Below are 55,570 nucleotides of genomic sequence, written 5' to 3' on the forward strand. Positions count from 1 at the left end.
TGCGCCGCCTCGGACTGCCCGCCCGGGGAGCGGGGCTGCGGCTGCTCGACCTCGGCTGCGGCACCGGCGCGTCCACGGCCGCGATCCGCTCCGTGCTGCCGGCCGCGGAGATCACGGCCGTGGACGCCTCGGCGGGCATGCTCGCCCGGGCCGCCGCCAAACCCTGGGCGGCCGGCGTCAGCTTCGTGCACGCCCCGGCCGAACGGCTGGCCCAGGCCGGCGTGCACGGCCCCTACGACGCCGTCTTCGCCGCCTACCTGCTGCGCAACGTCGCCGACCCGGACGCCGTGCTCGCCGCCGTCCACGGGCTGCTGCGGCCCGGCGGGCGCCTCGGCGTGCACGAGTACACCCTCAGCGGCCGCCGCGCCGACCGGGCCGTGTGGACCCTGGTGTGCCGCGGCATCGTCCAGCCCGCCGCGACCGCGCTGGGCGACGGCCCCCTGTACCGGCACCTGTGGCGCAGCGTGGTCGGCTTCGACACGGCCGCCCGGTTCACCGGCCGGCTCCGCGACACCGGCTTCGACCGGGTCCGCGCCCTGCCGCTGCCCGGCTGGCAGACCGGCATCACCCACACGTTCGTGGCCCGGCGGGCGGAGACGGCCCGATGACCCGCCCCGCGCCGCCCCGGCAGGCCGCCCGCCGCGGACGCGACCGGCGGGCCCGCGTCCTGCCCGCCCCGGCGGGCACCCGCCGGGCCGAGGGGCGGCCCACCGTCGCCGTCGTCGGCGCCGGCATCGCCGGGCTGGCCGCCGCGACCGCCCTCGCCGAACGCGGCGTCGCCGTCACCCTCCACGAGAGCCGCCCCTTTCTCGGCGGCCGCGTCGGCGGCTGGCCCACCCGTCTCGCCGACGGCAGCTCCGCCACCATGAGCCGCGGCTTCCACGCCTTCTTCCGCCAGTACTACAACCTGCGCGGACTGCTGCGCCGTACCGACCCCGGACTCACCCGGCTGACGGCCCTGCCCGACTACCCGCTGCTGCACGGCAGCGGACTGCACGACAGCTTCCGGCACGTGCCCCGCACCCCGCCGTGGAGTGCGCTGGGCTTCACCGCGCTGAGCCCGTCCTTCCGGCTGCGGGACCTGCGCGCCATGGACCCCCTCGCCGCACTGCCGCTGCTCGACGTCCGCCTTCCCGAGCTCTACGACCGCCTCGACACCATCAGCGCCCACGGCTTCCTGGAGGCCGTCCGCTTCCCGGACAGCGCCCGCCACCTCGCCTTCGAGGTGTTCTCCCGGAGCTTCTTCGCCGACCCCCGGCAGCTGTCGGCCGCCGAGATGGCCCTGATGTTCCACATCTACTTCCTCGGCTCGGCCGAGGGCCTGCTGTTCGACGTCCCCGCCGCGCCGTTCCCCGCCGCGCTGTGGGACCCGCTGGCGGTGTACCTGCGCGGGCACGGCGCGGAGATCCGTACCGGCACCCCCGTCGGACAGGTCACCCCCGTCGGCGGTGCGGGCCACGAGGTCGCCACCGGACGGGACGCACGCCGGTACGACGGTGTGGTGCTGGCCCTGGACACCGCCGGGCTGCGCTCCCTCGTCGCCCGCTCCCCGAGGCTGGGCGACGCCCCCTGGCGCGAGCGCGTCGCCGGGCTGCGCACCGCACCCCCCTTCCTCGTCAGCAGGCTGTGGCTGGACCGGCCGGTGAACGCCGACCGGCCCGGATTCCTCGGCACCAGCGGCTTCGGCCCGCTCGACAACGTCAGCGTCCTGGACCGCTGGGAGGACGAGGCCGCGGGCTGGGCCGCCCGCACCGGAGGGTCGGTCGTGGAACTCCACGCCTACGCCGTCCCGCCGGACGCCCCGCGCGACGTCGGGGAGAAGCGCCTGCTGGACCAGCTGCACCGCGTCTACCCCGAGACCCGTGCCGCCTCGGTCGTCGACGTCCGCCACGAGTGGCACGAGGACTGCCCGCTGTTCCCGGTGGGCGGCTACACCGACCGTCCCACCGTCGGTACCCCGGACCCCGCCCTGGTCCTCGCCGGAGACCTGGTGCGCACCGACCTGCCGGTCGCGCTGATGGAACGCGCGGCGACCACCGGCTTCCTCGCCGCGAACGCCCTGCTGCGCCGCTGGGGAGTGCGCGGGCAGACCTTGTGGACCGTACCGGACCGCGGACGCACCGCCCTGCTGCGCGGGCTGGCCCGGTGGGCCGGCCGCTGAGCCCGGCCCGCCGTGGCGGCTCCCCGTGCCGGGGTACCCGGGCGCCGGGAACACGTGCACCCGGACCACCCGCCGCGGCGCCGCGCGTCCGGGCCGGGCCCGACGCGACCGGGCGGGGCCGAGGCGGGCCGGGTGCGTGGCGGGCCGTGCGGGCGACGCGGCCGTGCATGTTTGCGGTGTGCCGGGGGACGGTACGGGCGTACGGGAGACGGTACCGGCGTTAGGGCGTGTTTCGAAAGTAGCGTCGTCTGCCCGAAGGGCAGGTCTGGCGGCGTCTGGTGCGTGCGATCGCAAGGCGGAGGGTCGCCCCGATACTGGATGTATCGGGGCGAGCCCGACAACGCGGCGAGCGTGCGTGCCAGACGCCGCCAGGCAGGCGGGACTTTCGAAACACGCCCTAGAGGTCCTCGGCGGGCCGGAACGGCGGCCGGCGCAGGAGCGTCCGGAGCCCCGGGACGCCGGGCGGGCCGGCGCACGTCCCGCGCGCCGACCCCCTTCGCGCGCATCCGGCGCGGGCGGCCGCGGCCCGTCCGCCGGGGTGCCGCCGGGACACCGCCGGGGTGCCGCCGGGGTGCCGCCCGAGAGGAGGCCGCGTGGCCATGAGACTGGTGCCGGACCTCGCCCCCGTACGGGACCGGGTCGGCGAGGCGATCTTCTCCCGGGTGGCCGGGCCCGAGGGCCCGGCGAACCGCGCCCGGATCCACGGCGCGCCCGGACCGCGCTGGTTCGGCCCGGACCGGCCCGTGCGCAGGGTGCACGGCGACGCGTCGATGTTCACCGGCGGCCTGGCCGCGCTGCTGCTGCAGTCGCTGCACCCGCTGGCGATGGCCGCGGTGGCCGCCCACTCCGGGTTCCGGGGCGACCCCTGGGGGCGGCTCCAGCGCACCAGTACGTTCCTGGCCGTCACCACGTACGGCACCGCCGACAGCGCGCGGCGGGCCTGCGAACGGGTGCGGGCGGTGCACGACACGGTGCGCGGCCGGGCCGGCGACGGCCGTCCCTACCGGGCCTCGGACCCGCATCTGCTGTGCTGGGTGCACATAGCCGAGGTCGACTGCTTCCTGCGCGCGCACCAGCGCTACGGCGCCCGGCCGCTGGACGAGGCGGGCTGCGACGGCTACGTCGCCGACATGGCGCGGATCGCCGAGGAGCTGGGCGTCCCCGATCCGCCGCGGGACCGCGCCGGACTCGACCGGCGGCTGGCCGCCTACCGGGACGAGCTGCGGGCGACGCCCGCCGCGCAGGACACCGCCCGCTTCCTGCTGCTGCGGCCGCCGGTCCCGTGGGCGGCGCGGCTGCCGTACGCCGTCCTGGCCGCCAACGCCGTCTCCCTGCTGCCCGACCAGGCCCGCGCGGAGCTGCGGCTGCCGCGTCTGCCCTTGGCCGACGACCTCTGCGTCCGGCCGCTGGGCAGCGCGGTGACGGCCGCTGTCCGCTGGGCGATGGCGCCCTCCCAGCAGCGGATCCGGGCCGGCGCCGTCGGCTGAGCGGCGCCTGTGGAGGGGGAGCGCACGCGCCGGAGCGGGGCCGTGTGCGGGGGCCGCCCTCCGCCGGCGCAGGCGGACCTCCCCGCAGGTCGGCCGGGCCCCGTGCCTCCGGCGGGCGCCCTCGACCCGTCGCACGCGGTCCGCGGCGGTGACCGGGCAGAGCAGGACCGAAGGCCGCGGGACAGGACCCCGCTTCGGGTGCGGCGGACCGGCGGATTGCGAGGCCTGCGGTAGAGCGAGGGTGTACCCGGAACGGTCCCGGGCAGCAGAGAGCGCGCCACCGCCTGAGCGGAAACCGGCTCACGGTTCAACCTCTGGACGAACCGGCCCTATGGGACGGGCGGTTGGTGGGGTGGGTGCCGGGGAGGGTGTGGGGGAGGTGGGTGGTGACTTCGGTCCCGCCGTGTTGTGGGGAGTGGATGTGGCAGGTGCCGCCGATCTCGGCGGCGCGTTCGCGCATGGAGCCCAGTCCGACTCCGGGGCGCAGGGGGGTGGGAAGGCCGCGTCCGTCGTCGGTGACCGTCACCGTCAGTGCCTGGCGTATCTCCAGGCTTGTCGAGCACCGGGAGGCCCGGGCGTGCCGCACGACGTTGGTCAGCGCCTCCACCACGATCCAGTAGGCGGCCTCTTCCACCGCGGCGGGCAGTTCGGGCAGCCCCTTTTCGGGCAGTTGCACCTTCACCGGCAACGGGCACCGCTCGGCGAAGGCCCGGATCGCGCCTTCCAGGCCCACTTCGTCGACCGGCGAGCGCAGCCCCAGCGCGATCCGGCGCACTGCTTCCACACCCTCGTGGGTGCGGGCGAGCCCGGCGCCGAGCAGTTCGTCGGTCTGGTCGGGGTCGGCGCGCAGCCACTTGCGGGCAGCCTGCAGCCCCCAGACCACCTCGTTCAGGACCGAGTTCACCTCGTCATGCAGCTCACGTCCCAAACGCCGACGCTCCTGCGCACGCACAGCGATCAGCTGCTGACCCGACCGCAGCATGGTCAGCGTCAGCCGCACGCCGGCTGCGGCTTGCGCGATGTGGCGGGCCACGTCCTGAAGCAGCCGCAGATCCGCCGCTGAGAACGACTCCCCGGGAGATCGAGCCCCCACCACCAGGGAGCCGACCTCCTCGCCCTGGTGGATGAGGGCTAGCCGCTGCACGTCGGGCACCTCCGTGCCGTACCGCGCCGTTGGCAGCACTGGGCCGTCTGTGCTGGAGCCGCGCAGCTCGACTGCCGCATACGGCAGGCGCAGCGCGTCAGCCAAGGTCGCAGCCGCCTGCGGCAGCACCCGCTGCGGATCGCCGGTCACCTCCATCCGCCGACCCAACTCCGCCAACACTGCGTAAGGATCATCGCGCAATCCGTAGACCAGGCGGCTCATGAGGCGGCGCAGAAAGCTGTGCAGCGGCTGCAGGGCAACCGCCACGGTGCCGGTCGCCAGTACGGAAACCGCTCCGGGAACGGCACCGCTGAGGGCCGATCCGAAGACACTCACCGACGCGGCGTAGAGGCCGACCGTGCTGGCCGTCAACGCCACGTAGAGCATCGACCGGCTCAGGACCCGGTCAATGTCCAGCAGGCGATGCCGCATGATCGCGATCATGATCCCGGTACTGAAAACCACCGCAGCCACATCGGTGGCTATCGATTCGACCACGCCCTGCCAGGCGACGCCCAAGGGCACCAGTGTCACAGCCACGAGTGCGGCAAACGCCACCCACTTCAGTCGCTGGCGCTCCACTCCTCGGCAGGCATGGAACCGGAACAGCAGCGAGGCCACCGCCAGCAGGAACGGGCACAGGACGAACAGGATCGACACCGGGCCGGTGATCGCGCGAAGGAACGACAACGCCGGAACACCGAGCGGATTGTCCACCGAGGGGAAATAGTCGTAGCCCGCCGGACCGGGCAGCAGCACTGCCACCAACAGCATCAGCATCGCGGATGCGCCCACGTACCAGGCGGCGATCCGCCACTGCGGCGACGGAAAGCGCCCATCGGGCAGGAGCAGGAACAGGAAGAAGACGGGAAAGCTGACGAACACGAACAACCAGCTCGTCACTGCGGCCGCCACGGCACCACCCGGCAGGCCACGCGAAATCGCGTAGACGCCGTAGGCACGAGCGAGGTTGTCCAAGGCCATGCCGAACCCGGCAAGGAGCAGCAGCCAGCCTGCGGGATTGCGCGGCCGCCGCGAGGCCACCACCAGCCCCGGCACGGCGAACGCCACGCACAGCAGGGGATCGACCAGCGCGAACGCCCAGGGGTGCCACTGCGGTCGCGGCGCCGACCGTGTCGGTGCTACCACAGCGACGGTCAGAGCGGCCAGCAAGGCGATGAGCCCCCAAGCCCCCACGGCAAGGCGCGAACTCAACCGCCGAGGAGTGCTCCCCCTCAAGCGTGCAACGGTCCGCTGCTGTTCAGCCATCGAGCGCCTCCCCGCCTTCACCATGGTGGTGGGCCCACCGTCCGCGAAGCACGATGCCGGAAGCCAGGCATAGGCATCCCGGGCTTCGTGATTCCATCCCGCTGCACAGACGCCTGGCGTCGATGTCGAACGCCCGCAGGCTCCTGTCCCACTGGTTGACCATGGCGTTCAGCTCGGTCAGCGAGGCGACCTCTGGGACGGGGACGAAGTGATTGCGGCGGTAGCAGCCGATCTGGCTCTCGACGCCGCCCTTCTCGTGGGCGTCCTCGATGCCCGGACGGCAGGAGGAGCCATCGACGCCCGAGTGCGAGCGGAAGGCCGTCCAGCGGTCGTTCTCCACCCTCGCCCCGGACAGGCCCAGGACCCGCTCGACCGCGGCCCGCAGGTTGTCGTAGCGGATCTGGCCGCGAGGTATGCCTCCCAGCGCCCGGAAAGCGTGCACGTGCCCCTCGGAGTACACCTCCTGGCCGCAGGAGGCGAAGACCCCGTGTACTGCCTTGCCGGAGGAGGACAGTCTCATCGAGAACAAATGGACCTCGGCCATCTGGCCCGCGAGCGTGACGTGTACGTCGCCGAAGTCGACCTCGGCCTCCGCCCCCGGCAGATGGGTCTGCGGCACGAACATCACGTCCGGGCCCACCCCGGCCTGCCTGTGGATCTCCTTGCGGCGGTCGTTCTCGACCTTGGACTGCGAGATACCCATGAGGCCCCCAGCGGCAGAAGCACACCTCACACTCCCACCGCAAGACCCCAAGTGACGTCAGAACAAACTGACATCGCAGACTCGGTCAGGCGGTGACTCCCACAGTCACTTCGAAACGGCTCCCGCAGTCATGCACATAACCACGGGGGTGGGCGACGGGGTTCCCGGTGTGTCAGCCCTCGCGCAGAGCGCGGGCGGTGGCCCGGGCGAAGGCGTCCGGGTTGTCCAGCATGATGTTGTGCCCGCTGTCCGGGATCGACACCACCGCCACTCCCGCTGCGGCGAGTTCCCGGTCGCCGGGCAGCGGCCGGTCGGCCTCCGGCCGCAGGCAGCTGCGCGGGATCGGCAGGGCCAGCAGCATGTCGCGCAGGGCGGGCCTGGTGCCGCGGACCCGGTGGACCGCGCTGCGGTACAGCGCCTCGCGCCCGGCGAGCCGCATGGTGGACCACCAGTGCGGTCCGACGTTCTCGCGGAGCCGGTGCCACCCGTCGGCGAGGAACTCCTCCTCGGTGCAGGCGGCGATGCCGCTCGCCCCCGGCAGGCCGTGCCCCACGGGCGCCGGGTCGAGGGTGGCGTCGACCAGGACGAGCCGGCCGACCAGGTGCGGGTGGCGGGAGGCCAGCACGACGGCCACGGCGCCGCCCAGGCTGTGCCCGACGACGTCCGCCGCCCGGACCCCGGCCGAGGCCAGGGCCGTCGCCACGGCGTCGGCGTGGTCCTCCAGCGTGTAGGCGAAGTCGGCCGGGCGGTCGCTGATGCCGAACCCCAGCAGGTCCACCAGCAGCGAGCGGTGGCCCGCCAGAGCCGGGTGCGCGGCCGAGGCCGCGAAGTACGGCGCGGCGGAGGCGCCGAGCCCGTGCAGGAAGACACGGGTGGCACGGCGGGTGTCTCCGGGCATCTCCACCCAGCGGATTCGCGCCCCTTCGGGGGTCACCGGTGCATCGCGCACGACTCCTCCTCGATCACTCGGCCGTCCGGCCGGTCGCCGGCCGCACGGGCCGTCCGAAAGCATCGGTGAGACTATACATCGGCGCCGATATATAGAGCAGGTGAGGGATGATGGCACCGTGTTGGAACTGGCGATCCTGGGCTTCCTGTACGAGCAGCCGCTGCACGGCTACGAGCTGAAGCGGCGCGTGGCACATCTCACCGGCCACGTCCGGCCGATCGCGGACGGCACGCTGTATCCGGCCGTCAAGCGACTGGAGAAGGCCGGGCTGCTGAGCCGCCGGACCGAGCCGGGCAGCCGGGCGGCACCCCGGCACGTCCTCACCCTGACCGGCACGGGCCGGAAGGAGCTGCGCCGCCGCCTGCGCGAGGCCGACGGCGTCGAGATCAGCGACGAGAACCACTGGTTCACCGTCCTGGCCTTCCTCCGCCACCTGGACGCCCCCGAGCAGCAGGCCGCCGTCCTCCGCCGCCGCCTGGCCTTCCTCCAGGAGCCGAGCAGCTTCTTCTACGAGGGTGAACGCCCGGTCGCCGCGGAGGAGTTCGACGACCCCTTCCGCCGCGGCCTGCTCGCCATCGCCCGTGCCACCAGCCGCACCGAAATGCACTGGCTGGACGCCACCCTGAAGGCGCTCACCTCCGAGGCCGGCACGAACTGACGCCCCATGCCGACACGGCGGCCTGCGACCGGCCTGCGACCGGCCGGGGCCGACCGGCGCGCGGGCCGACACCACCCGGGGCGCCGTCTCGCCGGTCCGCCCTCCGGCGGGTGTTCCGCCGGCACCGGGTGCAACCGTTCGCCGCCCACGCGGAGAAGCAGGGGCGAACGCGGACGGGGCCGGGTGCGGCACCGGTGCCCGCCGCACCGGAGACCGCCTCCGGCCGGCGCGACGGAGCGGGCACGGGACCGGCCGGCGGCTCACCGGGCCGGGCCGCCGGGAGAGAGACAGCACACGCGACGGGAGCACAGCCGTGGACATCGACGGAACCCGCATCCTGGTGCCCGGCGCCACCGGCGCCATCGGCGGCGCCCTCGCCGAACGGCTGCACGGCCTCGGCGCGCGGCTCGCCCTCGCGGGCCGCGACGCACAGGCGCTGGCGCGTGTCGCGGCCGTGTGCGGCGGTGCGCCCACCCGCCGCTTCGACGCGTACGACCTGGAATGCTGCGCCGGCACCGTGCCCTGGGCGGCGGGTGAACTGGACGGCCTGGACGCCGTGGTGGTCTGCGTCGGCGTCGCGGGCTTCGGCCCGGCCGAGTCGGTCGACGACCCCGTCGCCGAGCATCTGCTGGCCGTCAACGCCCTGGCCCCCGCGGCGTTCCTGCGGGCCGCGCTGCCGGTCGTGCCGTCCGGCGGCGTCCTCGCCGCGGTGACCGGTGCGGTGGTGGACGCCGCCCCCGCGGGCATGGCGGACTACGCCGCCTCGAAGGCCGCGCTGGCCGCCTGGCTGACCGCGGTCCGCCGCGAGCGGCGGCTCAGCGGCGTGTCCGTCCTGGACATCCGGCTGCCGCAGGTGGAGTCGGGATTCGCCCACCGGGCCGTCGTCGGGACACCCCCCGCCCTGCCCCGCGGGCGCACGGTCGCCGAGGCGGTGGACTTGGTCGTCGACGCCCTCGGCCGGCCGGCCCCCGGACCGGGCGCGCGCCGTCCGGCCCGGTCGGCGGTGTGACCCGGCGGATGTGACACCAGCGGGGCGGCGGTCCGCACGCGCAGGGCCCGCCTGGGCGTGACCGGCCGTGACCGGCCCCGTCCACGCGTGTCCTCCCGCTGTCCGCCCGCGGCGGGGCCGCCCGGCATGCCCGCGCGGCACCGTCCCCGCCCCGCGGTACCGCCCACCGCCCGCAGCCGGACGTCCCGGCGGGGCCCTCCGCCGTCCTCACCTGCCGCGTCTCCCACCCGTTCCGCTCCGCCCCGCGACCGCCCGCGCCCCCGAAGCGGGAAAAACCCGGCGCGGGCGAAACCGAACGGGCCCGTCGGACCGAATGACTTCCCACAAGGTCGTTCACACCCTTGCGGAAGGAACAAGACCATGACTGCTCGGACCGCAGCCGCAACCCTCGGTGCCGGCGTCGTCGTCGCCCTCACCGTCACCACGGCCTCACCGGCCCTGGCCGCCGACGGCGACCAGGCGACCGTGTCGGTCCTGCACGCGGTGCCAGGACTGACCGTGGACGTCTACGCCGGTGACGACGAACTGATCCAGGACTTCAAACCCGGCACCCTCACCGAACCGATGAAGCTCGACGCCGGTTCGTACGACATCAGGATCTTCCCGGACGGCGACGGGCCCGACGGCAAGCCTGCCATCGAGAAGACCGTCGAGGTGTCCGCCGGGGAGAACGCCACGATCGTCGCCCACCTGAGCGAGGACGGCACACCCACCCTCGACGCCTATGTCAACGACCTCTCCGGGGTGGCGGCCGGTCAGGCGCGCCTGACCGTACGGCACGACGCCGCGGCTCCCGCCGTCGACGTACGCGCGAACGGCACCCCCGTGTTCGAGGACCTGTCCAACCCGGACGAGGACAAGGCCGACGTCGCCGCGGGCGAGGTCGAGGCGGACGTCGTGCTGGCCGGGACCGACGACGTCGCCATCGGCCCGGCGGCCCTCGACCTGGCCGAGGGCACGAACACCATCGTCTACGCCTGGGGCAGCGCCCAGGACGACAACCTGGCGCTGAAGGTCCAGACCATCGACGGCCTGGAGTCCGCGTCCGGCGGTGCGGCGGCAGGCGGCGACGGGCAGGCGGCCGCCCACAACGGGAGCATGGCCGCGCCGCTGCTGTCCGGCGGAGCCCTGGCCCTGCTGGGCGCGGCCGGTCTCGCCGCCCGGCTCCGCCCCCGGGGGAACTGACACGTTCCCTGATCCGCCGGCAGATCCGCCAACGGGTCCGCCGGCGGTTCCGACCACGGAGTTGTCCGCAGATCTGCCGGCCGTCCGCCCTCGCGCGGCGCACCCGCACCGGCTCCAGCGCCGCGCGGTGCGCCGCGCCGGGGGCTCGGCGCACGAAGGAGGACACCGGCCCGCGGACGGTGACCGGGCCCCTGTGCGCCGCAGCCGCCGGGGCGGGGGAAGCCGGGCGGGCACGCCGGTGGCGCGTCAGCCGGGCGAGGGGCGTCACGGCGGACCGGCGCGGACCGGTGCCGCGGACCGCCCGGGAGCGCCGCAGGGTGCGGCCCCGACCTCAGGGGAGGCACACGGTGGAACACCTGACCGACGACCGGATCGCCGGGATCGCGCTGGGTGAGCACCCGGCAGACGCCGCCGTTCACCTGCGTGACTGCCCGCGCTGCGCCGAGCGCCTGCGCAGCCTGCGCCGGATCGTCGCCACCCTGAAGGAGCCGGGCCCGGCTGCCGTCGAGCTGCTGCACCCGCCGCCCGGAGTGTGGGACGCCATCGCCGCGGAACTGGACCGGGAGCGCCCGGCCCGACCGGCACGCCGGGGAGCGGCAGGTCTCACGCCGGTGCGGCGCACCGCACCGCTGCCGGCGCTCACCGCCGCACCGGGCGTGCGGCCGGCCGCCACCGGATCCCCCCGCGCGGCCGTGGACGGCGGGGCCGGCGACCGCGGGACGCGGCGCGGCCGCTCCGGCCGCCCGACGCGTCCCGCGGTCGCCCTCGCGGAGTGCGCCGCGCTGCTGCGTGCGGCCGCGGGCAGCGGCATCACCTGGTGGGCCGTCACCCAAGCGGGGTCCAGCGGTGCGCGCGACGGCGGCGGTGCCGCACTCGATCCGCTGATCCCGCGGGCACAGGGGCAGGCCCGCCTCGCCGGCACCGACGACCGGCGCACCCTCCGCGTCAGCGTGCAGGGCCTGCCGCGCACCACGGGCTACTTCGAGGTGTGGCTGATGGACCGGGAGCACCGGAAGCTGATCGCCATGGGCGTACTCGGAGCGGACGGGCATGCGGTCCTGCCCGTGCCGCAGAACCTGGACCTGGACGAGTACTCCGTCGTCGACGTCTCCGTCCAGCCCTACGACGGCAGCCCCGACCACTCCGGCGAGAGCGTGGTGCGCGGCGCCTACGCCACCGGCCCCGGCGCGGGCGGACCGTGAGCGGCCGGGGCGGGCCGGCTCCGGCCGCCCGCCGGGCCGGAGTCCGGCCGGTGCGGCGCTCGACGGCCTCCCTGCGGGCCCTCGGCTCCGGCCGGACCGTTCCGGCCGGACCGTTCTGGCCGGACCGTTCCGGCCGGACCGTGTCCGGCTCGGTGAGGTCCGTCTCGTCGGGGAGGCCGGCGGACACGGGGCCAGGCGGCTGCGCCGCGCGGTGCGGCCCCGGCGAGGGGGCGGTGCCGCGCCGGGGTGCGGGCGGCCCCGGCGGAGCGGGCGTCGCGCACCGACGGCGTACGCGTGACGGGACCGCGGCTCTGCAGGGCGCCGACCACCCGGCGGACCGGGTGCGACGCGGCGCGGTGCCGCCGCCGGGCACCCCGTCGGGAGCCTGGCTGCGTCGGGGTGCGAAAGCGTGACCGCGCGCACGTCCACGGCGCCGTGCCGGGCCGCGGGGCCCGGCGGGCGGCGGGCCGTGTCCGCACGCCTCCCCGAGCCCGCCCGCAGAGTGCGCGTCGCGCGCGGAGCCGCTCGGCGGAGCGTCCCGCGCGGCGCTTCCGAGTCGCCCGGGCAAAAACGATGCACAGACGCTGCGAGTTGATAGCCGGGGAGTGAGCCCAGCACGGTGGAGGAGTCGCGGTCGCCCGGAGCGACCGACACCCGGACGGACAAAGGCCCGGTCGGCGCCCGAGGCGCCGGCGCGGAGGACCGGCCACCTCCGGAGCGGATCCGGTCACCGATGGTGCCGTCCGGCCGACCTCACCGGAGGGAGGCACGGCGGTGCACGTGGGAGGAGTGGACACGATGGGCGCGGTGCAGGCGGTCTCGCCGCCGACGGGGAGCGGGGACACGTGGGCCCCCGCCTCCGGCGAACGGACCGATGACGAACTGGCGGCGGGCTTCGTCGCGGGCGACGAGGCGTGTCTGGCGGCCGTCTACCGGCGCTGGGGCGGACTCGTGTTCTCCCTGGCGCGAAGGTCGCTCGGCGACGCCCGCGAGGCGGAGGACGTGACACAGACGGTGTTCCTGGCCGCATGGCGCGGACGGACGGGATTCCGGGCCGGACGGGGCCCGCTGGGCGCATGGCTGGTGGGCATCACCCGCCGCAAGGTCGCGGACGCCCTCGCCGCGCGCACCCGTCGGGCCGAGCTCGTGGCGGCCGCCGGCGCCCGGCTGTCGGTGGCGGACTCCGACAAGGTGGGACAGCCCGAGGCGGTCCTGGACCGGGTCGTCCTCGCCCGGGAGCTGTCGAGGCTCCCGCAGGCGCAGCGGCGCGTGCTGACCCTCGCGTTCTACGACGATCTGACGCAGACCCAGATCGCGGAGCTGACGGGGTGGCCGCTGGGCACGGTCAAGAGCCACGCCCGGCGGGGGCTCCTGCGGCTGGCCCGGTCCCTGCGGGCCGAGGCCCCGCGCGGCACGTCCGACTGACCCGGCCCGGCGGGACGGACCCGGCGGCCCGCCCGTCTCCCGGCCCTCGCCCTCCTGGAGGCCGGACGCCGGGCGGCGCTGCCGTGCTCGGGCCTGACCGCCTCGGCTGTGTCGGTCCCGGGCCTGGACGCCCGCATCGAAGTGTGCCGGGACCCCGTCGGGCTGCGGTTCTGGCGGGGTTTCGCCGTCCTCACCCACGGTGCCTTCGGCGCGCCCGGCACGGTCGCCCCAGCCGGCACCTGACCCGCGGCGGCCGCCGCGGTGCGGTGCGGCGCACCGGTGGAGTCTGTCGGCCGGCACCGTCGGCCCGTACGCCGGCGGAGTGGGCGCGACGCCGATGACGGTGGTTCGGCGACGGGCAGCCGGGCACGAGAGCGAGGCTGCCACCGGAGGAGGAACGCCCGCGGTGCGGGGCCGCAGGTGGTCCCGTCCGGTCCACCGTCACGAGGTGACTGCATGAGCACACTCGAACTCACGATTCAGGCCACGATCATGATGGTCGTGCTCGTCGACCCGTTCCTCCGCGGGATGTTCTTCCGCATGCTCACCGAGAGCGAGCCCGAGCGGCGCCGCGAATACGTCCGCCGCATCATGCTGACGATCACCGTCACCCTGGGCGGGGCCGCTCTGGTCGGCCGGGAACTGCTCGATCTGATCGGCATCAACCTGGGAGCCTTCAGCCTGGCGGGCGGCCTCGTTCTCGCCCTCATGGGCTTCGAGATGCTCTACGGTGGCGAACCCTCCCGTGCGCAGGGCGGTGCTCCCGCACACGACGAGCCCGCTCCGGTGTCGGCCGAGGGGTCCATCGTGGTGCCCTACGCCATTCCCTTCATGGCCGGCCCGGGCGCCATCACCTCGGTGATCACCATTGCCTCGACGGGGGACGGCTGGTCCGGCCCGGTCGCCGCCCTCATCGCCGTCGGCATCACCGTGGCCCTGATCCCGGTGGGGCATCTGCTGCTGGCCAACCGGATGGACGTGTCGGCCCGGACCATGGCCATCATGACCCGGTTCGGCGGCCTGTTCGTGGCCACCATCGGCATCCAGCTGATGCTCGACGGGATCAAGACCTACTTCGGCATCGGCTGAACCCCGTCGACCCGCGCGGACCGCTCGGCCGGGCCCGGCGACGCCGACCGGCCTCCCCCGCGGCACGACCGGGCGGCCCGCCGCGCCGCGCCCCCTCGCCCGCGCGGGTGACGGGGACGACCGGTCCGCACCCCGCGGGCGGGTCGGGCGGGGCCCGGACGGCGGCCGCGCGTGAGGATGAGCGGACACCGGCCCCGTCCGCCCCACCGGCGGGCCGGTGTCCCCCGGTCCACCGTGTGCGGACGCGGGCCGATGTCCCCCGGCGAGGGAGAGAGATGACGGAGACCGACGTCGACGAAGGCCGCAGCGACGGGTACCGCCCCCGCCGGGACCGCGAGGCCGGAGCCGTGGACCTGCGGCGGGTCGGCGCCCACCCGGACCACTGGTACCCGGTCGCCCAGTCCCGCAAGGTGCGCCGGGGGAAGGTCGTGGCCACCGCGTTTGCCGGTGAGCGCATCGCGCTGTTCCGCGGCACCAGCGGCACGGTCCACGCGCTGGAGGACCGGTGCGCCCACCGTCAGGTGCCGCTGAGCATGGGAGTGGTGGAGGGCGAGACGCTGCGCTGCTGCTACCACGCGTGGGCCTACCGGGGTGACGGCCGCATCTCGCAGATCCCCTACCTGGCCAAGGGCGACGGCCGCCCGCCGCGCGGCGTGTACGGCTACCCGGTGCGGGAGGCCTACGGCCTGGTGTTCGTCTTCCCGGGCGACCCGGACAAGGCCGACGCGACACCGCTGCCGCGGCTGCCGGCCTACGGCTCACCGGCGTACCGGACGATGACCTACTCCAGGAAGGTCCGCTGCCACTACTCGTTCCTGCACGAGAACCTCCTCGACATGAACCACCAGTTCCTGCACCGGGGCGTCGTCGGCAGACTCCACCCCGAACTGCTGGACCACCGCGTGGAGGAACGCCTGGTGGAGGCCCGCTACCTGTTCACCCACGCCGGGGGGAAGCGGAACCGGGGCGCGAGCCTGCTGGCCGGCGAGGGCCTCGGCGGCAGCGACTCCGCCGACGTGATGACGATCCGCACCGAGTACCCCTACCAGACCCTCGACCTGGTCCCGGAGAACGCCGACCGCCCCGCCTTCCGCCTCTGGGTCGCCTACGTCCCCGTGGACGCCGAGCAGCGTTCCTGCCACGCCTTCGGCCTGCTGATGATCGAGAAGCCGGGCGTTCCCGGAGTGCTGCGGCTGGCCTGGCCCCTCATCAGACGCTTCACCGAACGCGTCTTCGCCGAGGACCGCATGGCGGTCGAGGCCGAGCAGCGGGCCTGGGAGGAGCAGGGCGAGGACCGCAACCACGAGGTGTTCCCGCTCATCCTGAACGTCCGTCAGGTGCTGCGCGCCAACGGCGTTCCCCTGCGCCCCCGGGCCGCCGTGTGCAGCCCGCTCGGGGGCACGGCGGGCTGCGGGGCGGCCGGGCGGCGGTGACGGCCCGCGGGGAATCGGCCGCCGGCCCGGTGCGTCAGTCGAGGACGGCGGTGGCCTCGATCTCGACCAGGTGCTCCGGCACGTCCAGCGCCGCCACGCCCAGCAGGGTGGCCGGCGGGACAGGGGTCCTCCCCAGCTTCCCGGCGGCCCGGGACATGCCCTCCAGGAGCTGTGGCATCTTGTCGGGCGTCCAGTCGACGACATGGACGTTCAGCTTCGCCACGTCGTCGAACGAGGCGCCCGCCCCGGCGAGCGCGGTGGCGATGTTGAGGTAGCACTGCTCGACCTGCGCGGCGAGGTCCCCGGCGGTGCCCTCGTCGGTGTTCCACGCCACCTGCCCGGCCACGAAGACGAGCCGGGAACCGGTCGCGACCGACACCTGCCGGTAGACGTCGACCTCGGGGAGCCCGTCCGGGTTGATCAGTGTGACGGCCATGGCGCTGCCTCCTGTTCGCCAAGAGACCCCTGCGGTCTCTTGTGGTTACTCAGGAACCGTAAGAGAGTGGCTTCCGGCAGGGAAGAACGCACTTTTCGGTGACTGGGGAACTCCATGGTGACCAAGCAGCTCACGGGCTCGCCCGAGGACGACGCCGATGTGACGCGGGCGGACTCGCTGGCGCGGGAGATCTTCTCGGACATCGCCAACAAGTGGGCGCTGCTGATCATCGAGACGGTGGGTGACGGCACCCTGCGCTTCTCGCAGCTGAGGGACGCGGTCGAGGGCATCAGCCACAAGATGCTGACCCAGAACCTGCGGATGCTGGAACGCAACGGTCTGGTCGAGCGGCGCGTGCACCCGACCGTGCCGCCGCGCGTGGAGTACACGCTGACGGAGCCGGGGAAGGCGCTGCGGGCGACGGTCGACGGCATGTGCGACTGGACCCAGCGGTACCTGGGCGACATCGAGACGGCGCGCCGCGCGTTCGACTCCTGAGCCCCTGAGCCCCTGAGCCCCTGAGCCCCTGAGCCCCTGAGCCCCTGAGCCCCTGAGCCCCTGAGCCCCTGAGCCCCTGAGCCCCTGAGCCCCTGAGTCCCTCAGGCCTTGAGTCCCTCAGGCCTTGAGTCCCTCAGGCCTTGAGTCCTTGAGGCCTGACGCTCCGTGGCCCGGGGCCGCTGGGCCCGGGAGTGCCGCCGGTCCGGAGCGCCCGGGCCCGGGGTGGCCTCCGAGGGTCACTCGTACGGGCCGTCCGCGCTGGTGGGCGCCGGAAGCCGGTGGTGGGGTGGGGGCATCGTCCGTGTGATCGGGAGGCTCCTCTCATGACCCGTCGTCCGTCGCGTCCTGCTCGTGTTGGTGTCGCCGCCCTGGCGGTGGGGGTCCTGCTGGCCACCGGGGCCTGCTCGGACGACGGCGGTACCGGGACGCCGTCCGGGGAGGCCGCCCGCTCGCCGTCCGCGCAGCGGTCCGGGGCCCCCGAACCGATGGCGCGGGCCACCAGCAGCGCGGCCGCCGTCCTCACCGAGGCCGACGCGAAGACGGCGCTGATCACCGAGGCCGACATCGAGGAGGACTGGACGCAGGTCGACGACGCGGACAAGTGGCGCGACTCCCTGCTCGTCGGCACCGTCGACGTCGCCGACTTCGTCACCGGCAAGACGGACGCCGCGGCCTGTCAGCAGCTGATGGACGGCCTCTACGAGGAGGACCTGCTGGGCAAACCCTCCGGCGCCTCGGCGCTCACCGGGTTCGAGGAGGGCGACTCCCGGCTGCTGTACCAGGTGGCCGCCTACGATCGGGACGACCTGGACGACTCGATGGCCTGGCTGGCGTCCCTGCCGGAGAAGTGCGACGAGTTCACGCTGGACAGCTCCGGCGCGGGGGAACGCACCGTCCAGGTCATCGAGACGTCCCTGCCCGAGGAGGGCGACGCCCGGCAGGGGCTGGAGGTGACGGTCTCGGGCGAGTCGGACGGTGACCCGGCGGAACTCACCCTCGACGTCGCCGTGGTGCGGGTCGGGGACAACGCCATCACCGTCACGGCCGGCGGGCTCGGGGGCGGCGCCGAGGACTCCGTGGACAACGCGGTCCAGCAGGGCACCGAGCGGCTCGACGACGTCCTGGCAGGCCGCACTCCGCCCGCGTCCCCCACTCAGGGCACCTGACCGACCCGCCCTGCCCGCCGAGCGAAGGAGCCGGTCGGTGACCGCGGAGCCGGGTCGGGCCATCACCACGGCGATGGTGACGCTGACGCTGACCACCGGGCTGGTCGAGGCCGTGAGCTTCCTCGTGCTCGGTCCGGTGTTCACCGCGGTCCAGACGGGCAACCTGCTCTTCCTCGGCTTCGCGATCGCGGGTGAGGAAGGGCTGTCCGTGGCGGCCCCGTCGTTCTCGCTGTGCGGGTTCATGGCCGGTGTGCTGCTCGGCGCGCGGTTCGAGTCGGCCCTGGACAGCCGCGGACACCGCTGGCTCGTGACGGCGCTCGTCGTCGAGTCACTGGTGCTGGGCGTCGCGGGGCTGATGGCATGGGGCATCACCCAGGGCGAGCCGCTGTCCGTCCGCCACCACGCCGTGACGGCGACGGTGGCCGTGGCCATGGGGATGCGCAACGTGACCACCCTGCGGGCCGGGGTGCCCGACCTGCCGACCACGGTGGCCACCCGCGTCATGGTGGGTTTCTTCGGCGGCTCGCCGCTGGCCCTGGACACCAGGATCGGCTCCGGGATGCCGAGCGAGGTGCGCCGCGCGGCCGCGGTGGCGGCGACACTGGGAGGCGGCCTGCTCGGCGCATGGCTCCTCCATGAAGCGGTCCGGCCGTCCGTCGTCCTGCTCACCGCGGCCGCGGCCGTGCTCACGGTCGGCCTGGTCTACGCCCGTGTCACCCGCCTGCGCCCCGAGGAGCCGGTGTGACGGCATCCCGCCGCCGCACCAGGGCCTCCCCGTCCCCGTCGCCGTCCCCGTCGCCGTCCCCGTCCCCGCGCCCGCGCCCGGCCGTGCGGCAGGCGGGGGCGGGTCAGCGGTGGTCGGCCGCAGCCCCGGGAGGTTCGGACGTCAGTCCGGCGGCGGTGAGGGTGAGGTGACGGGCCAGCACCTCGGCCGCGGTGTCCGCGTCGCGGGCGAGGGCCGCCTGCTCCAGGCGCAGATGCTCGGCGACGGCGTCCCGGCCGGGCACGCGGTGCGCCGACCAGCGGCGGGCCAGCTCGCTCGCGGTCCACAGCCGGTCGAAGGTGTCCAGCAGGACCCGGTTGCCGCAGCCCTCCAGCAGGGTGCGGTGGAACCCGCGATGGGCCTCGGACCAGGCGTCGCTGTAGTACTCGCCGGCACCGGGGGCGTACGCCGGGGTACGGCTGAGGCGGTGGTGGGCGGCCCGGACGCGGGCCTCCCAGTCGACGTCGCCGCGTTCCACTGACATCCGCAGCGTGACCGGTTCGATGGTCCGGCGCGCCTCGGCGATCTCCTGCCAGCGGCGGTCCGAGTGCGCGGGCACGGCGAAGCCGCGGTTGGGCAGCCGGTCGGCGAGCCCCTCGCCGACGAGCCGCACCAGAGCCTCACGCACGACGGCCAGGCTCACGCCCCGCTGCCGGGCCAGTTCCTGCGGCTTGAGTGCCTCGCCGGGGCCGTGGTCCCCGCGCAGGATCGCGCTGCGCAGATCCGCGTGGACCTGCTCGGAGAGCATCCGCTTGCCCGGCGAGGGCGAGGGCGAGGGCGAGGAAGAGGGCGAGGGGCGGGCGGTCTGGTTCATGCACTGAGCATAGATGATCGACGTGATAATCGATTATTGATGCTATCGTCGATGACGCAGGCCCCCGGGGCGGCAGCGGAGACACCGTGTGCGACGCCACCGTGTGCGACGCCGTCCTCCCGGGCCCGGCCCTGTTCCCGAAGCTCCCCAGCCCACCCACGCACGCGTCACACGCGTTCGACGGAAGGACGCCATGAGCGCCAACGACCCCTTCGCCCGCCTGCCCGAGGCGGCCTCCTTCACCGTCACCAGCACCACCGTCGCCGACGGCGCGCCCTGGCCGCCGGAGCAGCTCTCCGGCGTCTTCGGCGTCCCGGGCGGCAAGGACCTCTCCCCGCAGCTGTCCTGGACCGGCGCCCCGGAGGGCACCAGGAGCTACGCCGTCACCGTCTACGACCCCGACGCACCGACCGGGTCGGGGTTCTGGCACTGGGCGGTCGCCGACATCCCCGCCACCGTCACCGAGCTGCCCGAGGGGGCCGGCGACGACACCGGCTCCGGGCTGCCCGCCGGCGCCTGCCAACTGCCCAACGACGCACGCGCGGCCCGCTTCATCGGCGCCGCGCCGCCCGCCGGGCACGGCCCCCACCGCTACCTCGTCGTGGTGCATGCTCTCGACGTCGCCTCGCTGGGCGTCCCGGCCGACTCCACCCCCGCCGTCCTCGGCTTCACCATGGCCGGTCACATACTCGGCCGCGCCGTGCTGACCGCCACCGCTCAGACCCCGGCCTGACGTACGCCTGCCCGCGCTCGTCGGCACCCCGCAGTCGTGCCTCCGCACCGAGGTGCGGCCGTCCCCGCCCGGCAGGCCGGCCGGCGCCGGCAGTGGGAGCCGGCCTCCCCGGACGCACCGCCGTGCACGTCCTGGTGCCCCGGCGGCGATACCCGGCAGGCCCCGGCCCCTGTCGTCCGGATCGGCGGGCCCTGCGGCGGCCGGATCACCGGACCGCCGCCGTGCCCGGCCCGCCCCGGCCCGGCCCTGCGGCGGCCGGGGCGGGCCGGGGCGGGGATGTCAGGCGAACAGCGGGTAGTCCGGGGCGAGTACGGAGGCGATGCGGGAGGCGACCGCCTCGGCGGTGTTGCCGTCGGGGGAGGAGCGGCCGACGGTGGTGGCCACCGCGATCGCCAGGTCCTTCTCCGGGAGGTAGGCCATGACTTCGCCGTAGCCGGAGAACAGCGGGTTCTGCAGGATCCAGTGGTCCCTGACGACGACGCCCAGGCCGTAGTGCGCCGCCTCGGTCTGGGCGCGGCAGACGGTGGCGGGACAGGTGGCCGTGGGGCCGCCCTTGCCGACCGTGCCGGGGTCGAGGAGCGTGTCGTACGCCTGACGCGAGATCAGTGCGCCCGAGCCGACGGCGCGCGCCGAACGGGCGACGTCGCACACGGTGGAGGTGAGGACCGCCCCGGGTGCGATGGTCCACGACGGGTTCCAGTAGGTGGACTCCTCGTAGGTGCCGCGCTCGTCGGTGAAGGCGTGCAGGACCGGGCCGGGCATCTCGGGGGTGAAGCTGTTGCGGGTGTCGTGCAGGCCCAGAGGCCCCAGGACGCGCTCGCGCAGCAGCCGGTCGAGCCGCACACCTGTGATCTTCTCCAGCGCGGTGCCGAGGAGCACGAAGTTGGCGTGCGAGTAGTTCCAGTTGGTGCCCGGCTCGTACCACAGCGGCTCGCTGGTGGAGATGCCGACGAGTTCACGGGGCGTCCACTGGCGGAACGGGTTCTCGTCCAGCGCGCGCAGGAACCCGGGGTCGGTCACGTAGTCGTACAGACCCGAGGTGGAACTGGCCAGCATGCGCAGCGTGATCCGGTCGCCGTGCGGCAGCCTGGGCAGCCACCGGGACACCGGCTCGTCGAGGCCGACCCGGTGCTCGTCGGCGAGCTGCAGCAGGATGTTGGTCAGGTAGCTGATGGCGATCCCGCCGGCCCGGAAGCGCATGTCGGCCGTGGCCGGGACACCGGTCATCGACGCGCCCTCCGCGAGGGTGGCGATCTCGCGCCCGTGCACCGTCACCTTGGTCAGTACGGCGTTCAGTCCCAGTTCCCTGCGGACCTGCCGGACGGCGGCGGCGACGCGGCGGGCCTGGCCGTGGAGCGGCCCTTCCGTCGCGGCGCAGGCGCGGTCCGGATGCCTGGGCGAGGTGGCGGACGCGGCGGGGACGCAGGTGAGCGTCAGGGCCGCCAGCAGTGCGGCGCACATCCAGGCTCTGCGAGTACGTGTCATGCCGACACTGTGGCGGTGGGGCCCGCCCTGCGGGGCGTGCGACGCAGGGCGGGCTCCGTTAGGCCGAAGGGTTGCCCTGGAACGGGTGAACGGGGCGGGCCTCCCGGCCGGGTGCCGTGGGCCTTGCGGCCGGGTCCACTTGCCCCGTCGCACGCACCCGGGCCCACCCGCACCGGTTCGTCCGCCCGGGCTCACCCGCACCGGTTCGTCCGCCCGGGCTCACCCGCACCGGGGCGTCCGCCCGGGCCCACCCGCACCGGGGCGTCCGCCAGGGCTCACCCGCCCGGGGCGTCCCGGTGCCGGGCGGCCAGACGCAGGATCTCGTCCACCGGCCACTGGTCGTCGGCGTGCCGCCCGTAGCGGACCTCCCGGACACGGCCCTCCGGGCCGAGGAGGAAGTCCGCGGGCAGCCCCAGACCGCTCTGCCCGCGCCCCGGCCCGGACGGCCTGCCGCCGAAGGCTCCGCGGACGAGAGCCGGCCAGGCGCGGGGGTCCAGCAGCGCGCGTGGGGACGTCTCCACCCCGAACGCGGCGTAGAGCTTGCGCTCCGGGTCGGCGACCGCGGCGAACGGCAGATCTCCCTGGTAGGGGAGCATCTCCTCGGCGGTGGAGTGGAACACCGCGACCTCCCGCACGCCCGCGGCCGCGATCTCCCGGTGCCGACGTGCCACCGACCTGAGGTGCAGGTTGCACACCGGACAGCCGGCGAAGCGGCGGAACTGCAGATGGACCAGACGGTCCGGGTCGGGGACGGGAACGGGCTCGCCGCTGAGGGCCGTCAGGACCCGCGCCGCCACCGGGCCGCCCGGTGCGAGCCGGCGCCCACCGGCCGCGGTGGACGTCCTCACGCCGCCTCCTGTGCGAGCCGCGGCCAGGGGAAGCCCTCCGGTTCGAGCGCCGCGAGGGTCTCCCGGACGGCGGTGCGCCAGCCCTTGCGCGGAACGTACCCCAGCAGCCGGGTGGCGCGGTCGCTCGGGCAGTACCAGTCCTCGGCGACATGCACCAGCGACCGCGTCAGGAACGGGGAGGACCCCGGAAGCACGGGGTGCAGCGTCTCCATGAGGCGCCCGAACGCGTAGCCGGCCCCGTAGGGGACGCTGAACCGGGGTGCGGGTACACCGGTCTCGGCGGCGACGAACTCCACGACCTCGCGCATGGTGGGGAATTCGGGCCCGCAGATGTTGAAGGACTCGTACGGGTCCAGGTCCTCGGCGAGTGCCGCCAGCGCCATGCCCTGGCCGAGGTCGGTGTCGCCGACGAGGGCCAGCCGCCCGCTGCCCTTGGCGAGCCACGGCACCATACGGGTGCGCAGCCGCGGCACCAGCGCGGGCACCATGCCGAGCGCGTTGCCCGCCCCCACGAAGTGGCCGAGGCGGAGCGTGACCATGCCGGTGCCGTCGTCGGCGGTACGGCGCATGTGGTGGTCCACGTCGATCAGCCGGTCGGCGTGCGGCCAGAAGCCGGTGTACCGCGTGGGGGAGTGGTCGTCGACCGGGCTGCCGTCGCGGGACGGGGTGCCGATCGCGACGGTGGAGGCCAGGACGAACCGGCGTACGCCCGCCGCACGGCACTGGTCGGCGAGGTCGAGGGCGGGTTCGAGGAAGTGGGTGCGTTCGCGCTGGGCATGGCCCCAGAAGGCGCCCCAGGTGCCTGCGTGGCAGACCACGTGCACGTCGCGCACGACGGCGCGCCGGTAGTCCGGGTCCGTCAGGTCGCCCGGTCGCACCTCTCCGGTGAACCGGGCGTCGAGGCGGGCGGGGGTGCGGCAGGCCGCGACGGGTTCCGCCCGCGGGTCCGCCATGAGGGCGCGCAGCACGTGCCCGCCGAGGAAGCCCGTCGCTCCGGTGACGAGTACGCGGGTCCTGTGGTGAGAGGTCATGGCCGGCTCCGGTGCGGTCGTACGGTACGGGAAGGGTGGGGCGCGTCCGCCCGCGCGCCGGATGCGCGAGGTGCGGGGGCGGCGCGGACTGCGCGGGGCGGGCGGCCTGCGGCGGACGCCCGGGCCGCGCGGGGCGTCCTCACAGCTCGGCCAGCCAACGGCGCAGCCGCTCGGTCTCGCCCTCGAGGTAGCGCTCGTCGGCGAAGGTGTGGGTGAGCAGGGTCGCCCCCTGGAGCGCCGACAGCAGGTGCACGGCGAGGCCCTGCGCCTCCCGCCCGTCCTTGCCCAGGGACTCGAACCGCTCGGCGAGCCAGACGAGGAGGTCGGCGAAGATCCCGCCGGCCGCCTCCGCCAACGGCCCTGCCTGCTTGCCGAGTTCGTCGCAGAGGGTGCCGATGGGGCAGCCGCTGCGGGCGAGCGCGGTGCGGTTGTCGAGGGTCATGGCGACGAACGCGTCGAGCTGGGCCCTGGCGTCCCCGGACGCCTCCCACACCTGGCGCAACCCCGCCTGCTCGACGGCCCGTTCGGCGATGAGGGCGCGACCGAGGTCGTCCTTCGTCCTGAAGTAGTAGTAGACGTTGCCCAGGGGTACGTCCGCCTCCTGTGCGATGTCCGCCAGTGTCGTGCGATGAAAGCCCTGCTCGTGGACGACGTTCACCGCTGCCTGCACCAGCCGGTGCCGCTTTCCTGTCTGCGCCTGCGTCATGTGAGTCAGTCAACTGACTAACTGAGGTGATGTCAAGGGCCTTCTCACTCCGCCACCTTGAGGCACCCCGCTCCGGGGCCGGGGGACCGGCCCGTCGGCTCGGCCGGCCCCGTCGCCCGGTCTGCCGGGCTTCTCCGGTCCCGCGGGCCTGCCGGGCCTGGCGGCCCGGTCGGGGCCCTCGTGCCGGCGCGAGCGGAGGCGCTGCCGGCCCGGACGTCTGGGGGCCGCCGGCGGTGGGACCCGTCGGCCCGGCACGGCAGGAAGAACCGGAAGGACCCGCGCGGCACACGGAGCCGCGCGAGTCACCACGGCAGGGAGGACGGGACATGGCGGACCGCTTGGCGGTCGTCGCCGGGGACGGCCAGGAAGCCGACCGGGGTGGCGGGCACTTCGCCCCCCTCGTGGTGCGGCTGGTGTCCGAGGCGGACGGCACCGCGGTGGCAGGCGAGATGGCCAGCTTCTTCGTCGACGATCCGCAGGGCACGGGCACGGACTTCCATGGCGGCTCCCCGGTCAGAGTCACCACCGCCGTCGACGGAACGGCGTCGACCGACGTCGCGCTCGTCGCGGGCGGCGGTGCGGGGCCGGTCACCGTCCGGATGGTTGCCTCCGCCGCGACCGGCGAACTCGCCCTGCACGTGCGCCGACCCTGCACGTGCGCTCACTGTCGGACGTGGGCCGGCCTTGCACATGCGCCGGTGCCGCCGCTGAGGCCGGGGGCGCGGCTGCCGGGCGCTGTGAACCGGTGAACCTCCACCGTCCACGGCACGGCGGCCGGGTCAGCCGGGGGCCGTCCCGGCCGCCGTGGCACCAGCCGCTCGCGCGGGCGGTCCGCGTCGCCCGCAGCCGCGCACGCCCGCGGCCGAGGGTGACGCGGGGCACGGCCCGTGTCCGGGGCCGGGCGGGCGGCGGGACGGCCCGCCTCCTGCCCGCCCGGCGCGGCCCGTACCGGAGTCAGTCCACCGTCAGGACGATCTTGCCGGTGGTGCGGCCCCGCTCGCCGATCTCATGGGCCTTCGCCGCCTCCTCCAGCGGCAGGACCGTCTCGACGACGGGCCGCAGCGCGCCGCGCTGCACCAGCGCGGCCAGCTCACGCAGCCCGAGGTGATCGGGTTCGACCAGCACCCACTGCGCCCGCACCCCTTCGGGGAGGCCGGCCGGGACGTCGTCCGGCCCCGGCAGGGTGACGAGCCGGCCGCCCTCGCGCAGCACCTTCACGGAGCGCTCCGCGGTCTCGCCGCCGAGCCCGTCGAGCACCACGTCGATGTCGCTCACCACGTCCTCGAAGCGGGTCGTGCGGTAGTCGACCACGTCGTCCGCGCCGAGCCGCCGCACCAGGTCGTGCTTGCCGGCGCTGGCCGTGCCGACGACATACGCGCCGCGCGCCTTCGCGATCTGCACCGCGAGATGCCCGACGCCCCCGGCGGCCGCGTGCACCAGCACCCGCTCGCCGGGCCGGACGCCGGCCGCGTCCACCAGTGCCTGCCAGGCGGTGAGCGCGGCCAGCGGCAGCGCGGCCGCCTCCACGTGCGTCAGCCCGTCCGGCTTCGGCGCCAGGTGCCGCGCCGGAGCCACCACGTACTCGGCGTACGCGCCGGCCTGGCGCGGGAACAGCGGCATCCCGAACACCTCGTCCCCGGGCCGGAACGCACTCACGCCGGGACCGACGGCCTCGACCGTGCCGGACACGTCCCATCCCACCGCCGGTACGGCACCCCAGTCGATGAGGCCGCCGCCGGCACGGGTCTTCCAGTCCACCGGGTTCACTCCTGCCGCGTGCACCCGCACCAGGACCTCGTTCAGGCCGGGCTCCGGGCGCTCCACGTCCCGCACGACCAGGTTCTCGGGTCCGCCCCACTGCTCCACGACCACCGCACGCATGCTGTCCGCCTCGTCCTTCGTCATGTCCGGTTCTGTCCTGTCCGGAATCGTCTGTTCGGCCTGCCGCCGGGGTCTCCCCGGGGCACGCCGTCCACGATCGGGCCTCCCGGCCCGCTACGGTGTTGGCCGTGCGGCCACTATGTGACAGGATCTGGCCATGGAGTGTGCAGCGGAGCGGACGGCGGCCGGCCAGAGGTCCAGAAGGCGGCGGAGGACCGGACGGCACCGCGTCGCCGTCCTCGCGCTGCCCGGCGTACCACCGTTCGAGCTGGGCATCCCCTCCCGGGTGTTCGGCAGCGTCCACGACGACGCGGGACGCCCGCTGTACGAGGTGGTGGTCTGCACCGCGGACGGCGCGCCCGTGCCGAGCGACGCCGGGTTCACCGTGCAGCCCGCCGCCGGACCCGAGGCGCTGGCCGCCGCGGACACCGTGATCGTGCCGCCCACGCACGCCATGCCGGAGCTGGGCCGGGGCGGCCCGCTGCCGCCCGAGGTCACCGCGGCGATCGCCGGTATCCGCCCCGGCACCCGGCTGGTGTCCATCTGCACCGGGTCCTACGTGCTGGCGGCGGCCGGACTGCTCGACGGACGGCCCGCCACCACGCACTGGAACCTGGCCCCCGAGTTCCGCCGCGCCTACCCCCGGGTGAAGGTCGACGAGGACGTCCTCTTCGTCGACGACGGCGACGTGCTGACCTCCGCCGGCGTGGCGGCGGGCGTCGACCTGTGCCTGCACATGATCCGCCGTGACCACGGCGCGGCCGCCGCCAACCGTGCCGCCCGCATCTGCGTCGTCCCGCCGTGGCGGGACGGCGGGCAGGCCCAGTTCATCGACCGGCCCGTGCCCGAGCCCACCGTGGCCGACACCACCGCCACCCGGGCCTGGGCGCTGGAACACCTCGGCGAGCCGCTCTCCCTCGCGCAGCTCGCCGGGCACGCCCGGATGAGCGTGCGCTCCTTCAGCCGGCGCTTCCGCGACGAGGTCGGTGCGACGCCCGTGCAGTGGCTGACCGCGCAACGCCTGGAACTGGCCAAACAGCTCCTGGAGACCACCGACCTGTCCGTCGACCTGGTCGCGCACCGTGCCGGCCTCGGGTCCGGCAACTCCCTGCGCGCGCACATGAGGGCGGCCTTCGGCATCTCGCCCACCGCCTACCGGCGCGCGTTCGGCCCGCACGGCCGTCCCGGGTCCGCGCCCGCCGGCTGACCCCCGGGGCCGGACCCGGTCCCACCTCTCGACGCGTCGCCGCCACGGGCGTACCGGCGTGCCGTCACGGCGCGGAGGAGGCCTCGGCGGCTGCCGTGCCGCCGGGCGCGGCGGCGGGCAGGACGGCGGGGGAGGAGGCCCCGGGCACCAGCACCTCCGGGCGTCCGGAGCCGTCCGCGGCCACCGTCCACACGTCGTCGGTGCCGTCGCCGCGCTGGAGCGCGTAGGCGATCCTGGCGTCGTCCAGCCAGGCCGCCTGGTCGTCCACGGACCGGGTCTCGGCCAGCTCGGTGCGGTGCAGGGTGGCCAGGTCCAGCACCGAAAGGCGCCAGCCCCTGGCCGGGTCGCCGTGCACGGCCTGCTTGAACGCCACGCGCGTGCCGTCCGGCGACAGCGACGGGCACTCCACGTTGTCCGCCAGGGTGCGCAGGGTCCCGGCCGCGAGGTCCCCCTCCGCCAGGGAGCGCACGCCCGCGCTGGACACCGTCGCGTAGAAGCGGTTGTCGTCGTCCGCGAAGGTGACGCCCCAGACGTTGATGTCCACGGCCCGGTAGCGGCGCCCGTCCCTGAACACGGTGAACTTCTCCAGCGAGTCCACCAGCCGCCCGCTGCGGGTGTCGAGGACCCCGGTCCGCGTCGAGAAGCCGCCGCCCGCGTACGAGTCGCCGCCGACGAACATCGTCCAGGCGATCATGCGGCCGTCGGCCGAGACCCGGGTCCGGTTGGGCAGGCCGGTCAGCGGCACGCCGCGCCGGATGTGCAGCCGCTCGTCGAGGACGAGCAGCCGTGGCCCGCTGAGCGCTCCGGCCGGGGTGAGGCAGGCAGTGGTGCCGCCCGCCGTGTAGAGGCGGTCGCAGCGCCGCTCGGTGACCGTGCGCGGGCCGGACGGATCGGCCAGCGACAGCGTGGACAGCAGGCCGTTGCTGAGCACGCGCAGTCGGGGCCCGCCGGCCGGTCCGTCCTGCCGGGTCCCGGCGGCGACGGTGCCGGGCCGGCCGGTGCCCGCCGGTGCGTCGTGGCGCGCCCGCACGACGACGGCCGTCGCGAGAGCGGCCAGCAGGACCGCGGCGAGCAGGGTGAGCATGATCCTGGTCCGCTGGGACGTACCGTTCACGAGGACGTACCCGTTCCTTCCTCCGGGGCCCGCCGCGCGGGCGGGCCGGTTCCGACGGGCGGGGCCGGGTCGGCCGCCGCAGGGGTGTCCGGGCCGCGCCGGACGAGCAGCAGCACCGTGGCCGCCGCGGCGACGGCCACGGCCACCGCGGCGGCGCGGGCGGCCGCGGCGGGCCCCCACAGCTGCCAGGCCGCCCCGAACAGGACGGACGACCCGAGACAGGCCAGCGCCTGACCGCTCTGGATCAGGGCGATCCCCGTGGTGCGCAGCCGCTCGGGCAGCACCGGTCCGGCCAGCGCCATGAGCACCCCCTCGGTCGCGGCGTAGAACAAGCCGTACAGGCCGAGGACGGCCGCCAGGAGCGGCACGCCGGTCAGCGGGCCGTTCAGCAGCAGGTAGACCACGGCCAGCGCCGCGTAGCCGCCGAGCATCACCGGAACACGCCCGACGCGGTCGGCCAGAGCGCCCAGCGGCGCCGCCAGCAGCAGGTAGGAGAGGCTGGTGCCCACGGCGAGCAGCGGGAACCACCCCACCGAGAGCGACTCGCGCCGCTGGAGCAGCAGGTACACGAAGCCGTCGCCGATCGTGGCGAGCCCGAGGAGGCAGGCGGCGCAGACGAGCCTGCGTACCGCGCCGGTCCGCAGCAGGCCGCCTACGGCCCGGGGTGAGACGGTGCCGGCGGGCGGCCGGGGCGCGCGGTGGTCGCGGACGAAGAGCACGAGGACCAGGACCCCGAACACCGCCACGCAGAAGCTGGTGACGAACACGGCGTCGAAGGACTGCCCGGCCGCGGCGAGCACGGCGAGGGCCACCAGCGGTCCGGCGAAGGCTCCGAGGCTGTCCATGGCGCGGTGCACCCCGAAGGCCCGGCCGAGGGCCTGCTCCGGAGCGGACAGGGTGATCAGGGCGTCCCGGGGCGCGGTCCGCAGCCCCTTCCCGGCCCGGTCCACGGCCAGGACCAGCGCGATCGGCCCGGGGGCCGAGCCCGCCGCGGGCAGGCCGAGCTTGGTGAGGGCCGACAGGCCGTAGCCCAGGACGGCGACTGCCTTGCGGCGGCTGATCCGGTCGGCCACATAGCCGCCGACGAGGCGCAGCAGGGCCGTGGCCCCGGTGTTGAGGCCGTCCAGGACCCCGTACGCCATGGGCGCGAGGTGCAGCTGGAGGACCAGGTACAGCGGCAGGACCGCGGTGACCATCTCCGCGGAGACGTCGGTGACGAGGCTGACGGTGCCGAGTGCGAGGACGTTGCCGCCGACCGCCTTCCACCGTCCCCGGCGTCCCTCCCCGGCCGTGTCGCCGGCCGGGACGCGCCTGCCGATGGTGGAGAGATACACGGGCGACGACCTCCGGTGGGGGGTGCCGGGACACCGCCCCGCAGGTGCGCGGGGGCGGGGCGGTGTCCGGGCGGGGGCGGGAGCAGTCCGGGCGGGCGGGAGCTGTCCGCCCACCCGGACGCGGGGCGGTTCCGTTGCGGCCGCGGTTCAGTGGCAGGTGCCGCTGCCGCTGTCGTTGTACGTCTTGCCCGCCTGGGGGACGAACTGCCAGTCGTAGCCGTTGTCGTGCAGGGTCAGCTTGAGCACGCCGAACGTGTTGTTGTTGCGGGCCTCGCTGTTGGGCTGGATGGTGCCGAAGCCGTACAGGCTCGCACCGCCCATGCCGGCGACGAACTGCCGGACGCCGCGCGCGGTGTCGAGCTGGCCGCCGGGGTTCTGCGGGGCGAACCGCTCGTACTGGTGGTTGTGGCCGGTCAGGATGAGCTCGGCGTCGTAGTCGTAGAGCGCCTGCACCAGCGGCCCGGTGGAGGCGTCGGGGCCGTGGCTGGAGCTCGACGTCCACCGCGGCTTGTGCCAGTAGGCCACGGTGCACGGCTTGTTGCTGGCCGCGAGGTCGGCGCGCAGCCACTGCTCCTGGGTGGAGCCCGCGGACATGGACACCTCGGAGTTCAGCGACACGACGTGCCAGTTGCCGAGGTCGTAGGAGTAGTAGCCCTTGCCCGCGGGGCCGGCGCCCGCGCCGAAGTAGCTGTAGTACGCCGAGGCACCGGAGGTGTGGTAGTCGTGGTTGCCCGGGGCGGGCCGCGTCCGCGCCTTGTGGCGGCCCCAGGTCGGCTCGTAGTAGTTGGCGAAGTCGGAGGCGGTGCCGTCCGGGTAGGCGTTGTCACCGGTGGTGAACACGGTGCCGGGGATGCCGTCGAGCAGGGCGGCGGTGGCGCTGTCGCCGGAGCCCGAGGTGGCGATGTCGCCGGCGCCGACCAGGACCGGGTCGCCCGACGGCGGGGTGGTGGTGCCCGTCGGCGTCGGGGTGGGCGACGGGCTGCCGCCGGTCTCCACGACCAGCTCCGGCGCGGTCGAGCCGGTCTCCCGCGAGTCGTAGTCCGCCCCGTTGCTGCTGGACGACGTCACGCCGATGGAGAAGGTGCCGTTGCCGGTGACGTGGTCGGTCACGTCGACCTCGTACCAGGTGTCGCGGGAGACGGAGCCGAGTGAGCCGAGCACGGCGCCGTCGATGGCCGGCCTGTTGCTGTAGGTGACGGACGTCTCCGACCAGCTGGTGCTGGACATCGCCCGGAAGGTGCCGCCGCTGCTGCTCTGCGCGCCCGACACGTCGTCGGTGTGGATGCGCAGGGTCGCCCGGCTCACCGGGCCGTTGATACCGGAGACGGCGAACTTCAGCATCATCTGCTTGACCGGGCTGTTGTCCACGCCGAGTTGCTGCGAGGCGCCGTAGTTCGTGCCGGAGTGCGAGCTGTCGACGTAGGTGTCGGCGGTCGCGGTGAAGGTGGTGCCCGCGGCGGAGGCGGTGGGCACCACGTCGGTCAGCGTCATGGCGGCCACGGCGGCCGTGGTGAGAACGCCGACCAGGGCCACCGTGGTGGCCTTCCGGGTGGGCATGTGGAACCCCTTCTGACGAGGGACGAGGGCGTCACGCACGGTAGAGGGGCCGAGGTGCGCGCCGGTGTTGGCGCGGGGTGCGACGAGTGGCGCGCGAATGAACGGAAGGAGCATGAACACTTCAATCACGCCCGCACTTCCGCATCCCGTCCACGGGTGAACCCGGTCCCGCAGTAAGGCGGTTCGGCTCCGCCCCGCTCCCTCCCGGCGCCCGGGGCCCGGCCCGGGGCCCGGCTGCGGCCCGGCCGCCGGAGGACCGCCCTCCCGGCCGTCCGGCAGCCCGGCCGGTGTCCGGCAACCGGCCGATCGGTCGACAGGCGGCAAAAGGTCATCGAATGTCCTTTGTCTACCGTTCCATGGTGCCTAGCGTGGCCGCGGAACAGAAACTTCGCGGGGCGCAGGACCCGTCCGCCTCCCCGGAAACGAGGTGTCGCCACGTGCGCGGGTGCGGATTCCAGCGGGCTAGCGGGAAGAAGGTGCGTGACGTGCGGGTGCGACGGCTGCGAGCGCTCGCCGTACTGCCGTTGCTGGCGAGCGTCCTCGCCTCCTGCGGCGACGGCGGCGGCTCCGGTCCGGTCGGGATCAACTGGTACAACTTCCCCGACGACTCGGGCGCGCTGCAGCAGGCGGCCGACCGGTGCAGCAGCTCCTCCGGCGGCCGCTACAAGATCAACTACAACAAGCTTCCGCGCGCCGCCGACGGCCAGCGCCAGCAGCTCGTCCGCCGTCTCGCCGCCGAGGACGACTCGCTGGACATCCTCGGCCTCGACGTCACCTGGGCACCCGAGTTCGCCGAGGCGCGCTGGATCCGCGAGTGGACCGGCACGATGAAGCAGCAGGCCACCGAGGGCACCCTGCGCGTCCCGCTGCAGACCGCGACGTGGAAGGGCAAGCTGTACGCCGTCCCGTACAACACCAACACCCAACTCCTGTGGTACCGCGCGGACCTGGTGCCGAAGCCGCCCGAGACCTGGGCGGAGATGCTGGACATGGCGACCGCGCTCGCCGAGGAGGGCAAGCCCCACTACGTGGAGATCCAGGGCGCCCAGTACGAGGGGCTGACCGTCTGGTTCAACACCCTGATCAGCAGCGCGGGCGGCTCCATCCTCAACGCCGACGCCACCGAGCCCTCCCTCGGCCCGCCCGGCGTGCGGGCCGCCTCCATCATGCGGGACCTGGCGCACTCCCCGGCCGCCGACCCCTCCCTGTCGAACCAGATGGAGGACCAGAACCGGCTCGCCATGGAGTCGGGGCGGGCCGCGTTCGAGCTCAACTACCCCTTCGTCTACCCGTCGATGAAGGCGAACAACGCCAGGCTCTTCAAGGACTTCCGCTGGGCGGCCTACCCCCGGGTCGACGCCGACCGCCCCTCCCGGCCCACCATCGGAGGCATCGACCTGGCGGTCAGCGCGTACTCCCGCCACCCGGACCTGGCTTTCGAGGCGGCCCTGTGCCTGCGCAACCGCGACAACCAGCTCACCGCCGCCCTGGAGGGCGGTCTGCCGCCGACGCTGCGCTCGCTGTACGACGACGCGTCGTTCGTCGAGGAGTACCCGTTCGCCGGGGAGGTGCTGTCCGCGCTGGAGTCGGCGAGTGTCCGCCCGCAGACACCGGCGTACCAGAACGTGTCGATCGTGGTCTCCCACACGCTCTCCCCGCCGTCCGCGATCAAGCCGGAGAGCTCGATCGCCACCATGAGCGACCAGATCAGCGATGCCCTGCAATCCAAGGGTGTGATCCCGTGAACCGCCACCGCCCGACCTCCGACGCCCGCCGCCCCCGCGCGCGGCACCCGCACCGGGGTGGTGCCAGATGAGCGAGCCGAGCGAACCGGGCCGCACGGCCGCGCCCGACCAGGGTCCGCCGCCCGCCGGGCAGCAGCCCGAGGCCGACCGGGCGGCACTCTCCGAGGGGGCCCGCCAGGAGCGCCGGCTGGGCTGGATGCTGTGCGCGCCGGCCGTCGTCGTGATGGTCGCCGTCACCGCCTACCCCATCGTCTACGCCTTCTACCTCTCACTCCAGCGCTACGACCTGCGCTTCCCGGGACAGGCCGAGTTCGTCGGCTTCAGCAACTACGGATCGGTGCTGTCCTCCCCGTACTGGTGGGACGCCTTCTGGGTGACGGTGTTCATCACCGCGGTCTCGGTGGCCATCGAACTGGTCCTCGGCATGGGGCTCGCCCTGGTCATGCACCGCACCATCTTCTGGCGCGGCACCGTCCGCACCTCGGTCCTCATCCCGTACGGCATCGTCACCGTGGTCGCCGCGTTCTCCTGGCAGTACGCCTGGACGCCCGAACTCGGCTACCTCGCCGAGCTGCTGCCCGCCGGCGACGCCCCGCTGACCGAGCACTGGTCCGCCCTGTGGCTGATCATCCTCGCCGAGGTGTGGAAGACCACCCCGTTCATGGCGCTGCTGCTGCTGGCGGGTCTCGCCCTGGTCCCCGAGGAGACCCTGAAGGCCGCCATGGTCGACGGAGCCTCCCCCTGGCAGCGTTTCACCAAGGTGATGCTGCCCCTGATGAAACCGGCCATCCTGGTGGCGCTGCTCTTCCGCACGCTCGACGCGTTCCGGATCTTCGACAACATCTACATCCTGACGGCCGGGGCGCACGACACCGGATCCCTGTCGATCCTCGGCTACGACAACCTGTTCACCGCGCTGAACCTGGGCATCGGTTCGACGATCTCCGTGCTGATCTTCATCTGCGTCGCGATCATCGCCTTCGCCTTCGTCAAGCTGTTCGGCGCGGCCGCTCCGGGCGCGGAGGTGAAGCGCTGATGGCCGCTGTGGGCACGTCGCACGCCACCCGCTGGGGCGTCGTCAACGTCGTGGTGGTGCTGTACGCCCTGTTCCCGGTGTGGTGGATCGCCGCACTGTCCTTCAAGGACCCCTCCACCCTCACCGACGGCGACTACATTCCCCGGGACTGGACCTGGGAGAACTACCGCGGCATCTTCGAGACCAGCGAGTTCACCCGCGCGCTGATCAACTCGATCGGCATCGCCCTGATCTCCACCGTGATCGCCGTGGCCCTGGGCACCATGGCCGCCTACGCGGTGGCCCGGCTCCGCTTCCCCGGCAAGCGCCTCCTCATCGGAATGTCGCTGCTGATCGCGATGTTCCCGCCGATCTCCCTGGTCTCGCCGCTGTTCAACATCGAGCGCATCCTGGGCATCTTCGACACCTGGATCGGGCTGATCATCCCCTACATGACGTTCTCGCTGCCGCTGGCCATCTACACCCTGTCGGCGTTCTTCCGCGAGATCCCCTGGGACCTGGAGAAGGCCGCCAAGGTCGACGGCGCCACCCCGGCGCAGGCGTTCCGGCTCGTCATCGTGCCGCTCGCGGCGCCCGGCGTGTTCACCACGGCCATCCTCGTGTTCATCTTCTGCTGGAACGACTTCCTCTTCGCGATCTCGCTGACCTCCACCGAGGCGGCACGCACGGTGCCGGCCGCCATCGCCTTCTTCACCGGCAGTTCGCAGTTCGAGCAGCCCACGGGATCGATCGCCGCCGCGGCCATGGTGATCACCATCCCGATCATCCTCTTCGTTCTGTTCTTCCAGCGGCGGATCGTCGCCGGACTGACCTCCGGGGCGGTCAAGGGGTGACCGGCACCCCGGCCGGCGTCCCGGCAGGTCCCCGCGCGCGTACCCGTCGCCGGTCCGGCACACCGGTCCCGCACCCCGCATGCCCCGCATCCCGGACCCGGAAGCCGTGAAGGCAAGGAGGCACCACCCATGGCCGAGATCGTTCTCGAGGGCGTCACCAAACGGTTCCCCGACGGATCACTCGCCGTCCAGGGCGTCGACCTGGCCATCGACGACGGCGAGTTCGTGATCCTGGTCGGCCCGTCCGGATGCGGCAAGTCCACCACCCTGAACATGATCGCGGGCCTGGAGGACATCACCTCCGGCACCCTGCGCATCGGCGACCGCGTCGTCAACGACCTCTCGCCCAAGGACCGGGACGTGGCCATGGTGTTCCAGAGCTACGCCCTGTACCCGCACCTGAGCGTCCGCGAGAACATGGGCTTCCCGCTGCGGCTGGCGAAGGTCGACAAGAACACCGTCAACAGCAAGGTGGAGGAGGCCGCCCGCATCCTGGACCTGACCGACTTCCTGGACCGCAGGCCCGCCGCCCTGTCCGGCGGGCAGCGCCAGCGCGTCGCCATGGGCCGCGCCATCGTCCGCGACCCCAAGGCGTTCCTGATGGACGAGCCGCTGTCCAACCTGGACGCCAAACTGCGGGTCCAGATGCGCACCCAGATCTCCCGGCTGCAGCGCCGCCTGGGCACCACCACCGTGTACGTCACCCACGACCAGACCGAGGCCATGACGCTGGGGGACCGCGTCGTCGTCATGCGACTCGGAGTGGTCCAGCAGATCGGTACCCCCGCGCAGCTGTACGACCTGCCGCGCAACCTGTTCGTGGCCGGCTTCATCGGCTCCCCGGCGATGAACTTCCTCAACGCGGCCGTGGAGAACGGCGTGCTGCGCTCGGCCCTGGGCGACCTGCCCCTCGACGACGCCACCCGGCAGTCCCTCGAACGGCAGAACGCGCCCCGCGACGTCATCGTGGGCCTGCGGCCCGAGGCGTTCGAGGACGCCGCCCTCGCCCGCGACCGGCAGGGCCCCACCGTCACCGTCACCGTCGACGTGCTGGAGTCCCTCGGCTCCGACGTCTACGTCTACTTCACCGAGGAGGGCGGACCCGCCAGGACCGCCGAACTCGACGAACTCGCCACCGACTCGGGCCGCACCGACACCGGGGCCGGCGGCGCCCAGCAGATCGTGGCCCGGCTCGATCCGGCCACCCGCGCCCGCGAGGGCGAACGCCTCGACCTGCGCATCGACATGGGCAAGGCGCACGTGTTCGACCCGTCCAACGGCACCAACCTCACCCACCCCGAGCGGACCGGCCGCCGGCCGGCCGCTTTGCGGTGGTCGCCCCGCGGTCCGCGGACAGCGCCCTCCGGCCCGCACACCCCGGCCCCGCTCTCCGGCCGCCGGCGGGAAGGGGCCAAGGGCGGCTTCTGCCCCTCTGAGAGAAGACAACTCCCCATCCGGGTAAACACCTTGAGCGCCAAGGGCTGTATCAGGGTGTCACTGGTGTGAGTCCTAGAAAGGACACGGGAGATGGTCGACCCTGGGGTGGTGGTCGTGGTGCTGGTGAGTGCACGGCTGGTGCACGCGCTGGCGGCGCTGTGGCGGCGGCCGGCGCTGGAGCGGGCCTGGGCGAGTGCCCTGACCGCGGTCGTACGGGCCGCGGGGCCCGACCGCGCGGTCGAGGTCAGCCGCGCCGACGGGGACACGGTCACCGTACGGCCGGCGGCCGCGAGCGGGTTCCGCGGGGGCGCGGACGGGAGCACGGGCGCGGACCCGGTACCTCTGGCGGCCGGTGCCGGTGCCGGTGCCGGTGCCGGTGTGGGTGCGCGTGCCGACTGCGGTGGCGGAACCGGGGCCGACGGGCGGGACCGGCCGTGAGCGCGGACACGGACCTGGAGTCCGGGCCGCGGCCGGGGGACTTCGAGGCGTTCTTCGCCGGGGCCTACCAGCGCGTCACCGCCCAGGTGATCATGCTGTGCGGCAGCCGTGAGGACGCCGAGGACGTCACCCAGGAGGCGTTCGTCGAGGCGTACCGCGTCTGGGACCGGATCCGGGACTACGACCTGCCCGAGGCGTGGGTGCACCGCGTCGCCGTCCAGCGGGTGTGGAAGGCGCGGCGCAGACGCCGCAAGGGCGAGGACCGGCTTCCCGACCTGCCGGTCCCGCTCGTCGCGGGTCCCGAGCAGACCGCCGAGGCCCGGGAGGTGCTGCGGCTGCTCGCGGCACTGCCGCCGCGCCAGCGGATCACCATGGTGCTGTTCTGCCTGCACGGCTGGTCCCAGCAGGACATCGCCAGGGCGCTGCGGACGACGCGGGGCGGCGTCGCCGCCAACGTCTCCAAGGCGCGCCGGACGCTCAGGGAGGCGCTGGACATGGCCGCGGACGGCGCGACGGGCCGTGACCCGTTCCTGGCCGGCCCCGGACCGGCCGGCACGGGCGGGACCCCACCGGGCCGCGGCCGCACCGGCGGCGACCCGGTGACCAGGGCGCTGCGCGAGACGCAGGCCTGGCTGCGGGCCGCCGTCGAGGCGGACCCCGAGCTGCTGGAGCGCGGGCGCCGGGCCCTCGCCCGGCGGCTCCGGGAGCGCGGATGAGCGCCGTGCCGGGCAGGCTGCGGGGGCTGCTGGCGGTGGGACTGCTCGCCGGGTTCTACGTGGTGGCGTTCCTGCTGCTCGCCGTCGACACCGCGCTGGTCCTCACCGTGCTGTGGATGGTGGTCGAGTCCCCCACCCGGGCCGGCAACTGGTCCCTCGTCATCGCCGGCAGCATCCCGGCGGCGTTCGCCCTCGTGTACGGGATCGCCACCGTGAGCCGGGCGGAGACCCCGCCGCCCGGGTCGGTGGAGCTGCGCCGCCGCGAGGCGCCCGCCCTGTGGCGGCTGGTGGAGGACCTCGCCGCGCAGCTGCGGACCCGGCCGCCCAGCCGTATCCGCCTCACCGCGGAACCCAACGCGTCGGTGTCGGAGGAGGCGCGGATGCTCGGCTTCGCCGTCGGACAGCGCACCCTGCACCTGGGTCTGCCCCTGCTGCACCGGCTCTCCCCCGAGCAGCTGCGGGCCGTGCTCTGCCACGAACTCGGCCACTACGCGGGCCGGCACACCCGCTTCGGCGCGGTCACCTACCGCGGTGCCGCCTCCCTGAACTCCGCCCTCTTCCGGCTGCGGATGACCGCCCGCTGGGGCGGGGCCACGGGGTACGCCAGGCTGTTCCATCTGGTGATCGGCTGCTACGCGGCGCTGTATCTGCGGGTGTCGCTGGCGGTGCGCCGCCGCCAGGAACTGGAGGCGGACGCCGAGGCGGTCGCGCTGGCCGGCGCGGAGGCCACCGCCGACGCGCTGCGCTGCGTCCACGCGCTGGGCGTCACCTGGGCCGGGTTCTCCGGTCGCTTCCTCCGGCCGGTGCAGCGTCTCGGGTTCATGCCCGAGGACGTGTTCGACACGTTCGCGGCGATGCTCGCCGACCCGCTCGTCGAGGAGCGCATGGCGGAACTGCGCGAGCATCCGGTCGAGCCGGCCCGCTCCCCGCTGGACTCCCATCCGCCGCTGGCCCGCCGCCTCGCCCTGATCGAGGCCGCCGGGCCCGGCGGCCTCGATCAGCACGACCGGACCCGAGCGGAGCCGGGCCCCCTCCTCACCGACCCCGCTCCGGCCGCGCGCGTCCAGCGCAGGATGCTCGCCGAAGCCGGGAGCCCGCAAACGGCCCTGCCCCAGAACCGCTGGGCCGACCTCGCGGCGGAGGCGTTCGCGATCGAACCCGCCGGCCTGCTGCTGGAGGCCGCCCGCGACACGGGCGCGGCCCACCGTCCCACCCTCGGCACCGTCCTCGCCCTGCTGGACCGGGGGGAGCACAGCCGGCTCGTCCGCCGCCTCACCGGCGCACCGGCCCCCGAGGAGCAACTCGCCGAAGCGCTGTACGCGCTGACCGGACAGGCCCTGGCCGGGGCCGGCCGCGCCCGCTGGTCGCTCAGCTGGACACGGGGCTACCTGCTGCAGTGCCCGCGCGACCCGTCCGGGCGCCTGGAGCGCCTGGTGGCGGACGCCGCCCGCGACAGTGCGGGGGTGGCCCCGCTGCGGGGCGAGCTGGCCCGGCTCGGCCTGGACGTGGACGCGCCGGTGGTGCTGACGCCGCGGACGGCGACGCCGCCGGCCGGGCGGACCCGGCGTGAGCGGGCCGCCCGGGGCGCCCCGGACGTGGTCGTCGAGGAGCTGCGGCGGCAGCGGACGGTGGCCAAGGTGACCATGGGCGCCCTCGCCGCCGTCGCGGTGGTGTGGGGCATCGCGCTGCTCGGTACGGACCCGTCGCAGCCCTACGCGCAGACCGCCCGGCCGGTGCGGCCCACCCAGGCCCTCCCGCCGTACGACTCGGCACCGCTGTACCCGTCGGCACCGCCGTACGATTCGGCACCGCTGTACCCTTCCGCACCGCTGTACCCGTCGGCATCGCTCTACCCGGACCTGCCCACGGCGCCCGCGTTCACCGACCCGCTGCCCTCGCCGAGCCCCACCTGGGAGTTCCCGCTGCCGTCGCTCGGCCTCCCCCTGCTCCGCGTCCACCAGGTCGTGGCCGGCGACACCCTGCTCGGCCTCGCCTGCCGGTACGACACGACGGTCGGCGAACTCCAGGACCTCAACGACCTCGGCGGGAGCACTGATCTGACGGTGGGTCAAAAGCTGATGGTGCCCGGCAGGCAGTCCGCGGTCCGCGACGCGCGGTGCCGGTGAGGGCGGCCCCGCGCCGCGGGCGAGGGCGGCGGCGCATCGGACCGGCGGTACCGGCCGGGGTCAGCGCCGGCGGCGTCGGCGCCGCGGCGGCTCGTCGACGGGCCGCCACCAGGCGAACCGGTCGGAGCGCCGCCACGAGAACCCGGCGTCGTGGTCCGGGAAGAGGACGCTGTGTGCTCCGTGGGCGCCGAAGCGGTCCGCGTGGGCATCGCCGCCCGGTCCCGGGCCGGACTCCCACACGAAGGGATCGGCCGCGGCCGGCGGCGGCTCCTGCGCCGCCCTCCGCCCGGCCCCGGGCGCGGCGGCGGGCGGCCCGGGCCGGCGGTCGTACGCGGCTCGCCGCGCCGGATCGCGCAGCGTCTCGTAGGCCCGGCACACGCGCCGGAACACCTCCGCGTCACCGCCGCGGTCGGGATGCTCGGTGAGTGCCCGGCGGCGGAACGCCCGTACGATGTCGGACCGTTTGGCGTCCGACGGGACGCCCAGCACGGCATAGGGGTCGAACTCCTCCGCCGAGGTCATCGGGGTGCCACCTCGGCCTGCCGGCACACCAGCCGCCAGGACGCGCGGTGCGCCGGACCGGACAGTCCCGCACCGTGTCCCGCGGCGAACGTCACCCGGTGGCGCCCGGCGAGGTAGCACCACACGTCGAGTTCGTCGTCGTGGCCGGAGTAGAAGAAGTCCCCGCGCTCGAACGCGTCCCCGTTGACGAAGGGCCACTGCAGCCGGGACTGCGCCTCCGCGGGCAGGTTGCCCAGGAAGCCGCTGAGGCGCGCCGGCAGCGCCGGATCACCGCCGTCGGTCCGCGGCGTGTCCGGGCCGGGCAGCGGGGGCCGGCCGCCCCGCACCCGCCTCGGCTTCTGTACGACGCTCGCGTGCCGCACCGACCCCGGCGCGAACGGGACGACGGTCAGCAACTGCGCCGGCCTGCCCCGGCCGTTGAGCGTCGGGGTGCACACGGCGAGCCCGCGTTCCCCGAACACCACCGCGTACGGACGGTCGCTGCCGGTGCTATGGCAGTACGCCCACCACTCCACGACCGGACCGACCCGGGCGACCATCCGGTCGCGCACGCCCGCGCCCAGCCGGTCCCACCAGTACTCGCGTCCCGGCAGGTCGACGAAGCCGAGCCGCCCGGCGTCGTGCAGCGGGGCGTGCGCCCCGCCACCGTCGCCCGCCGCCGGCAACGCCCCTGACCGGCGCTGGAGTTGCCCGGCGCCGCCGGTCCGGGACCGCGGAACTGGCTGCGACGTCATACGAGGCCTCCCCGGGCGGGCCAACCGCCATCGGCCCATTGTCGCCCAAGCACCCTTGCCGGGACAGGGGGTTGACGACTCGCGGGAAGGGCCGGAGGGCCCAGGAGCCGAGAGGACGGGCGGTGGGGAGTGGTGGGTGGCGGGCCGTCGGCCGGCGGCGGCCGGCCGGTCGGGCTGCGCCCGGCGGCCCTCAGTCCGTCCGGCGCAGGCCCGCGACCAGCAGGGCGACCATGCCGCGGGCGTCGTAGCGGGGGTCGGTGTCGGCGCCGATGCACAGGTTCCCGATGCCGCGCAGCACCTGGTAGGCGTCCAGGCCGGCCCGGACCTCGCCGGAGTCCGCCGCGGCGTCCAGGAGGCGGGCGCTCACCGGCAGCAGCCGGTCCAGGAAGTAGGCGTGGAGCCCCTCGAAGCTGGCGCTGTCGGCCTGCATCGCGGCGGCCAGACCGTGCTTGGTCACCAGGAAGTCGACGAACAGGTCGATCCACCCCTCCAGGGCGGCGAGGGGGGTGGGGGCGGATTCCAGCAGGGTCGCGCCCGCTTCCGCACAGGTGTCGACCTGGTGCCGGTAGACCGCGATGACGAGGTCCGCCCGGGTCGGGAAGTGGCGGTAGAACGTGCCCATCCCGACCCCCGCCTCGGCGGCGATCTCGCGGACCGGAGCCTCGACCCCCGAGGTGACGAAGACGGCGGCGGCCGCCTCCAGCAGGGTCTGCTGGTTGCGCCGGGCGTCCTTGCGCCGGGACCCGGCCGAGCCCGCCCTGCTCCCGCTGCCGTCGTTCATCGCGCACCTTTCCGCCGACCGGCCTTGCAAAGCGGAACGCTGTTCCGTATCGTAAGTGGAGCAAGGTTCCGTTTCATTCATCATGACAGACCGGGATGCCGGCGGCCAAGCCGCCTTCCCCGGCGTGCTCCGGACCCGTGACGACGGGGCCGCGGGACGCCGGTCCCGGAGGGCGCGGCGGCATCGCCGGCGCGGCGGGTGCCCCACCGGCCGATGGCACCCGACGGCGGCTGTGCATCGGATGCTTGGTGCTTGGTGCTTGGTGCTTGGTGCCGAGTGCCGGGTGCGCCTGGTGCGTGGCGGTGCGCGTGCGGTGCCGCCGCCCCGGCTTCCCTTCCGCGGGCCGACGTTCCCGCCCGCCCCGCCCTGTCCCGCCCCTCGCCCCCGTCCCGTGCGCCGGAAGCGTGCTGCTTCCCGTGCCCTGATCCCGGTCCCGATCTCGGCTCGGCCCCGAGCCGATCCGGCCCAGCCCTACGAAAGGTCCTTTCGGTGTCCGACACGACCGCTGTGAACGCACAGCGCCGCCTCACCGCTCCGCCCGCCCCCGTGGTGTCCGTCAAGCCGGTCGTCCTGCCCTCTCCCGCCGCCCGCGGAGCGGACCTCCAGGTCCGGGTCTCCGCTCCCGCCACCGGCTCCGGCCTGCCCGTCGTCGTCCTCTCGCACGGCTACGGCTGGTCGATGGACGGCTATGCCCCGCTCGCCGACCACTGGGCCGCGCACGGCTTCGTGGTCGTCCAGCCGACCCACCTCGACTCCCGGACGCTCGGCATCCCGGCCGAGGACCCCCGCACGCCGCACATATGGCGCCTGCGGGTCGACGACATCACCCGCGTACTGGATCACCTCGACCTGCTGGAGGCCGCCGTGCCCGGTCTCGGCGGGCGCGTCGACCGGGGCCGGGCCGCCGTCGCCGGCCACTCCTGGGGGGCCCAGACCGTCAGCACCCTGCTGGGTGCCCGCGTCCTCGACGCCGACGGCAGGCCGGGGGAGGACCTGTCGGACCCACGGGTGTCGGCGGGCGTGCTGCTGGCCCTGACCGGCCTCGGGGACGACCTCACCCCGTTCGCCGCCGAGCACTTCCCCTTCATGAGGCCGTCCTTCGCCACGATGACGACGCCCGCCCTCGTCGTCGCCGGCGACCACGACGACTCCCCGCTGTCCACCCGCGGACCCGACTGGTTCACCGACCCCTACACCCACAGCCCCGCGCACAAGACCCTGCTCACGCTGTTCGGTGCGGAGCACTCGCTCGGCGGCGTCTGCGGACACGGGGCCGCCGAGACCACGGACGAGAGCCCCGCCCGGGTCGCCCTCGTCCAGCGCCTCAGCACGGCCTTCCTCCACAGCGCTCTCACCTCCGACGAGAGCGCCTGGCGGGCCGCGGCCGCGGAGCTGGCGGAAGCCCCCGAACCTCTCGGGAAGCTGCAGAGCAAGTAGGCCGACCCCGGCCGGAGCCGCCCCTGCCGCCGCCCCGGGCCGGCGGTAGGGGAGCACGGGAGCGGCGAGCCGTGCCGCCGCTGTCGGCCGGACCCGCCGGACCCGCCGGACCCCGGGGCGGCCGGGCCGTGCGAGGCCGGTCGCGGCCCGCCCGCTCCGGCGGGCGGATGCGGCCCGGGCCCGCCCGCGAGGCCCTCTCGCCCCGGTCCCCGCTCCCGGACGGCCTCACGCCCGACCGTCACCTCCGGCCCCCGTCCCAGGTGTCCTAGGGCGTGTTTCGAAAGTCCCGCCTGCCTGGCGGCGTCTGGCACGCACGCTCGCCGCGCTGTCGGGCTCGCCCCGATACATCCAGTATCGGGGCGACCCTCCGCCTTGCGATCGCACACACCAGACGCCGCCAGGCCTGCCCTTCGGGCAGACGACGCTACTTTCAAAACACGCCCTAGCGGTCGACCGGCAGGGTCCCGCACCGCATCTCACCGCACATCACCCCTCCGGGTCGTCCGCCGGACGATCCGCTGTGACCAGCCACGAGGTGCTGAGCAGCCGGACCGTGCCGTCGCCGGCGGCGTGCACGCGAAGCCGGTCTGCAAGGAACCGGTGGGCGCGGTCGCGGTCGGGGGCGTCCAGCGCGGCCGTCAGATGCCGGCCGGGACCGGTGGCCAGCAGGAACCGCGCGGCGTCTGCGGGACTGTGTCCCCAGACGCCGCGGGTCTCGGCCCGCTCCGCGCCGATGCGCGTGAACCCGGCGGCGGTGAGGACCGCGCGGATGCGGTCCGGGGACATCAGGGAGAACATGCCGGGTGCCGCGGGTGCCTCGGACGTTCGCCCCGTGTCGTCCGCGCCGAGGAAGTCCCGCAGCGCGGCCGTCGCCACCGCCCACTCGTTGAGCTGCGGAGCCGCCGGGCAGACGAACGCCAGGCGTCCGCCGGGCCGCAGGGCCCGCCCGATGTTGGCGAAGGCCGCTTCGGGGTCGGAGTAGAACATGACCCCGTAGCGGCTGATCGCCGCGTCGAAGGCGGCCGTCCCGAGAGGGTGGACCTGGGCGTCGCCGTGCACGAAGGAGGCGTTGGCGACGCCCTCCCGGGCGGCCCGGGCCCTCGCCTCCGCCAGCATCGGCTCGGACAGGTCGAGCCCGACCGCCTGCCCGTGCGGAGCCCGCCGCGCGGCGAGGAGGGTGGTCTGGCCGGCGCCGCAGCCGAGATCGAGGACACGGTCGCCGCCGGTGATCGCGGCGGCCGTCAGCAAGGGGTCGTCGAAGCCGCCGTTGACGGCGTTCCAGCGGTCGTGACTGCGGGCCCAGTGGACCCCTTCCGCGCCGTTCCACGCCTGCGCCTGCTCGGTGTTGACGATCTCGGCCATGCACTGCCTCCCCGGACGTGAACCAGAATGGGCGGACGCCCAAACCTGTGGATCACAGTATGGGCGCATGCCCAAACATGCAAGAGCGGCTACGATCCGCAGGGACGGCGGGGGAGCGTCCCCGGCCCGGGAGAGTGAGGGGGGCCGATGGCACCGCGGGGCGTGGCCACGCCGGACGTACGCGAGCGGCTGTTCGCCGCCGCCGAACGCGTCCTGGGACGGGACGGGCCCGGAGCGCTCACCAGCCGGTCGGTCACCGCCGAGGCCGGTTGCGCCAAGGGGCTGCTGCACGCGCACTTCACGGGGTTCGACGAGTTCGTCGCCGAGCTGTGCCTGGACCGGTTCGCGCGGACCGCCGCCGAGGCCCGGGCGCTGACCGGACGCGTGGGGCTGGGCACGGTGGCGGACAACCTCGGTGCGGTGGTCCTCGCCCTGTTCGAGTCGGGCGGCCCCGCGCTGTCGGGGCTCGCCCTGAGCCGTCCGGCCGCCGCGGCGCGTTTCCGCGCGGCCATGGAGGGCGGAGCACCCGGCTTCGGCGCCATCGAGGAGGCCGTCGCCCGCTATGTGGCGGCAGAGAAGGAACTCGGCCGGGTGGCGGACGGCACGGACCCGGAGATGGTGGCCCTCGCCCTCGTCGGCACCACCCATCACCTGCTGATGACCGGCTGGGCGGGTTCCCCCGACCCCGGGCCCGCCCTGCGGCGGCTGGTGGCGGCTCTGGTGGCGGAGGGCGCCCCGGGAGCCGGCGGCGGTCCGCTCCGGTGAGAACGGGACGGCCGGGTCCAGGGGCCCGGCCGGCGGAGGCGCAAGGCGGTCAGCCCGCCCGGACGACCACGGCGTACGAGCCGATGCCGAGCAGCCGGTCACCGGCGAGGGTCTCCGCGGCGGTGAGCAGGCCCACGACGCGCCCCGACTCGGGGTCGAAGTCGATGTCCCGGAGCTGACCGGTCTCGGCGCCGCGGTCCGTCAGGACGCGCCGTCCGAGGAGGTCGCGGCAGCCGGCCGCGTGCTCGGCGAGGTCCTCGTCGTCGCCCTCGCGCGCATCGACCCGGGCCATCACCGCGTCGGGGCCGACGGCGTGCACGTACCGCCAGGTCAGCAACGTGCCGCCGCCGTTGGTCTTCTTGAGCCGCAGCGCCACGACGCGGGCCGGGCCGGGGGCGATCACCAGACTGTCGACGAGGCCGATGCGATGCGCCACCTCGGTGTCCATCACAGGCCGGCCGGCCAGCTCGGAGAGCAGCATCAGGCCTCCCTTCCCCCGGCGTCGCCGTCGACGTGGCCCTGGTTGTCCGCCTCGGCCTCTGGCTCGGCACGACGGGCGGCGTCCGCTCCGGTGCGGTCCTCCGCCCCTCCGCCGGCCTTCGCACCGGCGCGGCCGCGGAACGCCGGAATCGCCTTCTCCAGCGAGGGCAGGTCGCCCGACACGTAGTCGGCGACGACGGCCGGGACGACCAGTGCCTCACCGGACACCGCGATGGTCCGGTCGAGCGGGATGAACACGGTGCGTTCGCGGCGGCCGAGGGACGCTGCGGGGGTGATCTCGTATCCGGCGATCCGGGCCTGCGACGAGGTGACCTCGACCACGACGTCGGCGACCTGGCCCAGGGCGGCGCCGGCGTCCGTCAGGACCCGCGCCCCGAGAACGTCGCCACCGCTCGCCTCGGCGGCGTCGGCGACCTCGTCGCGCGGCCGCAGCGCGGACTCGTCGGAGATCATCACGGCGTGCGGCCCCAGGCTCGTCACGGCCTCCCAGGGCAGCGCCCGGTGCTGCGGCCCGGAGAACAGCCCGCGGCCGCTGAGCGTGAACCCCGCGACCCGGCCCGCCTGTCCGTCCAGCACGACGTCCCTCACCTGGGCCACGGCCTCGCCGCCGAGCGTCACCACGGGCCGCCGGGTGATCTGCGACGCCAGCATCAGCACACTCATGCCGACCTGTCCTCACCGTCGAGGCGGGCCCGCCGCACGACCACCACCCCGCCGGACCGCCGCCTCGCCTGGACGCCCGCGAGGGCGCCCGCCCCGGCCGCGCACACGCTCACCACGGTGACGAGCCACACCCACCAGTCCACCGAGAAGGCACCTCCGCCTCGAAGCCGGGCGACGCCCGGCGACACCGTCAGACAACTCCCGGGAGGCTCCGGCAAGCTCCCGCAAAAGAGGCTCCGGCAAGCTCCCGCAAAAAGGGTCTCCCCTGCGCAGATGTCTGTCCAGACAACCCCCGGCGGCAACCCCGTTCGACCACCGCCGCCCACCCGTCTGCCCGCACCGCGACCCCGCACACCCGGGCGCCGCTCCCCGAGCCCGGCGTCCCCGTATCCCCGGCCGGCCGCAGTATCCCCCGGCCGGCCGCGTACCCGCCGGCGTCCGCCCGGTCCCGGGGCGGCCGTCCGAGCGCGACGCGGGCTGCCGGCCCGGCGTCCGGTCAGGGGCGCCTGACCACCGCGAGTTCGGCGTTGAACTGCGCCCCGGTCAGCAGGGCGACGTTGGATATCCACAGCCAGACGAGGAAGACCACGATCCCCGCGAGTGACCCGTACAGCCGGTCGAAGGTCCCCGCACAGGTGCTGTACACGGTGAACACCGCCGAGGCCAGCAGCCACAGGACGACGGCCAGCAGTCCGCCGACGGCCCGGTGCCGCAGACCGTAGGCCGACACCTGGCCCGAACGGAACAGCACCAGCACCAGCACGGTCGCCAGGAACGCCAGCAGCGGCCACTTCAGCACGTTCCAGGCCGCGACGCCGACCGCGTCCACTCCGACGATCCGGCCGGCCGCCCGCGCGGCGTCCCCGGTGAGCACGAGGACCACGGCGCTGGACACCAGCAGGGCCAGCAGCACCAGTGCGGCGATCAGTGTCAGCGGGGCCTTCTTCCACATCGGCCGCCGGTCCGGGACCCGGTTCATGTGGTGCAGCGCACGCCGGAAGACGCTCAGATAGCTCGAAGCCGACCACACGGCGCTGACCGAGCCGAACGCCGCCAGCAGCCGGGCCGGGGTCTGCTGGCCGGCCGTGCTGCGCAGCGCGTCGAGCACGGCGGGACGCGCCCGCACCGGGACGACGGCGGCGACCCGGTCGACGAGGTGGGAGTCTCCGGGGATGTCGGCGATGCCGAACAGCGACAGCGCCACCAGCAGCGCGGGGAACACGGTGAGCACCGCGTAGTAGGTCAGTGCGGCGGCCCAGTCGGTCGCGTCCGCCCGCCACAGCGCGGCCGGCGTCCTGCGCAGGGCCACCCACCAGTCGCGCCGCGTCCGCACCGTGACCGGCTTCTGACGCGGTATCAGGGGCGCTTTCGGCTGGTCAGCGGACACACGGAATCCTGTCGGTGAGAACGCGGGGCGGAACCCCGGCGGGGCCCGGGACGGAGCCGCCGGCGCGGTGCACGCGCGGCGGGGCCCGGGCAGGGCGGCGGCGGGAGCGGGAGGGACGGCAGCCAGGATAGAGGCGCTCCGGTTTCCCAGGCCGCCGGGCGGGTGAACTCAGTACGCTGTCCACGGAGTTCGGACGTGCCGACTGGCTCTGGGACGCCGTCGCCGGGCCGGTCCTCGGCGCCCTCGGACACCACACCGAGCCAGGACCGGGCCAGAGCCGGCCCCGGGTGTGGTGGGCGCCGGGCAGCCGGATCCCGCCGGGCGGGCGGCGCGGCGGCGTCCGGCAGGGGGTGTCCGGCAGGGGGTGTCCGGCGGATGCGGGCGGCCGGTTCAGCCCAGTCTGACCCGGGCGGCGACCGGCAGGTGGTCGCTGCCGGTCGCCGGCAGGGCGCGAAGGTGCACGACGGCCGCCGAGCGGGCCATCACCTGGTCGATGCGGGCGATGGGGAAGGCCGCGGGAAAGCTGAAGGCGAAGCCCCGGCGGGCCGTGTTCAGCCGTGAGGTCAGCGGGGCCAGCCCGCGGTCGTCGACCGTGCCGTTGAGATCGCCGAGCAGCAGCACCGTACGGACCGGCTCGGCGGCGACCGCCCCGCCCAGCAGAGCGGCACTCTCGTCGCGCGGGGCGGACGTGAGGCCCCCGGCTCCGAGCCGGACCGACGGCAGGTGCGCGACGTACACCGCGATGTCGCCGTACGGGGTGCGGACCACGGTCCGCAGGCCCCGGTCCCAGCCCTCCGTGAAGGTCCGGGGCCGGATGTCGACCAGCCGGGTCCCCGTCAGCGGATACCGCGACCACAGCCCGACGGTGCCCTGCACCGCGTGGTACGGGTAGTCGGGGGCGAGAACCCGCGCGTACACCGGCTCGGTCCGCGGCAGCAGTTCCTCCAGCGCGACGAGACCGGCGTCCGTGGCCGCCAGAGCGCGGGCCGTGCCCTCCGGGTCGGCGTTCTCGTCGCTGACGTTGTGCTGCACCACGACCAGATCACGGGCGCCGGCCTCGGCCGGGGGCAGGAGCAGTCCGCCGAACTGGTGTGTCCACACCGCGGCGGGCAGCAGCAGGGCCGGCAGTGCGCGCGTCGAGCGGCGCAGCAGCGCCGCGACGAGCAGCGCCGGGACCACGAGACCGAGCCAGGGCAGGAACGTCTCCAGCAGACTGCCCGGACCACCCGCCGAGCCGGGCACCTCCGCGTGCAGCGCCAGCAGCCCGGCGGTGAGCACGGCCACCGTCGGGATCACCCGCCCGCGTGCGCCGCCCGCCCACTCCCACCGCCGTCGTCCGACCCCGTCACGGCCCGCGTCCGGCGACCCGGCGCGGCGCCGCCACCGCGCCGCCCTCGCACCCACCCCCGCGTCCCCTCTCACCAGTCTCACCAGACCTCGCCGGTGTCACCGGCTGTCCCGCCCAGGACGCCAGACCGGCCACACACGGTTTCGCCCCGCCCGTGCCGGGTGCGTCACGGGCGGGGCGGGAGACGACGGCGGGCCCGAACCGCGCCCCACCGGGCGGGGTCCGGGCCGGCTGTCCGGTCGGGTCAGTGGGCGACCACGGGGACGGGGGTGTCCTCGGTGGTGTCCTCGCCGGTGGCCAGGGGGCTGTTGCCGGGCCTGCCGGCGTTGACCAGGGTCAGGGCGATCACGGCGGCGGCGACCAGGATGCCGACCGCGAACCAGATCGCGCTGGTGTAGCCGTGCACCATGCCCTCCAGCCGGATGAGCTGCTGCTGGGACGGGCCGGCCGCGGAGCCGAGGTGGCCGGCGAGGTAGGACGTGGTCGCGGACGCCGCGATCGTGTTCAGCAGCGCGGTACCGATCGCACCGCCGACCTGCTGGGAGGTGTTGACCATCGCGGAGGCCACACCCGCGTCCTGCGGCCTGACCCCGGTCGTGGCCATCGACATCGCCGGCATGAACGCCGTACCCATGCCCAGACCCAGCAGCAGCATCGACGGCAGCAGCAGCGCGGCGTAGGACGAACCGGTCTCCAGCCGCGTCAGCAGCAGCATGCCCACCGCCGCGACCAGGAACCCCGGCCCCATCAGCAGCCGCGGCGCGGTACGCGTCATCAGCCGCGCCCCGATCTGCGTGGAACCCGTGATCATGCCCGCGATCATCGGCAGGAACGCGAACCCGGTCTTCACCGGCGAGTAGCCCTTGACGATCTGCAGGTAGTACGTCAGGAACAGGAACAGCCCGAACATCGCGATGATCGCCAGGCCCAGCGACAGGTAGATCCCGCCACGGGTACGGTCGGTGACCACCCGCAGCGGCAGCAGCGGCGCCTTCACCCGCGCCTCCACCGCCACGAACGACACCAGCAGCACCGCCGAGGCCACGAACATCCCCACCGTCACCGCATCGCTCCAGCCGTCGGACTCCGCCCGCGTGAAGCCGTACACCAGCGCCACCAGACCCAGCGTCGACAGCACCACACCCGGCACGTCCAGCGGAGAACGGTTGCGCCCGCCCTCCGGCTCACGGATCACCAGCCAGGCACCCGCCGCCGCGACCACCGCGAACGGGATGTTCACGAAGAACGTCCACCGCCAGTCCAGGTACTCCGTCAGGAACCCGCCCAGGATCAGGCCCACCGCGCCACCGCCGCCCGCGATCGCACCGTAGATACCGAACGCCTTCGCCCGCTCCCTGCCGTCGGTGAACATCACCGCCAGCAGCGACAGCGCCGCCGGCGCCAGCAGCGCACCGAACACACCCTGCAGGGCCCGCGCACCGAACATCATCGCCCCGGTCGTGGCCGCCCCGCCCAGCGCGGACGCCGCCGCGAACCCGGCCAGACCGATCACGAACGCCCGCTTGCGCCCCCACAGATCCGCGATCCGCCCACCGAACAGCAGCAGACCACCGAACGCCAGCGCGTACGCCGTCACCACCCACTGCCGGTTGCCGTCCGAGATCCCCAGATCCCGCTGGGCCGAAGGCAACGCGATATTCACGATGGTGGCATCCAGCACCACCATCAACTGCGCCAGCGCGATGAACACCAGCGCCTTCCAGCGCCCCGGATCGGGCGCGAGGGAGGAGGAAGCCTTTACGGCCGTATCAGACATGGAGGTACCCACCTGGGAGGTTCGGAAGTGCCGGTGGCGGACGTGCACGTCGGAGGAAGGAGGAAGGAGGAAGGAGGAGGGAGGAAGGAGGAGGGAGGAAGGAGGAAGGAGGAAGGAGGAAGGAGGAAGGAGGAAGGAGGAAGGAGGGGCCGGGGACGCGGGAGGTCTCGCCGGGCCCGGCGGCGGCAGGGGGTTGAGCCGGCCGCCGCCGGGCCTGCGAGCCGCACCGCTCCCGTCCCCACGGAGAACCGGTGCGCCACGGGAGCGCCCCCGCTCTGAGGCGTCCCGGTCCGGGGTGAACCCGCTTCCGGTCCGGCCGGAAGGGGTAACATGAACCTTGGTTCAGATACATCATGAACCATCGTTCATTTTCGCGCAAGCCCGGCCGCCCCAGGGTGAGGAGTGACCATGACCCGGACGCACGCGCCGCGTGCCGACGCCGTCCGCAACCGCAAGAAGATCCTCGACGCCGCACGCGAGCAGATCACCCGCCAGGGGCCGGACGTCGGCATGGACGAGATCGCGGCCACCGCGGGCGTCGCCGTCGGCACGCTGTACCGGCACTTCCCCACCAAGAAGGACCTGGTCACCGCGGTCGTCGAGGAGTACGTCAGTCACGTCGCCGCGACCGCCGAGGCGGCCCGGGCCCGCCAGGAGGCCGGAGCGCGCGCCCTGGACGAGATCACCGGCCTGCTCGGCCGCATCGTCGAGGCCACCGCCACCAACCGGGCCGTCAAAGCCGCCGCGCACGCCCTCGGGGCCGACTTCGACAAGGACGCCAAGGCCCGCGGGACAGCGGCACTGGCCGCCCTGATCCGGGCCGGACAGGCCGACGGCGACATCCACCAGGACGTCACCGTCGAGGACATCTACCTGCTGTTCTCCACCGCCCCCACGGACCAGCCCGCCACCGCCCGCACCCGCTGGCTGGACCTGGTCCTCACCGGCCTGACCACCCACAGCCGCCCCCCGGGGGGCTGAACCGCTTCACCGTGCTCCCCGCCCCGCCCTCGGCCGGGCGGCCCGCACCGGGCACCCACCTCTCCCCGGGCCCGGGGACACCCGGCACGGGGAACGCCGGACGGCCCCGGGCCGCCCGTCAGGGCACGCTCCGGGGCCGTCCGGGCCCCGCGGGCGGGACCACAGGGGCCCGCTGCCGTCCGGTGCCGTCCGGTGCGGACGGCTCAGCCGAAGGCCAGCTTGTTCGTGTCCCAGTCGCTGGCCGCCGAGATCACCGTCGTGGCGGCACCGATGGTGCTCGCTCCGCCCGCGTACAGAGCGATGCTGCCGTCGCCGGTGAGCGCCCAGATGTCGGGAACGCCGTCGCCGTTGACATCCGGTGTGCCGTACAGGTGGGTGGCCGGAACGACGTCCGCGGTCCAGCCGGTCGCATAGGTGGCGTCCGCTCCGGTCAGGGAGTCGCCCGCGAAGGACAGCGAGGCGATGGTGGAGCCGCCCGACGCGGCCGGCTTGCCGTAGCGCAGCCAGACCTTGCCGGTGGAGTTGGACCGCCACACGAAGTCGGGGGCGCCGTCGCCGTTGTGGTCGCCGAGGGAGACGAGATCGCGGTTGACCCAGGCGGTGACGTTCATCTCGGTCGCGGCGCTGAACGTGGCCCCGGTGTAGCCGGTGAAGGCCCACAGGCCGCCGGCTTCGGTGGTGGCGAAGAGGTCGGGACGGTCGTCACGGTTGTAGTCGCCGGTGATGATCTGCGTGAACGTCGCCGGGTCGGGCGCGCCGTCCGGCAGCCGGACCGTCATGCGCCGGGTGATGTCGACGCTGCCGTAGCCGTCCCCCTCGTACACGTAGAGCTCGCCGTCCGGCATCCGGGCGAACAGGTCGGTCAAGCCGTCACCGGGCCGCACGTCCTGCCCGTGGGCGATCAGGGCGGGCGCTCCGGCCGCGTCCTTCCAGTGGCCGTCGTACCCCTTGAGGACGTTGAGCAGTGTGCCGTCGCGGTGGGCTGCGTCGAGACCGGTGGCCAGGTCGCCGACCTGACTGCCCGGGTACATGCGCAGGTTGCCGTCCGAGGTGACGGTGAACAGGTCCGGGTAGGTGTCGCCGGACACGTCGCCGGGCTCGTCCGCCTTGTCGCGCGGGGTGACGTAGAAGAAGTACTTGGTGCCGGCCGAGACGTTGCCCGCGCTGTCCTTGGAACGGGCGTACAGCACGTTGGGTCCGGCGAAGTGCGGCTTGAGCGGGACCGTGACCGACTGTCCGGGGGAGACCACCTTCGAGCCGCCGTAGCTGGCCGTGTTGAAGGAGAACTCGTAACGCACCACGTCCGACTCCCCGTCGGGGGAGAAGGTGAACGCACCCGAGGGGCCGAACTTCACCTCGGACCAGACGGTGCCGTCCGCGTCGGCCGCGGGGAAGTCCGTGGAGGTGACCTCCGGCGGGTTCGGGGCGTCGTCGTCGTAGAGGAAGTGGCAGTACGTCGGGCTCGTGGTGGGTGCCCAGGCGGAGGCGGCCCCGCTCGCGTCGATGGCGCGGACGTGCCAGCGGTAGGTCTTGGTGTTGGTGAACTTCGACTTGGCCACGGTCAGCGAGGCCTTCCCCGAACTGTCCACCAGTGCCTTCTCGTCCACCACCTTCACGGAGCTGTCGTCGCTGCGCCACACCTGGAAGTGCAGGTACTTGAGGTTCTGCCGGACGGAGGTGTCGTCCGGGTCGGAGGACCTCGCCGACAGCACCAGGTCGCGCTTGCCGATGTGCTGGGCGGGCGAGGTGCGGTCGCAGCTCAGGGCGCCCGGCGTCTGGTCGAGCGCGGTCGGCGCGGCGGGCTTGCGGTTGTAGACGAGGGTCAGCTTGGGTGCGCTCTCCCCTTCTGCCTTGAACTTCTTCCACGGGTACGGCGAGGACTCGTCGGTCGCCCGCAGGCCGAGCGTGAGGGAGTGCCAGCCGCCGTCCGCCGCGTCCTGCGCGATCGACTTGGCGTCGTAGGCGACATAGGCGTCCGGGCAGGAGGAGTTGTAGCCGTGGGCGAAGGACTTGGTGCCGATCCTGCTGAGCCAGGAGGGCTGGTTGTTCCAGGTGGTGGAGGAGGAGATGCTGCCGGTGTGCCACACCTGCATCTCACGGCTCTCGCAGGACCAGGCGTAGGTCTCCCGCAGGCTGATGGAGGCGGAGGAGACGGTGGCGTCCTCGATGTCCGTGCTCCAGCCGAGCCGGAAGAAGGAGCGCGAGGTGCCCCAGGTGGTGGCCTCGTAGCCGACCCGGGCCGCCGTATCTCCAGGCCGCCGAGGCCCTGCGGGACGCGATTCTGAACGGCGAGTTCCGTCCCGGCGAGCGCCTGCCCTCGGCCAACGCGCTGCGTGACCGGTTCGGGGTCTACAGCTCCACCGTCCAGAACGCCCTGCGCGTGCTCAAGCAGGAAGGCTTGGTGTACTCCCAGCTCGGCCGGGGCAGCTACGTCAGCACTTCCGTCGGCGGGAGTGGCGAAGGAGCCGATGGCGACCACGAGGACGCCGACACTGAAGGATCGGACTGGCCGGCCGACGTCATCCGCAACGAAGACGCCCGACCGCCCTACGCCCAGGTCGCCGACATCATCCGCCGAGAGATCCTCGAAGGCACCTACCCTCCGGGCTCCCAGCTCCCCCCGGCACGTGAGATCCAGGAGCGGTTCAAGGTCGCCAACTCCACCGCACAGAACGCCTACCGGCACCTCAAGCAGGCTGGACTCGTGTACGCGGTCAAGGGGCGCGGTGTCTTCGTGCGCCAGGCCCCGGAGCCAGGGAAGCACCATGGACCGATCACGAACTACCTGCTACGAGACGAGATCGCCCGCGAGGCCCGTGCGGCTGCCGCAGAGTTCGCCGACCTCACTGATGACGAGCTGCTGGCACGGGAAGCCGAGCTGGATCAGCGATGGGTCACGATCCGCGAGCAGCACCAGCGAGTCTTCAACGAGCGCCGGAAGGCCAAACGCGAGAAGAGCCGACGCGGCCTGTTCCTGCCACCCCTCCACGACGACGGCACCGAATCGGACGTGTCGCCGAGCCAGAAGCTGGAGACCGCATTGGCCGAGTCGAGGAAGCGTCGACAGCAGCGCCCCTGATCCACAGTCTGGCAGATCGACCAGTGGTGAGCTGTTCAGAGTTTCTTTACTTGATCAAGGGCGTCCCGCTGACGCGGGCCGCCGCGCGCCGGCGGTCGGTGACCGCCGCCCGCTCCTGTCTGCCGCCCCGCTGGCGACGGCCGCCGACCACTCGGCGCGCAGGGCCCAGAGGCATAGGCCGGACTGTCAATCGGAAGCCCCGCTCTCCGAACGCTCAGCAGCAGACCGACTGGGTTCCCGAGAGGCCGTCCGGCGAGCTCGTACCGTGCGGCGTCGACACCCCGGCGGAGCTGTCGCCCGGAACGCGGCCGTTGTGCCTGGCTGGGACCGTGACGATGGAGATAACTGGGCTGATGCCGGTGCGGGGTCGAGCGAGACACACGTGACGGGTGATCGGTCGGCGCGCCCGCCGTCGTGGCTGACTTTCTGCGGCTGAGGCCAGAACCTCATGGCCATGGGCACGGCACGCACGTAAGGGCCCGCCCCTGCCAGGGCTGACGAGGAGGGGGAGCCTCGATCGGCCGTGCCCGGCAGGGACGGGAGTTGGGTAGGTCAGCGCGGTGCGGCTCCTGAGCGAGCGGGATGGGTCATGTCCGCCGCCAGGCCCGCCAAGGG

General features: G+C 74.2%; 52 protein-coding genes and 3 pseudogenes (2 of these 55 running past the window's edge). 29 read left to right on the forward strand and 26 right to left on the reverse strand.

What is annotated here, in order from left to right:
- The 3 genes from AC5K6T_RS14080 to AC5K6T_RS14090 all read left to right on the forward strand — a co-directional run.
- Nucleotides 1-608, forward strand: the 3' portion of a protein-coding gene (locus AC5K6T_RS14080; RefSeq protein ID WP_493208883.1) for a methyltransferase domain-containing protein. It extends 112 nt beyond the left edge of the window; the window shows 608 of its 720 coding nt (coding positions 113-720); its start codon lies off the left edge, out of view; its stop codon occupies nt 606-608.
- A complete protein-coding gene (locus tag AC5K6T_RS14085) occupies nt 605-2,161 on the forward strand; it encodes an FAD-dependent oxidoreductase (RefSeq protein WP_493208885.1) in 1,557 nt (518 codons plus the stop codon). The genes AC5K6T_RS14080 and AC5K6T_RS14085 overlap by 4 nt, the downstream gene beginning before the upstream one ends.
- Nucleotides 2,162-2,760: 599 nt before the next feature.
- A complete protein-coding gene (locus tag AC5K6T_RS14090) occupies nt 2,761-3,648 on the forward strand; it encodes an oxygenase MpaB family protein (protein ID WP_493209354.1) in 888 nt (295 codons plus the stop codon).
- A gap of 307 nt (nt 3,649-3,955) precedes the next feature.
- Here AC5K6T_RS14090 and AC5K6T_RS14095 read toward each other — a convergent pair whose 3' ends face one another.
- The 3 genes from AC5K6T_RS14095 to AC5K6T_RS14105 all read right to left on the reverse strand — a co-directional run bounded on the left by AC5K6T_RS14095 (nt 3,956) and on the right by AC5K6T_RS14105 (nt 7,713).
- The gene (locus tag AC5K6T_RS14095) at nt 3,956-6,061 is read right to left on the reverse strand and encodes a sensor histidine kinase (protein ID WP_493208887.1); all 2,106 of its coding nucleotides are present in this window, start codon (nt 6,059-6,061) and stop codon (nt 3,956-3,958) included.
- Nucleotides 6,054-6,764 (reverse strand): hypothetical protein, encoded by a 711-nt coding sequence (locus tag AC5K6T_RS14100; RefSeq protein ID WP_493208888.1) that lies wholly within the window; start codon nt 6,762-6,764, stop codon nt 6,054-6,056. Before AC5K6T_RS14100 ends, AC5K6T_RS14095 begins: the two co-directional genes overlap by 8 nt.
- 172 nt (nt 6,765-6,936) lie before the next feature.
- The gene (locus tag AC5K6T_RS14105; protein WP_493208889.1) at nt 6,937-7,713 is read right to left on the reverse strand and encodes an alpha/beta fold hydrolase; all 777 of its coding nucleotides are present in this window, start codon (nt 7,711-7,713) and stop codon (nt 6,937-6,939) included.
- 118 nt (nt 7,714-7,831) lie between these two features.
- On the opposite strand from AC5K6T_RS14105, the gene AC5K6T_RS14110 reads away from it, so the two are divergent.
- The 8 genes from AC5K6T_RS14110 to AC5K6T_RS14145 all read left to right on the forward strand — a co-directional run bounded on the left by AC5K6T_RS14110 (nt 7,832) and on the right by AC5K6T_RS14145 (nt 15,714).
- Nucleotides 7,832-8,371, forward strand: coding sequence for a PadR family transcriptional regulator (locus AC5K6T_RS14110; protein ID WP_493208891.1), 540 nt, complete (start codon nt 7,832-7,834; stop codon nt 8,369-8,371).
- Between the two features lie 313 nt (nt 8,372-8,684).
- Complete coding sequence (locus tag AC5K6T_RS14115) at nt 8,685-9,380, forward strand: SDR family NAD(P)-dependent oxidoreductase (RefSeq protein WP_493208893.1); 696 nt, start codon at nt 8,685-8,687, stop codon at nt 9,378-9,380.
- Between the two features lie 360 nt (nt 9,381-9,740).
- Nucleotides 9,741-10,565, forward strand: coding sequence for a DUF4397 domain-containing protein (locus AC5K6T_RS14120; protein WP_493208894.1), 825 nt, complete (start codon nt 9,741-9,743; stop codon nt 10,563-10,565).
- A gap of 347 nt (nt 10,566-10,912) precedes the next feature.
- The gene (locus AC5K6T_RS14125) at nt 10,913-11,767 is read left to right on the forward strand and encodes an anti-sigma factor (RefSeq protein WP_493208896.1); all 855 of its coding nucleotides are present in this window, start codon (nt 10,913-10,915) and stop codon (nt 11,765-11,767) included.
- 798 nt (nt 11,768-12,565) lie between these two features.
- Nucleotides 12,566-13,192 carry an RNA polymerase sigma factor gene (locus AC5K6T_RS14130; RefSeq protein WP_493208898.1) on the forward strand — a complete coding sequence of 209 codons (627 nt, stop codon included), beginning with the start codon at nt 12,566-12,568 and terminating at the stop codon, nt 13,190-13,192.
- A 108-nt stretch (nt 13,193-13,300) separates the two neighbouring features.
- Nucleotides 13,301-13,435, forward strand: a complete 135-nt coding sequence (locus AC5K6T_RS14135; protein WP_493208899.1) for a hypothetical protein — start codon at nt 13,301-13,303, stop codon at nt 13,433-13,435.
- Nucleotides 13,436-13,648: 213 nt separating this feature from the next.
- Nucleotides 13,649-14,281 carry a MarC family protein gene (locus tag AC5K6T_RS14140; protein WP_493208901.1) on the forward strand — a complete coding sequence of 211 codons (633 nt, stop codon included), beginning with the start codon at nt 13,649-13,651 and terminating at the stop codon, nt 14,279-14,281.
- 275 nt (nt 14,282-14,556) lie between these two features.
- On the forward strand, nt 14,557-15,714 hold the full coding sequence (locus tag AC5K6T_RS14145; protein ID WP_493208903.1) for a Rieske 2Fe-2S domain-containing protein: 1,158 nt from the start codon (nt 14,557-14,559) through the stop codon (nt 15,712-15,714).
- Between the two features lie 34 nt (nt 15,715-15,748).
- On the opposite strand, the gene AC5K6T_RS14150 is transcribed toward AC5K6T_RS14145, so the two are convergent.
- Nucleotides 15,749-16,150, reverse strand: coding sequence for a RidA family protein (locus AC5K6T_RS14150; protein ID WP_493208905.1), 402 nt, complete (start codon nt 16,148-16,150; stop codon nt 15,749-15,751).
- 114 nt (nt 16,151-16,264) lie between these two features.
- Between AC5K6T_RS14150 and AC5K6T_RS14155 the strand changes: the two genes are divergently transcribed.
- From AC5K6T_RS14155 to AC5K6T_RS14165, 3 genes are all read left to right on the forward strand, one after another.
- Nucleotides 16,265-16,648: a winged helix-turn-helix transcriptional regulator gene (locus tag AC5K6T_RS14155; RefSeq protein ID WP_493208906.1), complete on the forward strand. Its 384-nt coding sequence runs from the start codon at nt 16,265-16,267 to the stop codon at nt 16,646-16,648.
- A gap of 323 nt (nt 16,649-16,971) precedes the next feature.
- Entirely contained in the window at nt 16,972-17,814 is an 843-nt protein-coding gene (locus AC5K6T_RS14160; RefSeq protein ID WP_493208908.1) for a hypothetical protein, read from the forward strand.
- A gap of 37 nt (nt 17,815-17,851) precedes the next feature.
- Complete coding sequence (locus AC5K6T_RS14165; protein WP_493208910.1) at nt 17,852-18,559, forward strand: YoaK family protein; 708 nt, start codon at nt 17,852-17,854, stop codon at nt 18,557-18,559.
- A gap of 103 nt (nt 18,560-18,662) precedes the next feature.
- Here the strand turns inward: AC5K6T_RS14165 and AC5K6T_RS14170 are convergent, their stop codons facing one another.
- Entirely contained in the window at nt 18,663-19,391 is a 729-nt protein-coding gene (locus AC5K6T_RS14170; protein WP_493208912.1) for a GntR family transcriptional regulator, read from the reverse strand.
- 193 nt (nt 19,392-19,584) lie between these two features.
- Here AC5K6T_RS14170 and AC5K6T_RS14175 point away from each other — a divergent pair, with 193 nt between their 5' ends.
- Nucleotides 19,585-20,124, forward strand: coding sequence for a YbhB/YbcL family Raf kinase inhibitor-like protein (locus AC5K6T_RS14175; protein ID WP_493208914.1), 540 nt, complete (start codon nt 19,585-19,587; stop codon nt 20,122-20,124).
- Nucleotides 20,125-20,403: 279 nt separating this feature from the next.
- On the opposite strand, the gene AC5K6T_RS14180 is transcribed toward AC5K6T_RS14175, so the two are convergent.
- The 4 genes from AC5K6T_RS14180 to AC5K6T_RS14195 form a co-directional block, all read right to left on the reverse strand.
- Nucleotides 20,404-21,609, reverse strand: coding sequence for a serine hydrolase domain-containing protein (locus AC5K6T_RS14180; RefSeq protein ID WP_493208916.1), 1,206 nt, complete (start codon nt 21,607-21,609; stop codon nt 20,404-20,406).
- A gap of 275 nt (nt 21,610-21,884) precedes the next feature.
- Nucleotides 21,885-22,457 (reverse strand): peroxiredoxin-like family protein, encoded by a 573-nt coding sequence (locus AC5K6T_RS14185; RefSeq protein ID WP_493208918.1) that lies wholly within the window; start codon nt 22,455-22,457, stop codon nt 21,885-21,887.
- Complete coding sequence (locus AC5K6T_RS14190) at nt 22,454-23,488, reverse strand: NAD-dependent epimerase/dehydratase family protein (RefSeq protein WP_493208920.1); 1,035 nt, start codon at nt 23,486-23,488, stop codon at nt 22,454-22,456. Before AC5K6T_RS14190 ends, AC5K6T_RS14185 begins: the two co-directional genes overlap by 4 nt.
- A 139-nt stretch (nt 23,489-23,627) precedes the next feature.
- Nucleotides 23,628-24,194: a TetR/AcrR family transcriptional regulator gene (locus AC5K6T_RS14195; RefSeq protein ID WP_493208922.1), complete on the reverse strand. Its 567-nt coding sequence runs from the start codon at nt 24,192-24,194 to the stop codon at nt 23,628-23,630.
- A 326-nt stretch (nt 24,195-24,520) separates the two neighbouring features.
- Between AC5K6T_RS14195 and AC5K6T_RS14200 the strand changes: the two genes are divergently transcribed.
- Entirely contained in the window at nt 24,521-24,943 is a 423-nt protein-coding gene (locus tag AC5K6T_RS14200; protein WP_493208924.1) for a hypothetical protein, read from the forward strand.
- Nucleotides 24,944-25,148: 205 nt separating this feature from the next.
- On the opposite strand, the gene AC5K6T_RS14205 is transcribed toward AC5K6T_RS14200, so the two are convergent.
- Nucleotides 25,149-26,099, reverse strand: coding sequence for an NADP-dependent oxidoreductase (locus AC5K6T_RS14205; RefSeq protein WP_493208926.1), 951 nt, complete (start codon nt 26,097-26,099; stop codon nt 25,149-25,151).
- A gap of 133 nt (nt 26,100-26,232) precedes the next feature.
- Here AC5K6T_RS14205 and AC5K6T_RS14210 point away from each other — a divergent pair, with 133 nt between their 5' ends.
- On the forward strand, nt 26,233-27,282 hold the full coding sequence (locus tag AC5K6T_RS14210) for a GlxA family transcriptional regulator (RefSeq protein ID WP_493208928.1): 1,050 nt from the start codon (nt 26,233-26,235) through the stop codon (nt 27,280-27,282).
- A 64-nt stretch (nt 27,283-27,346) separates the two neighbouring features.
- Here AC5K6T_RS14210 and AC5K6T_RS14215 read toward each other — a convergent pair whose 3' ends face one another.
- The 3 genes from AC5K6T_RS14215 to AC5K6T_RS14225 form a co-directional block, all read right to left on the reverse strand.
- A complete protein-coding gene (locus AC5K6T_RS14215) occupies nt 27,347-28,396 on the reverse strand; it encodes a hypothetical protein (protein WP_493208930.1) in 1,050 nt (349 codons plus the stop codon).
- On the reverse strand, nt 28,393-29,730 hold the full coding sequence (locus tag AC5K6T_RS14220) for an MFS transporter (RefSeq protein ID WP_493208932.1): 1,338 nt from the start codon (nt 29,728-29,730) through the stop codon (nt 28,393-28,395). Before AC5K6T_RS14220 ends, AC5K6T_RS14215 begins: the two co-directional genes overlap by 4 nt.
- 147 nt (nt 29,731-29,877) lie before the next feature.
- The gene (locus AC5K6T_RS14225; RefSeq protein ID WP_493208934.1) at nt 29,878-31,287 is read right to left on the reverse strand and encodes a CBM96 family carbohydrate-binding protein; all 1,410 of its coding nucleotides are present in this window, start codon (nt 31,285-31,287) and stop codon (nt 29,878-29,880) included.
- 485 nt (nt 31,288-31,772) lie between these two features.
- Here AC5K6T_RS14225 and AC5K6T_RS14230 point away from each other — a divergent pair, with 485 nt between their 5' ends.
- The 7 genes and pseudogenes from AC5K6T_RS14230 (at nt 31,773) to AC5K6T_RS14260 (ending at nt 39,618) form a co-directional block, all read left to right on the forward strand.
- A complete protein-coding gene (locus tag AC5K6T_RS14230) occupies nt 31,773-33,032 on the forward strand; it encodes an ABC transporter substrate-binding protein (RefSeq protein ID WP_493208936.1) in 1,260 nt (419 codons plus the stop codon).
- A 67-nt stretch (nt 33,033-33,099) separates the two neighbouring features.
- Nucleotides 33,100-34,068 (forward strand): carbohydrate ABC transporter permease, encoded by a 969-nt coding sequence (locus AC5K6T_RS14235; protein WP_493208938.1) that lies wholly within the window; start codon nt 33,100-33,102, stop codon nt 34,066-34,068.
- Complete coding sequence (locus AC5K6T_RS14240; RefSeq protein ID WP_493208940.1) at nt 34,068-34,901, forward strand: carbohydrate ABC transporter permease; 834 nt, start codon at nt 34,068-34,070, stop codon at nt 34,899-34,901. The genes AC5K6T_RS14235 and AC5K6T_RS14240 overlap by 1 nt, the downstream gene beginning before the upstream one ends.
- Nucleotides 34,902-35,030: 129 nt before the next feature.
- Nucleotides 35,031-36,203, forward strand: a pseudogene (locus AC5K6T_RS14245) (ABC transporter ATP-binding protein); the annotation flags it as partial.
- A 225-nt stretch (nt 36,204-36,428) separates the two neighbouring features.
- Complete coding sequence (locus tag AC5K6T_RS14250) at nt 36,429-36,776, forward strand: hypothetical protein (protein WP_493208941.1); 348 nt, start codon at nt 36,429-36,431, stop codon at nt 36,774-36,776.
- Nucleotides 36,773-37,492, forward strand: a complete 720-nt coding sequence (locus AC5K6T_RS14255; RefSeq protein ID WP_493208943.1) for an RNA polymerase sigma factor — start codon at nt 36,773-36,775, stop codon at nt 37,490-37,492. Before AC5K6T_RS14250 ends, AC5K6T_RS14255 begins: the two co-directional genes overlap by 4 nt.
- Nucleotides 37,489-39,618 carry a M48 family metalloprotease gene (locus tag AC5K6T_RS14260; protein WP_493208945.1) on the forward strand — a complete coding sequence of 710 codons (2,130 nt, stop codon included), beginning with the start codon at nt 37,489-37,491 and terminating at the stop codon, nt 39,616-39,618. The genes AC5K6T_RS14255 and AC5K6T_RS14260 overlap by 4 nt, the downstream gene beginning before the upstream one ends.
- A 60-nt stretch (nt 39,619-39,678) precedes the next feature.
- On the opposite strand, the gene AC5K6T_RS14265 is transcribed toward AC5K6T_RS14260, so the two are convergent.
- From AC5K6T_RS14265 to AC5K6T_RS14275, 3 genes are all read right to left on the reverse strand, one after another.
- Nucleotides 39,679-40,140: a J domain-containing protein gene (locus AC5K6T_RS14265; RefSeq protein WP_493208947.1), complete on the reverse strand. Its 462-nt coding sequence runs from the start codon at nt 40,138-40,140 to the stop codon at nt 39,679-39,681.
- Nucleotides 40,137-40,874 (reverse strand): hypothetical protein, encoded by a 738-nt coding sequence (locus AC5K6T_RS14270; RefSeq protein ID WP_493208949.1) that lies wholly within the window; start codon nt 40,872-40,874, stop codon nt 40,137-40,139. Before AC5K6T_RS14270 ends, AC5K6T_RS14265 begins: the two co-directional genes overlap by 4 nt.
- Nucleotides 40,875-41,064: 190 nt before the next feature.
- On the reverse strand, nt 41,065-41,655 hold the full coding sequence (locus tag AC5K6T_RS14275) for a TetR/AcrR family transcriptional regulator (protein WP_493208951.1): 591 nt from the start codon (nt 41,653-41,655) through the stop codon (nt 41,065-41,067).
- Nucleotides 41,656-42,144: 489 nt separating this feature from the next.
- Here AC5K6T_RS14275 and AC5K6T_RS14280 point away from each other — a divergent pair, with 489 nt between their 5' ends.
- Nucleotides 42,145-43,092 (forward strand): alpha/beta hydrolase family protein, encoded by a 948-nt coding sequence (locus AC5K6T_RS14280; RefSeq protein ID WP_493208953.1) that lies wholly within the window; start codon nt 42,145-42,147, stop codon nt 43,090-43,092.
- A 486-nt stretch (nt 43,093-43,578) separates the two neighbouring features.
- Here the strand turns inward: AC5K6T_RS14280 and AC5K6T_RS14285 are convergent, their stop codons facing one another.
- Nucleotides 43,579-44,454, reverse strand: a complete 876-nt coding sequence (locus tag AC5K6T_RS14285) for a class I SAM-dependent methyltransferase (protein WP_493208955.1) — start codon at nt 44,452-44,454, stop codon at nt 43,579-43,581.
- Nucleotides 44,455-44,601: 147 nt separating this feature from the next.
- Here AC5K6T_RS14285 and AC5K6T_RS14290 point away from each other — a divergent pair, with 147 nt between their 5' ends.
- Nucleotides 44,602-45,219: a TetR/AcrR family transcriptional regulator gene (locus tag AC5K6T_RS14290; RefSeq protein WP_493208956.1), complete on the forward strand. Its 618-nt coding sequence runs from the start codon at nt 44,602-44,604 to the stop codon at nt 45,217-45,219.
- A gap of 49 nt (nt 45,220-45,268) precedes the next feature.
- On the opposite strand, the gene AC5K6T_RS14295 is transcribed toward AC5K6T_RS14290, so the two are convergent.
- The 6 genes from AC5K6T_RS14295 to AC5K6T_RS14320 form a co-directional block, all read right to left on the reverse strand.
- Nucleotides 45,269-45,700 (reverse strand): PRC-barrel domain-containing protein, encoded by a 432-nt coding sequence (locus tag AC5K6T_RS14295; RefSeq protein ID WP_493208958.1) that lies wholly within the window; start codon nt 45,698-45,700, stop codon nt 45,269-45,271.
- Entirely contained in the window at nt 45,700-46,383 is a 684-nt protein-coding gene (locus AC5K6T_RS14300) for a PRC-barrel domain-containing protein (RefSeq protein ID WP_493208960.1), read from the reverse strand. The genes AC5K6T_RS14295 and AC5K6T_RS14300 overlap by 1 nt, the downstream gene beginning before the upstream one ends.
- Nucleotides 46,380-46,526 carry a hypothetical protein gene (locus AC5K6T_RS14305; RefSeq protein WP_493208961.1) on the reverse strand — a complete coding sequence of 49 codons (147 nt, stop codon included), beginning with the start codon at nt 46,524-46,526 and terminating at the stop codon, nt 46,380-46,382. The genes AC5K6T_RS14300 and AC5K6T_RS14305 overlap by 4 nt, the downstream gene beginning before the upstream one ends.
- 353 nt (nt 46,527-46,879) lie before the next feature.
- On the reverse strand, nt 46,880-47,770 hold the full coding sequence (locus AC5K6T_RS14310) for a YihY/virulence factor BrkB family protein (protein ID WP_493208963.1): 891 nt from the start codon (nt 47,768-47,770) through the stop codon (nt 46,880-46,882).
- 390 nt (nt 47,771-48,160) lie between these two features.
- Nucleotides 48,161-49,063: an endonuclease/exonuclease/phosphatase family protein gene (locus AC5K6T_RS14315; RefSeq protein WP_493209355.1), complete on the reverse strand. Its 903-nt coding sequence runs from the start codon at nt 49,061-49,063 to the stop codon at nt 48,161-48,163.
- A 299-nt stretch (nt 49,064-49,362) separates the two neighbouring features.
- On the reverse strand, nt 49,363-50,895 hold the full coding sequence (locus tag AC5K6T_RS14320) for an MFS transporter (RefSeq protein WP_493208965.1): 1,533 nt from the start codon (nt 50,893-50,895) through the stop codon (nt 49,363-49,365).
- Nucleotides 50,896-51,303: 408 nt separating this feature from the next.
- On the opposite strand from AC5K6T_RS14320, the gene AC5K6T_RS14325 reads away from it, so the two are divergent.
- On the forward strand, nt 51,304-51,876 hold the full coding sequence (locus tag AC5K6T_RS14325) for a TetR/AcrR family transcriptional regulator (protein WP_493208967.1): 573 nt from the start codon (nt 51,304-51,306) through the stop codon (nt 51,874-51,876).
- Nucleotides 51,877-52,079: 203 nt separating this feature from the next.
- Here the strand turns inward: AC5K6T_RS14325 and AC5K6T_RS14330 are convergent, their stop codons facing one another.
- The gene (locus AC5K6T_RS14330) at nt 52,080-52,907 is read right to left on the reverse strand and encodes an FG-GAP repeat domain-containing protein (protein WP_493209356.1); all 828 of its coding nucleotides are present in this window, start codon (nt 52,905-52,907) and stop codon (nt 52,080-52,082) included.
- 846 nt (nt 52,908-53,753) lie between these two features.
- Nucleotides 53,754-54,056, reverse strand: a pseudogene (locus AC5K6T_RS14335) (DNRLRE domain-containing protein); the annotation flags it as partial.
- Nucleotides 54,057-54,130: 74 nt separating this feature from the next.
- Between AC5K6T_RS14335 and AC5K6T_RS14340 the strand changes: the two are divergent.
- A pseudogene (locus tag AC5K6T_RS14340) lies at nt 54,131-54,298 on the forward strand (winged helix-turn-helix domain-containing protein); the annotation flags it as partial.
- Entirely contained in the window at nt 54,278-54,955 is a 678-nt protein-coding gene (locus AC5K6T_RS14345) for a GntR family transcriptional regulator (RefSeq protein ID WP_493209358.1), read from the forward strand. The pseudogene AC5K6T_RS14340 and the gene AC5K6T_RS14345, both read left to right, overlap by 21 nt.
- Nucleotides 54,956-55,542: 587 nt before the next feature.
- Here the strand turns inward: AC5K6T_RS14345 and AC5K6T_RS14350 are convergent.
- Nucleotides 55,543-55,570: the 3' end of a DUF7848 domain-containing protein gene (locus AC5K6T_RS14350; protein WP_493208969.1), read on the reverse strand. It continues 218 nt past the right edge of the window; only the last 28 of its 246 coding nucleotides appear in the window; its start codon lies beyond the right edge, outside the window; it ends in the stop codon at nt 55,543-55,545.

This window comes from Streptomyces sp. B8-7 (genome assembly GCF_058833805.1).

Bases quoted from the DNA above. Each gene is read 5' to 3' on its own strand.
- AC5K6T_RS14085 (WP_493208885.1), top strand. From the start codon at position 605: ATGACCCGCCCCGCGCCGCCCCGGCAGGCCGCCCGCCGCGGACGCGAC.
- AC5K6T_RS14090 (WP_493209354.1), top strand. From the start codon at position 2,761: ATGAGACTGGTGCCGGACCTCGCCCCCGTACGGGACCGGGTCGGCGAG.
- AC5K6T_RS14095 (WP_493208887.1), bottom strand. From the start codon at position 6,061: ATGGCTGAACAGCAGCGGACCGTTGCACGCTTGAGGGGGAGCACTCCT.
- AC5K6T_RS14100 (WP_493208888.1), bottom strand. From the start codon at position 6,764: ATGGGTATCTCGCAGTCCAAGGTCGAGAACGACCGCCGCAAGGAGATC.
- AC5K6T_RS14120 (WP_493208894.1), top strand. From the start codon at position 9,741: ATGACTGCTCGGACCGCAGCCGCAACCCTCGGTGCCGGCGTCGTCGTC.
- AC5K6T_RS14130 (WP_493208898.1), top strand. From the start codon at position 12,566: ATGGGCGCGGTGCAGGCGGTCTCGCCGCCGACGGGGAGCGGGGACACG.
- AC5K6T_RS14140 (WP_493208901.1), top strand. From the start codon at position 13,649: ATGAGCACACTCGAACTCACGATTCAGGCCACGATCATGATGGTCGTG.
- AC5K6T_RS14145 (WP_493208903.1), top strand. From the start codon at position 14,557: ATGACGGAGACCGACGTCGACGAAGGCCGCAGCGACGGGTACCGCCCC.
- AC5K6T_RS14150 (WP_493208905.1), bottom strand. From the start codon at position 16,150: ATGGCCGTCACACTGATCAACCCGGACGGGCTCCCCGAGGTCGACGTC.
- AC5K6T_RS14155 (WP_493208906.1), top strand. From the start codon at position 16,265: ATGGTGACCAAGCAGCTCACGGGCTCGCCCGAGGACGACGCCGATGTG.
- AC5K6T_RS14160 (WP_493208908.1), top strand. From the start codon at position 16,972: ATGACCCGTCGTCCGTCGCGTCCTGCTCGTGTTGGTGTCGCCGCCCTG.
- AC5K6T_RS14170 (WP_493208912.1), bottom strand. From the start codon at position 19,391: ATGAACCAGACCGCCCGCCCCTCGCCCTCTTCCTCGCCCTCGCCCTCG.
- AC5K6T_RS14175 (WP_493208914.1), top strand. From the start codon at position 19,585: ATGAGCGCCAACGACCCCTTCGCCCGCCTGCCCGAGGCGGCCTCCTTC.
- AC5K6T_RS14180 (WP_493208916.1), bottom strand. From the start codon at position 21,609: ATGACACGTACTCGCAGAGCCTGGATGTGCGCCGCACTGCTGGCGGCC.
- AC5K6T_RS14190 (WP_493208920.1), bottom strand. From the start codon at position 23,488: ATGACCTCTCACCACAGGACCCGCGTACTCGTCACCGGAGCGACGGGC.
- AC5K6T_RS14195 (WP_493208922.1), bottom strand. From the start codon at position 24,194: ATGACGCAGGCGCAGACAGGAAAGCGGCACCGGCTGGTGCAGGCAGCG.
- AC5K6T_RS14200 (WP_493208924.1), top strand. From the start codon at position 24,521: ATGGCGGACCGCTTGGCGGTCGTCGCCGGGGACGGCCAGGAAGCCGAC.
- AC5K6T_RS14205 (WP_493208926.1), bottom strand. From the start codon at position 26,099: ATGACGAAGGACGAGGCGGACAGCATGCGTGCGGTGGTCGTGGAGCAG.
- AC5K6T_RS14210 (WP_493208928.1), top strand. From the start codon at position 26,233: ATGGAGTGTGCAGCGGAGCGGACGGCGGCCGGCCAGAGGTCCAGAAGG.
- AC5K6T_RS14225 (WP_493208934.1), bottom strand. From the start codon at position 31,287: ATGCCCACCCGGAAGGCCACCACGGTGGCCCTGGTCGGCGTTCTCACC.
- AC5K6T_RS14235 (WP_493208938.1), top strand. From the start codon at position 33,100: ATGAGCGAGCCGAGCGAACCGGGCCGCACGGCCGCGCCCGACCAGGGT.
- AC5K6T_RS14240 (WP_493208940.1), top strand. From the start codon at position 34,068: ATGGCCGCTGTGGGCACGTCGCACGCCACCCGCTGGGGCGTCGTCAAC.
- AC5K6T_RS14250 (WP_493208941.1), top strand. From the start codon at position 36,429: ATGGTCGACCCTGGGGTGGTGGTCGTGGTGCTGGTGAGTGCACGGCTG.
- AC5K6T_RS14260 (WP_493208945.1), top strand. From the start codon at position 37,489: ATGAGCGCCGTGCCGGGCAGGCTGCGGGGGCTGCTGGCGGTGGGACTG.
- AC5K6T_RS14265 (WP_493208947.1), bottom strand. From the start codon at position 40,140: ATGACCTCGGCGGAGGAGTTCGACCCCTATGCCGTGCTGGGCGTCCCG.
- AC5K6T_RS14270 (WP_493208949.1), bottom strand. From the start codon at position 40,874: ATGACGTCGCAGCCAGTTCCGCGGTCCCGGACCGGCGGCGCCGGGCAA.
- AC5K6T_RS14275 (WP_493208951.1), bottom strand. From the start codon at position 41,655: ATGAACGACGGCAGCGGGAGCAGGGCGGGCTCGGCCGGGTCCCGGCGC.
- AC5K6T_RS14285 (WP_493208955.1), bottom strand. From the start codon at position 44,454: ATGGCCGAGATCGTCAACACCGAGCAGGCGCAGGCGTGGAACGGCGCG.
- AC5K6T_RS14290 (WP_493208956.1), top strand. From the start codon at position 44,602: ATGGCACCGCGGGGCGTGGCCACGCCGGACGTACGCGAGCGGCTGTTC.
- AC5K6T_RS14295 (WP_493208958.1), bottom strand. From the start codon at position 45,700: ATGCTGCTCTCCGAGCTGGCCGGCCGGCCTGTGATGGACACCGAGGTG.
- AC5K6T_RS14300 (WP_493208960.1), bottom strand. From the start codon at position 46,383: ATGAGTGTGCTGATGCTGGCGTCGCAGATCACCCGGCGGCCCGTGGTG.
- AC5K6T_RS14320 (WP_493208965.1), bottom strand. From the start codon at position 50,895: ATGTCTGATACGGCCGTAAAGGCTTCCTCCTCCCTCGCGCCCGATCCG.
- AC5K6T_RS14325 (WP_493208967.1), top strand. From the start codon at position 51,304: ATGACCCGGACGCACGCGCCGCGTGCCGACGCCGTCCGCAACCGCAAG.
- AC5K6T_RS14330 (WP_493209356.1), bottom strand. From the start codon at position 52,907: ATGTACCCGGGCAGTCAGGTCGGCGACCTGGCCACCGGTCTCGACGCA.